This is a genomic window from Flavobacterium piscis, from assembly GCF_031457575.1.
In the GTDB taxonomy this organism is placed as follows: domain Bacteria; phylum Bacteroidota; class Bacteroidia; order Flavobacteriales; family Flavobacteriaceae; genus Flavobacterium; species Flavobacterium piscis_A.
In genome coordinates this window covers 1-57,671 of record NZ_JAVDWQ010000020.1, presented here as the reverse complement: position 1 = coordinate 57,671, position 57,671 = coordinate 1, and the positions used below count along the sequence as shown (strand labels likewise).

Below are 57,671 nucleotides of genomic sequence, written 5' to 3'. Positions count from 1 at the left end.
AAACATTTTGTGGTTTACCTCAATACGTCCTCTGAATGTTTTATTGTTTGATTCTATAAAGACACCTTCCTGGCTGTTATAGTTGATATTTGCAATATAATTTGTTTGAGAGTTACCTCCCTGTAATGAAAGATTGTGAACATGGATTATAGGTGAGGTGGTGATTTCTTTAAGCCAGTCCACATTTCCGCCGTTATTCGCTTCCGAATATAATTCCCTAAACTGATCAGCGCCAATAAAATCAAGTTTTCTTGATATTTGGGCAGTACTAATATAACCTGTATACTCCACATTATTTATCTGTGCACCGCCTTTAGCTTTTTTGGTGGTAATCAAAATAACCCCGTTGGTACCTCGTACACCATAAATAGCAGCTGCAGATCCATCTTTAAGTACATCAATACTTTCAATATCTTCCGGAGCTACTGTATTGAGCCATCCAGGGATTCCGTCAATTAGGACCAGAGGGTCTGTATAAGCTCCCGAAAGTGTATTATTACCTCTCAATTTAATTGAAGTTGTAGCGTTAGGGTCACCGGTAGCATTAGTAACACTCAATCCTGCCACTTTTCCTGTAATTAGCTGTCCGGCATCTCTATTTTGTCCTTGTGTGAATTTTTCAGACTTTATGCTGGCTACTGCACTTGTTACATCTCCAGCCTTTTGTTTTCCATAACCAATAATCACAACTTCGTTTAAACCTGCTGCGGTTTCCATTAACACTACATTAATAGTGCTTTGCCCATTTACTTTTATCTCTTGAGTATCAAAACCTATATAAGAGATCACGAGCGTGGCATTTTCATTGGAAATTGTAATGGAAAATTTCCCGTCAAAATCTGTAGTTACCCCATTGGTAGTACCTTTTTCTACTATATTGGCACTTGGTAACGGCTGTCCCTTTGAGTCTGTAATAATACCCGTAATTTGTTTTGGAGGTAAATCAATTAGATTTAGGGAACTCATCATGATGACTTTATTTTCCTTGTTTTTGGTTAACAAGATCTTACGGTCATCAATTTCATATTTAGTATTGACATCCTTAAAAAGTAAATCCAGGATAACATTTATCGAAACTTTTTTAACATTTATCGAAACTTTACGGTTTAAATCTACTGCTTTGGTATTAAACAGGAACTTAAATTCTGTCGTTGTCTCAATTTCATCGATAACCTCCTTTACCGTAACACTTTTTGTATCCAAAGAGATCTTCGTTTTTTGAGAATAGGACGTGCCTGCCTGCATAACAAAACTGACGGTAATAAAAAATAACAGTGAAAACTTCATTTTCAAATCAAATTTTAAGTTCCACGGAAATAATCCAGTGAACTTTGGTGGTTTTTTCATAATTTTGGAATGTTTATTAGTGATTAATCTTTTGGTTTGATCACTTTACCTAATCGGGAAATGTTCGAGCATTTTCCGATTTTTTTTTGTCCGGATTTTTAGGATATGGTAAGAAGTGATAGTTAGTACTTAGTTTAATTTGAACTTCAATTCATTGGCATAGCTTATTTAGTGGATTATTATTTTATTTTCTACGATACTGTATTCAATTTGGTACACCTTTTTAAAGTAATTAAATACCTGATTAATGCTTTCATGGTCAGTTTCAATAGTAGCATTAAACGTTTCTTTAGCTAATTTTTCATTATTATTGATAATGACGACATTGTAATGCCTTTCCAGTTTTTGAATGATGTTTTCAAAAGTTTCCTGTCTGAATACAAGATTACCAATCATCCAGGAAGTATATAAAGAGGTAGTAACCTTCTCATTTGAAATTTTCTTATCTTCTTTATTAAAAGTTCCCTTATAGCCGGGCGTCAGGAAGACTTCATTATTGTTCTTTACAGATAATCCGGACTGTGTCAGACTTACTGAGCCTTCAATTAACACTACATCTGTAGCTTTGTCTTCGAGATAGTTGGTTACATTAAATTTTGTGCCATATACCTGTACATCAAGCTTATTGGCATTTACTACGAAAGCATTTTTTTTATCATGTGCCACCTCAAAATAAGCTTCTCCCGACAGAAAAACTTTACGTATTTTGTTTTTCAGGAATTGTACAGGAAAGGTAATTGAACTTCCTGCATTCAAGTGTACAAGTGTCCCGTCTGAAAGTGTAATATTAAATCGTTTTCCATTGGGAATATTTAAAGTATTGTAGACTAATTTTCCGGATTCTCCATTAGCCGTATAAACTAATTCTTTGCCATTTTGTTGCCCCACTACTTTTCCATTGGCATCATATACTTTCGAAGTCCCATCTGCAGCCATAATTTTAATGTTTCCATTTCCCAGCGTTAGGGTAATTTCATCTTTTCCGGGCAGGACCACCTGCTTGTCACTATTATCATTAAAGATATTCTTCTGCAATAAAAAACCGATTCCTATAAACAGCATGGCAATTGCAGCATATTTCATTATATCACTAAGGCTGTACTTATATGTTTTTTTCTTTTCTTTTCTGATTTCCTTTAAAAGTGCTTCTCTAACAGTTTTGATATCCGGATCGTTCATAGCCAGGGTTATAGCAAAATGAGCTTTAACATATTCCTGAAAAATCAATTGATTTTCCGGATTCTCTATCCATTTATTTAATATATCCAGATCGTCCATATTTGCCGACTGTGAAAAATACTTTATAATTATGCTTTCTATTTTTTCGAAATCCATTTCCTTATGCTTTTTATGTAATACAAGACAGAATCATAATACCCTAACTTTTTGTTACTATTTTTTTCATATTCATATGTTTTTTTTCTTTATTTTACCAAATAAATACGTTTTATGAGTTTTGATGATAATGCTGTATTAATAGAAAGCCTTATAAATGGAGAAGAGAAAGCTTATAAATTTCTATTGAATAAGTTTCACAGAAGGCTAAATACCTATGCACTTACCTTAGTCAATGATCATTCAATGGCTCAGGATATTGTTCAGAATGTATTTTTGAAAACATGGAAAACCAGGAGTAAACTTAATCCTGAATTTTCCATACAGAGCTTTTTATATAAATCCATCTATAATGAATTTATAAACAGCTATCAGCAAAATAGGGCCATGTTGTTGTTACAGCAAAAATACATGGAGTCAATGCAGCAGGTTGTCGAAACTACAGATGAGAGCTCAATAGAACAAATGCTCACCATTATTAATAGAGAAATACAAAATTTACCCCCTAAGTGCCAACAGATTTTTATCCTCAGTAAAAAGGAAGGGCTTACCAATATCGAAATAGCAGAGTATTTAAATGTTTCTATTAAAACTGTTGAGGCACAAATTAGCAAGGCTTTTAAAATTCTTAAAGAAAAATTAAAAGACAATCATAACGTGATGCTGTTTTTGCTATTTCTAAAAAAATACTAGCCACAATATACAAATTGCAAGATTAGGTACATGAAAAACAATCTTTTGTTCATAAATTCCACTTTTATACATTAGTAACCCTTCATTTTATAATTTTTACTTTCTTAGCCGATAGTGTAATTTGTTACATTAAAACAAATTTTTCATATATTTGATTCTCAATATTCGATTTTTTTAGTACTCAAATTATCAAATTATAATTTTTGAAATAGAAATAATCGAATGTTTTGTTAAAAAAAACAGCTTCTCCCCAAGAAGTGGTTTTTTTAATATTGTGATTCCCAAAAATCACAAAATAACCTACAGACATATACAAAATGATGAATTTTATAATTAGATTTTTAGTTATATCCTTATTCTTTTTACCCCATTTATTCAGTGCTCAGATTAAAAAAACAGGAGTTCCTTTTATCACCAGCTACAATCCGAAAATATATAAAGCGGCTTCAGAAAATTGGGATGTTTTACAAGATTCTAACGGCATGATGTTTTTTGCGAATCATTTTGGGATTATGCAATTTGATGGCGTTCGATGGCATATTGTAACGCAACCGGAAAACAGAAGTATGGTTCGCTCTCTTGCGATTGATAAAAACAATAAAATGTATGTGGGCGCTCAAGGGGATTTTGGGTATACGGTTCAGTTGGAAAACGGACAATATAAATACACGTCTCTAGTAAAATTAGTTCCGGTTTCAGCAAGAAATTTTGGTGATGTTTTACACACGGTCGTTCGTAATAAAGAAGTAATTTTTTTCTCTAACGAAAGAATATTTATTTACAGGGATAATAAAATCAAAGTAATACGATCTGAAGCTAATTTTGATGATTTTTTTGAAGTCAATAAAGAGATCTATGTTTCCGATAATGCAAAAGGATTATTGAAACTGGAAAATGATGTTCTGATAACAATTCCGAATAGTGCACAAATTGTGGGAATGCAGATTAGGAAAATCTTTGAAACTAAAGACGGTTTGATACTTCTCACGCAAAAAAAAGGGCTTTTTATTTATAAGAACAATCAACTAAAACCTTTTATAACAGAAGCGGATTATTTGCTGAAAAAGAATCAGATTTCAGCTGGAATTCAACTTTCTGGCGGCTATTTCGGAATAGGAACGCGTCAATCCGGATTGGTAGTAATAGATAGTGCGGGGCATTTAATTCAGCATATCAACAAACAAATGGGTTTGCAAAATGAATATGTAACCAATCTTAAAACTGATAAAGAAGGCAATTTATGGGTAACGCTCAAAGAAGGTATTTCGCTGATTCAGATTTCCTCGCCTTTGTCCAGAATTCTTGATACTTCTAATTCAGAAACTAAAATATATTGCAGTCAGGTTCATCAAAATAAATTGTATATCGGCACAGATAACGGTTTGTTCTGGCTCGATTGGAAGGCTTATAAAAGTGGGAAACGGGAAAATGCCCATTTTCAACATATTGACGGAATGTCTGAAAATGTTTGGAATATTGGTATTTTTGGTGATTCGCTTTTGGCTTTTGAAAAGAATGGGATATTTGAAGTGACTGGTAATTCGGCAAAATTATTAGCCAAAACAGATGGAGCGTGGAAAGGTATAATTATCCCAAATCATCCTGATTTATTGCTTGTTGGTGGTTATACCGGATTATATCTATTGAAAAATATAAATGGATCGTGGGTTTATCAGCATAAAATAAAAGGTTTTGAAGAAAGCAGCAGAATAATCATAACAGATAAAGACGAAAACATCTGGATTGCCCACGGATACAAAGGAATTTATAAAATCAGATTTAATAAAACATTCGATACTGTTTCAGATCTTCAGTTTTATAATCAGGCAGCAGGTTTTCCTTCAAGTTTGTTTCTGAATACTTTCAAAATTAATAATCAGGTTCTTTTTGGAACAACAAAAGGCGTCTACAAACAAGATGCAGCCTCAAAAAAAATGATTCCGGATCTTACTTTTAAGAAATATCTCGGAACAGAAAATCATATTCGTTTACTGAAGGCAGATAATCAAAATAACATTTGGTACGTTTCGGGAGAAAATACCGGAAAAATAAATCAGAAAAAACAAGGGAATTTACATTTAGAAGAATTGCCTTTTAGAAAATTGAGATATTTATATGTTCCGGGTTTCGAAAACATTCAGACGACCACAAGCGGTGATGTCTTTTTTGGAACACAAGATGGTTTAATTCATTATAATGCCACCAAAAATAAAAATTACCAGTCAAAATATAAAGCCGTAATTTCAGAAGTTAAAAGTATTTTTCCTAAAGATAGTTTGCTGTTTTCGAGTAGATATGATGTGCTTCCAACCAATATAAAATCAGGAGCAGAATTTTCTCCTGTTTTATCGTACTCCAATAATGCCTTGCATTTTTCGTTTGCTTCCTTGCATTATGATGAAACCGATGCTACCAAATACGAATATTGGCTGGAAGGTTTTGAACCTAAATGGTCTGATTGGAGCCTTCAGACAGAAAAAGAATATACAAACCTGCCTGAGAAAGAATATATCTTTCATGTTAGGGCAAAGAATATATATGATGTTGTAAGCGAAGAAGCTGTTTTTAAATTTGAAATTTTACCGCCCTGGTACAGAACCATTTGGGCTTATATCCTGTATTTGATACTTTTTTGTGCTTTGATTTATGCAATTATAAAATATCAAAAAAATATTGCAGAGCGGGACCGGGAACAATTAATCCTTAATCAGGAAAAAGAATTGTTGCGAAATCGTGCCGAATTAAACGAGCAAAAACTGGCTTTAGAGCAGGAAAATATGGCAATTATGCGAGATAACCTGGAAACTACAATTAATCTAAAAAATGCAAAAGTAGCATCTAATACCGTGAATCTCATTCATTTGAATGAAATCCTGCTTTCTATAAAAGAATTAATCGGTCAGATAGACAAGAAAAATGATTCGAATACCAATTTCAGTTTACTGTCCAAAATAAACCGAATAATTGATCACGAATTGCAGGGAGATAAACACTGGAATGAGTTTGAAGAAATCTTCAATCAGCTTCATGATAATTTTATGCAGCGACTTAAAACAAGTTTTCCGGAACTGACTCCTCGTGATATGCGATTGTGCGCTTATTTGCGAATGAATTTCAATACCAAAGAAATTGCGCCGCTTTTGGGAATTTCGGTAAGAGGAGTTGAAGATACACGTTACCGAATCCGCAAAAAATTACAACTTCCGTCTGATGCAAATATCACTGAATTTATTTTGAATTTTTAGTTTTTTATTATTAAGTAAAATCTCAGGTAGTTTTACGCGATTTGACCGCTAAATAGTACATTTTTTTACGAACACCGTAGTCAAACCGTATACCTAAATAAGGGTCTTAGGTGGTTTATTTGTTAATATTGTGCATTATTATTAGAATAATATTTCTTTTTTTTAAGAAATAGGACTTTTATTTTGTTAATAATGCTTTACTAATAAAAAACTACAAAAATGAAACAAAAAGACTTTTCTTTCGGCCAACCACCGAAGAACAATTACAATTTTCTGAAAAAATTTCTGATCCTGACAATTTTATTATTGTCGCCTTTTCTAAAAATTCACTCACAATGCAATACGCTGATTTGGTCAGATGAATTTAACGGTACAACTGTAGACGCTACTAAATGGCAAAGTATTTCCGGAAATGGCTGTCCTTCGCTTTGCGGATTTGGAAATGCAGAAGCACAACGCTATGATCCTAATCAGGCAACAATTGTCAAAGAAGGAACCAATAGTTATTTGAACATTCAGGCCAAATATGAACCGAATGCACAATTTCCACAACAGCCTTATGCGTCTGCAAAACTAACTACTGAAGGTAAATATGCCATAAAGTACGGAAGAATTGAAGCCCGAATGAAACTATCAACAGGAATGGGGGCCTGGCCGGCATTTTGGATGTTGCCTGTAGGAGGAAATTGGCCGTACACAGGTGAAATTGATATTATGGAGACCAAACACAGAAATCCAAAATCGATAGACGGAACGATTCATTATGATGCAGGCGGTTATCATTATACCGGTAGAAGCTATACTTCACCAACTGATTTGTCGAATGAATTTCACGTTTATGCCGTAGAATGGGGACCAAATATCATAAAATGGTTTATTGATGGTAATTTATTTCATACTGCTACGCCAAATACGACTGTAAATGGCGGATGGCCTTTTAACGACAACCAGTTTTATATTATTCTGAATCTGGCAGTTGGAAGTTTAGGAACGCCTTATACAAGCGTTAACGGTGCTGGTGTTGAACCAATTCCGGCTGATTTTCCGGCAAAATTGCAGGTTGATTATGTTCGTGTTTACAGTGGTAGTTTTACATACGGCGTTTTGGGAGATGCCAAAGTATATAATAACGAAACAAACAAAACATACTCAATCAATACAATTGCAGGGGCAAGTTATAACTGGACAGTTCCTTCTGGAGCGACAATTACGTCCGGACAAGGTACAAACACGATTACAGTAAACTGGGGAACATCTGGGGGAGATGTTGCTGTAGCTACTACTGTTTCCGGATGTGCTTCTAATACATATAAACTGGCAGTCACAACTGAAGTTCCTTTGCCTGTAGAAAAAATTCAGGAAGATTTTCAGTCAAACCGAAACATTGTTTACGGAAATAAAACCGGAGTCCTGACAGAAGCTATTGCAAACCCATCGGCAACCGGAATTAATACTTCTGCTTTAGTAGGAAGATATGTTCGCAACGCATCTGAATTATATGATGTCATGAATATTAAAAACGTAGTCATCAGCAATGCTAATGATTATGTGTATGGCAGAAAAAAGATTTCTTTTGATATCTATACTTCGGCACCGGTTGGAACTAAAATTTCTATGCAGCTTGAAAATAGCCTGGTAACAACAGCCATTAATTTTCCATCAGGAAGACATAGCGGTTACAAAGCCACGACTACTGTACAAAATAAGTGGGAAACGATTGAATTTGAATTTGAAAAAGTAATCGATCCCAATACAAGTGCTTTGACTATCGATACTGTAGTTTTTCTTTTTGAATCTAATTCGAATTCAGGAGCGACCTATTATTTTGATAATCTGCTGACAAAAGCAGCGCCTGAAAAACCAGTTATTGCCACAGATGTTTTACAGAATTACGATGGTATCAATAGAATTATCAAAGGAACTACTACCGGGACGTATTCTGTAGTGGCCAATCCGGGCTCAAATTCGGTTAACGCTTCTGCGAATGTGGCGAGATATGTTCGAAATGTAACGGAACAATATGATGTGCTTTTCTTTAACACACAAAGTACAATCGAAGATGCCGGTTTATTGAAAAATCAAACCAATAAAATCATGATCGATGTGTATACTTCTGCACCAATTGGAACGGTGGTAAGTATGAACTTAGAAAACAGTGCAACATCGCTTCCTACTAATTTTCCAACTGGAAGAAACAGTAATTATGTAGCGATAACCACCAAACAAAACCAATGGGAAACATTGACTTTCTATTTCAATGCAAGTCCTGATTTAGGAACTTCTAATCTGGCAATCAACCAAATGGTTTTATTGTTTAATTCCGGTTCTTATACAAGCCATACGTACTATTTTGATAATATCAGAATTGGTGCTACCAAACTTCCGGATACTTTTACGCCAGGAGTAGTTTACGAAGATTACCAAAACACGCATAATATCACATTCAGGGATGCTATTGGAACATATACTCCAAATACGGCAAATCCAAATGCAAGCGGAATCAATACGTCTTCAAATGTGGCACGATACGTTAGAAAAGCAACAGAGTTGTATGATAATTTCTCGTTCAATACAACTTTAACCAATATTGCAGATTTCAAAAACGGAACTAAAAAATTCGCCATGGACGTGTATACTTCTGCACCTGTTGGATCTATCATATCCTGGCAGGCAGAAAGCAGTGCTTCGATTCCGTCTAATTTTCCGTCAGGAAGACACAGCGTTTACCAAGGTGTTGTAAAACAATCAAATGCATGGCATACGGTAACATTTACCTATGCAAGCTCGCCGGATGCTTCGACTTTGGATAGTGAAGTAAATCGTTTTGTTTTCTTATTTGAACCGGGAACAAGTTCTGGAAATACGTATTTCTTTGATAACATCAGAGCAGTAAATTTAGTTTCTACAGAAAATCCACCGGCAACTTTACCTGCTCCATGGGTTAGTACAGATTTAGGTGCGGTAACACCGGCCGGAACAGCGACACATGCTAATGGAACTTTTACCATTAAAGGTGCGGGAACAGATATTTGGGAATCAAGCGATCAGTTTCAGTATGTATACCAGCCCATAACTGGTGATGCAGAAATTATTGCCAGAGTAACTTCATTGACAAACACTAATACGTATGCGAAAGCAGGGGTGATGTTCCGTGAAACGCTTACAACAACTTCTAAACATGCTATGACCACTATTACGGCTGCGGCAGGAGTAGAGTTTTTATCAAGAGATGCCGTTTCAGTACCAACAATTCAGCAGGGAGCAGCGGGAACTTTTCCTAAATGGCTTCGTACTGTTAGAACTGGAAACGTATTTACGTCTTACACATCAGATAACGGAACAACATGGACTCAAATTGGTACAGCACGAACAATTGCTATGGCCAATACCATTTATGTGGGAATGGCAGTAACATCCCATAATAATGGAACTTTGACAACAGGTGTTTTCAGCGATGTAATTGTTAGAAATATTACGCCTCCAAATACAAATGTCAATTTGGCTTTATCAAAAACAGCAGTTGCTTCTACAGAAGAAAATGCAACTTATTCCGCCAGTAAAGCAACAGATACTGATTCTACTGTGTCCAGATGGGCAAGTTCATTTGGCAATGCGACAGAATGGATTTACGTTGATTTGGGCAGCAATTACAATATCAACCGTGTTATACTAAAATGGGAAGCAGCTTTTGCAACGCAATACAAAGTACAGCTTTCTACAGATAATGTTTTTACAGAAAACGAAACGATAAATACCCAAACTTCCAGCGATGGAGGCACAGACGATTTAACAGTAAGTGGAACAGGAAGATACCTGCGAATCTTATGCACGGCAAAAGCATTAGCTCCTTATGGATATTCATTGTATACGATAGAAGCTTACGGATCAGCTTCAACAGCTAAAAAAGCAGTTCTTGAGGAAGAAGCATTAGAAGTAAGTGATTTTACCATGTTTCCAAATCCTGCCAGTAATTATCTTCACATTTCAATACCTGAAAAATTAGACAACAAAGTCGTAATGATTTACGACAATTCGGGGAAATTGATTTTGCAGACTGTGTTAGGTGATGGCGCGAATGAAAATCAAATTGATATTAGCAAGCTGTCTAGAGGAGTTTACATTGTGAACTTCAAATCAGATCAAAAAAGCTGGACCAAAAAACTGATCAAGCAATAAACTAAAAATCCGCTGGGTGTAAGTGATCTGAAATACTATTTCGATGTCCCCAAATTAGAAATAAATTCAAGAAGAAAATACTTGCACCTGACGGATAAATAAGTCATCATTTCAAAAATGACTTTAAAATTTATTTACGTAACCCCAAAATTATCTAGATATGAATAAAATTAACCTCACAAAATTTTCTTTTCTGACAGCACTGTTTCTGGTGTTTTCAAATCTTATGTTCGGGCAGGGAGCTATTCCTTTCACGATCAGCAATACCTCTACATTTAATGATAACGAATTGTATGTAGCCATTGTTGGTATCGATTATACTACTGGTAATCATGTTTGGGTCAATGCCAAAACGAGTCAGGTTTTACCAATGAGCCCGTCTTATAATACCGTTACCGGACCAACAATTGGAGGCAATACCGGACCGGGGCAAAACTCAAAATATGCCAATTGTTTTACCAAATTAAGTGAGATTCCGAATAAGACTTTTACATTACCGCAAATTGCCGGATGCAGGGTTTTTATCGCCAAAGGACAGCAGCTGTATTTTTACTTTTTTGGTGCCAATGGAGCTCCTTCGGGGTATACTTCACCAAATCCGTTGAATGTTACAGATCCAAATCAGGGAATTTTATATGAAATCATTGAATTGACTAACAATCAATATGGTTTCTTTGGAAATCCATCGAGAGTAGATTCGTATAAATACCCAATGGGAATGGAACTGTTTGGTGCAAACGGCTATCAAAAAAGAGTAGGAGAATTAAAAAAACACGCTGATATTGTAGCAGCTTTCAAGGCCAATGTGCCATCAGAGTTTCAGGGTTGTGTAAATGATGCAACCGGCGAAATTACAGCACCTTCTAAAACGCCGGCTTTTGCAGATGGAACAGGAGGGACTTCTGTAGGGCCACATGCCAATTATTTAAAACCGTATATCGATGCAATCTGGAATAAATACAAAAATGAAGATTTGATATTTTATGCCGGAGATGCCGGAGTTTTTAAAGGACGTGTTATTGGAGAACAATTGGTAATGGTTGGACAATCCGGAGGTTTTACAGGCCGTACAGGAAGAGTTCAAAACCGACCAACAACTCAGGAAGCATTAGAAGGAAAAGGTGTTCTGGACAGAAGACAGGTTGACGGAGATCTGGATCTTGTGATTCAGGCACAATTAACTGCGGCCATCAACAGACATGTTGTAAACACTACAACTGCAAACCCGGGTCAGCAAAACTGGTACGATGCTTCGAAATATTATCAGGTAAATCCAACCAATCATTACTCAAAATTCTGGCATTTGCCGGGAATAAGTGTAGACAATCTGGCGTACGGATTTGCTTATGATGATGTGGCTGATCAGTCGCCATCGCTGCACACACCACAGCCAACAAAAGTAATTGCTGTTTTTGGAGGTTATGCAGGAACGGTTCCTTCTGTTCCCGCTACAACTGATGTCATTACGGTTTATAAAGATTGTAATTATACAGGATTCTCAGGAGGTTTGACTATTGGAGATTATAATCTGGCCCGCCTGAATACTTTAGGTGTTTTAAATGATGCTATTTCGTCACTTAAAGTAACACAGGGTTTTAAGGCGATTTTGTATCAGGACGATAATTTTACAGGAGCTTCAACAACTATTACTTCTGATAATACTTGTCTGAATGCAACGTGGAATGATAAAGTGACGTCTATCCGAATTTTGCCAAACGGAACAACCACTTTAGGAAACCAGACTTTCTTTTTACAAAACAGAAACAGTAATTTAAACCTGAATGTTTTGAATGCCAGTGTATCAAATGGAGCCAATGTAGTGCAGGGAACAGCAAATTCAAACGCAAATCAGAAATTTACATTTACGCATTTAGGAGACGGCTTGTATAAAATCATTGCCAATCACAGCGGTCAGTCATTAGACGTAAATAATTTCAATAAGGCTAACGGTGCCAATGTGGAGCAATATCCTTATAATGCAACTACAAACCAACAATTTATATTATTTTCAACAGGAGATGGATTTTATAAAATTGTTGCAAGACATAGTGGCAAATTGGTAGAAGTTGCAGGAGCAAGTACTACAAATGGGGCCAATGTGCAGCAATGGCAGGATAATGGACAAACTTGCGCACAATGGAAATTAGTTGCGGCAACAAGTTCGCAAACAGCTGTTTTAATTCAGGCCGAAGATTATTCTGCGATGAACGGAATTCAGGTTGAGGTTACTACAGATACTGGAGGAGGTTCAAATGTGGGTTATACCGAAACAGGCGACTGGCTGGCATACAACAGCATTAATTTTCCAACAACTGGTTCTTATTTAATCGAATACAGAGTTGCCAGTGGTGTAACAGGAGGTAAATTATCTTCAGATTTAAATGGCGGAACGATTGTTTTAGGAACAGTAAATATACCTAACACAGGAGGCTGGCAAAACTGGCAGACCGTTTCGCAAACCGTAAACGTAAATGCGGGAACATACAATTTTGGCATCTATATTCAAAATACAGGAATGAATATCAACTGGATAAGAATTACGAAAGTAGGTGCTGCTGCAACTGCAAAAACGGCTTCGACTCCAATTACAGAAGAAGAAACTGTAACAGAAACTCCATTAAATATTTATCCGAATCCGGTTGAAAGTACACTTTTCTTTACTACAGAAGTTTCAGGAAATGTGAGTATTGTAAATGCCCAGACAGGAGCTGCAGTTTTAGGACAAAAAATCAATAGCAACAGCGTGGATGTTTCACGTCTGAGAACTGGTGTTTACTTGATTGTTTTGGAAAAAGACGGACAAAAAACAGTAAAACGTTTCATTAAAAAATAGTTTTAAATGAGTTAAAGCCTTAAGTATTCTGATTGAAATTAGAATTGCTTGAGGCTTTTTAATTTTCCCCCAAAGTTTACAAATTTATTAATCTATTAAAAAAATTATTATGAAAAACAATTACAAAATGATCCGGTTAAGATGGATCTTAATTTTCGTTGTGGGTATTTTCAATTTGTCAATGGCCCAAAAAAAAGTAATCGCTTATATTCCGAACTGGATTGATCTGAATTCCTTTTCAACTACCATTCAGTACAGTAAATTAACCCACATCAATATTGCTTTTGAAAACCCGGATGCCAATGGATATCTGACATTCAACTCAGGATCGAATTCCATCATTAATGCAGCGCATGCACAAAACGTAAAAGTTTTTGTTTCCCTTGGCGGAGGGGCAATTTCTGAGGGAGGTGCCATTCGTGATAATTATTTTAATCTGATTAAGTCGGCAAACAGGACAGCTTTTATCCAAAAAATATACGATTATGTTGTAGCACACAATTTTGATGGTGTCGATGTTGATCTCGAAGGTCCGGCAATTAATGGTGATTACGGAGGATTTGTAATTGCTTTGGCTAATAAATTACACGCCAATGGAAAACAGATTACGGCTGCCCTTTCTGAAGGATATGGAGGTGCGAATGTACCAACTTCTACTTTTGCCGCTTATGACTGGATTAATATCATGGCATATGATGCTACGGGACCGTGGAATCCAGGAAATCCAGGACCACATTCGCCATACAGTATGGCAGTTAGTCAGTTTAACTACTGGACAGGAAGAGGGTTACCGGCAAGCAAAGCCATCATTGGATTACCGTTTTATGGATATGGTTTTGGAGCTGCAGCCAATCAGGGAATTTCTTTTGCTAATATTGTAGCGCAATACCCGGGGGCAGAAAATCAGGATCAGGTTGGAAACACGATTTATTATAACGGAATACCAACCATAAAAGCAAAAACAACATTTGCGATTCAAAACGCAGGCGGTGTTATGATTTGGGAATTATCACAGGATGCTGTAGGTACTAAATCTTTATTAACAGCAGTAAACCAGGTTATTACGGGAAGCCAGCCACCAGTAGGAACAGGAACTTTAATTCAGGCAGAAAACTACTCTTCTATGAGCGGTGTTCAAACCGAACCAACAACAGATATGGGTGGAGGATTGAACGTAGGGTATGCTGATACAGGCGACTGGATGGCGTATTTCAATATCAATTTTCCAACTTCTGGTAATTATGTGATCGAATACAGAGTGGCAAGTGCAGTTTCAGGCGCAAGATTATCATCCGATTTAAATGCAGGAACGATTCAGTTAGGTGCTGTTAATATTCCTAATACAGGAGGATGGCAAAATTGGCAGACAGTTTCCCAAACCGTAAATGTAAATGCAGGAACCTACAATTTCGGAATATACATTCAAAATTCAGGTGTGAATTTAAACTGGTTCCGAATCACAAAATCAGCATCTGCTCTGGCTGCAAAATCAACTTCCACAGAAAATATCGAAAGCCTGACTGTTTATCCAAGTCCGACAGAAAATGAACTTTTCTTTACTGCAGAAATTTCCGGGGCTCATGTGAGTATTATCAATTCTCAGGATGGTGCAACGGTTTCTTCGCAAAAAGCCAACAGCAACAGTATTAATGTTGCCGGTTTAAAAAGCGGAATTTATTTGATTTTGGTCGAAAAAGACGGAATAAAAACTGTGAGACGTTTTATTAAAAAATAAAATTTTTATAAAGAACTATTTCTTCATTAATAAGAAGGAATAGTTCTTTTAGTAGCCACAGATTCTAGGATTAAAAAGATTTTTGTTTCACGCAGATTTGGCAGATTTTTATTATTGTGATTGCGTCTAATTTGTCATTTCGACAAAGGAGAAATCACATCTTGTATTCGACAAAGTTTGCCTATTTCTTTGAGGAATTTCTAGTGTAATTCAATAATAAAAATAAGAATAAAATCTGCTTAATCTGCCAAATCTGCGAGAGAATTAAAACACAGCTATGCGTTTTATAATCAAAGTGAAATGCCTTTTAAGCGTACAAATCCTATGTTCTATGTGTTTAAAAAATATTAAAAAGTAACCCCAAACCTTAAATATTATATGAAAAAAGATTACAGATTTCGGTTAAGTTTATTTGTTTTTATTGCTTTTAGCAGTTTTGCCATAGCGCAGACCTCTTTAGGTTCAAGTAAAACCTTTATGAACACTTTAAAAAACGGACTTGCAACGGCAACCTCAAAAAGTGCTGGCGAAAAAACCGTTTTGCTTCAGGCGGAGAATAAGAACTTCAATGGAAAAATCAATTACACAGAATCAGATGTTTCAAGTGAGTTTTTGATTGGAGAAATTAAGAATGTTCCAGAATCGTCTTTTTACATTAAAGTGATGGACAAATCACTCGAAGGACATATCATTTTGAAGAGATCGAAAGAAGCGTACAAATATTACTCTGATGCAAGCGGAAATGCTTATGTTGCTAAAGTTGATATCAATACGTTGATTTGTCTGGATTATGAAAATGTTCCGGAAGGCACAAACAAAACAAGTAAAACAACAGCAGCAGCTGCAATTGCTCCGGCTTTGCTGAATTTGCAAAGTTTGCCAGGCGCAGCAGGTTGTGTATATTTAGATTTTGATGGTTATAATATGCCAGCCGGAAATCTTTGGAACAATGGTAACGCTATTAATGCAGCGCCATCCGGAATGAGCGATGCAGCCGTACAGCAACATTGGGAGGTAGTGGCAGAAGATTACAGGCCTTTTAACCTAAATGTTACAACAAGCGAGGCCGTTTTTAATTCATATCCAAGAAACAGAAGAATGCGTGTGGTGGTAACTCCAACCAATACAGCAGCCCCGGGGGCGGGAGGTGTTGCCTATATTGGTTCCTTCAATTGGGACAATGATGTGCCTTGCTGGGTATTTATTACTTCGGGTAAATCGGGTGGAGATGCCTCATCGCATGAAGTTGGTCATACTTTTGATCTGGGTCATGATGGACGAACCAATCCGGTTGAAGGATATTTTGTTGGTTTGGACGGAACTTCATGGGCGCCCATTATGGGTGCCGGGTATTACAGGCCAATTGTGCAGTGGAGTAAAGGTGAATACAATAATGCTAATAATAAACAGGACGATGTTGCTATCATTGCCAGTACAAAATTTGGCGTAGGATACAGAGGCGACGATTATGGAAATACAACAGCTTCTGCAGCAAATCTGGATTATAATGGAAGCGGTGTTATCAACCAGAAAAACGGAATTATTTCAAATGAAGCCGATTATGATTTCTTTACGTTTACAACAGGCGGAGGAAATGTTTCCATCAATGCAAATACAGTTTCAAGAGACGGAAATTTGCATCTTTTAATACGATTGTATAATTCTGCCGGAGCTGAAATGGGAACCTATTGGAATTCAGATCCATTTGCTTTGAACGCTTCTATGAATGTCAATCTTCCTGCCGGTAAATATTTTATAGGAGTTGACGGCAGCGGGGCAGGAAACGCAGGAAGCGGAGGCTATTCGGCGTATGGTTCTATCGGAAGTTATTCTATTACAGGAACCATTCCGCCAGGAGGAAATATTAGTCCTTCGACAGATGTGATTACGGTTTATAAAGATTGTAATTATACTGGCTTCTCTGGCGGATTAACGATTGGCGATTAATATGGCGCGTTTGAATTCTCTAGGGGTTTCAAACGATGCTATTTCTTCACTTCGAATTACTCAGGGTTTTCAGGCGATTTTATATCAGGATGATAACTTTACCGGAGCTTCAACCGTTATTAATTCTGATACTTCCTGTTTAAACGCAACATGGAATGATAAGGTAACTTCTATTAGAATAATTGCAAACGGAGTTACCACCTTAGGAAATCAAACTTTCTTTTTACAAAACAGAAACAGCGGTTTAAACATGGATGTTTGGAATGCAAGTTTGTCAAATGGGGCAAACATTGCACAGGGAAATGTAAATACAGGAAACAATCAGAAATATACATTCACGCATTTAGGGAATGGCTTGTATAAAATTACCGTTAATCATAGTGGACAATCTTTAGATGTCAATAATTTCAGTAAAGCCAATGGTGCCAATGTTGAACAATATCCCTATAACGGAACCACTAATCAGCAGTTTATTTTAGTAGCAACAGGTGATGGATTTTACAAAATTATTGCCAGACACAGCGGAAAAGTCGTTGAGGTTGCAGGAGCAAGCACCGTTAATGCTGCCAATGTGCAACAGTGGGATAATAACAACCAGACTTGTGGTCAGTGGAAATTAATTTCGACAACCGGAGCGCAAACGTCTACTTTAATTCAGGCCGAAGATTATGCAGCCATGAACGGAATTCAGACCGAAGCAACAACAGATACTGGCGGAGGTTTAAATGTTGCTTATACCGATACTGGGGACTGGATGGCGTATAACAATATCATTTTCCCGACAACGGGCTCTTATACTATAGAATACAGAGTGGCAAGTGCTGTTGCTGGTGCTAAAATATCGTCAGATTTAAATGGCGGAACGATTATTTTAGGCGAAGTTAGTATCCCCAACACTGGAGGATGGCAAAATTGGCAAACAATATCACAAACCGTAAATGTAAATGCCGGAACATATAGCTTTGGAATCTATATTCAAACCAGTGCCGTAAATATCAACTGGTTCAGAATTACCAGGGTTGGTGCAGCAGCTGCTATACCTGAAATTGCAGCAAGTATTACTGATGAAGTGGGTAAAGATATCGCATTCAATATATATCCAAATCCGGTTTTGAATACACTTTTCTTTACAGCAGATATAACCGGAGGAAATATTAGTGTTATAGATAGCCGTAATGGTGGTTTGGTTGCAACGCAAAAAGTTAGTGATAATAGTCTGGATGTTTCGAATTTGAAAACAGGGGTTTATCTGATTGTTTTTGATAAGGACGGTAAACGAATAGTGAAGCGGTTTATCAAGAAATAAATACGCTGCTCTAAAATGAAGATGTTAGTTTAGGAGGGGCTGGAAAGTCCCTCTTTTTTTTGGTCTCTGTTCAGCTTTAAAATCCGGTAATTTATTACAGTACTTTAGTTATGCAAAAAACATAAAACATTAGCTTTTAAATTGACTCACTATTATTTTTTAAAATTTTATTGGTCTCAGATATAGTTTAAAACTATGTACTTTAGTACATTTTGCTTTAGCTTCTAAAAATAGTTTAGCCACAAATTACACAAATTACACAAATTTACACAAATTAAATTGGCGCTAATTTGTGTAATTTGTGGTTAACAAATAAGTGCTACTACCTTTTGCAGACTTTCAGTCTGCTAACATAATCCTATGGGCTTTCAGTCCATAGTGGTTTAGTTCAGTTTTAAAATAGAGAGACTTTCAGTCTTTCGTAAAACCAAAAAACCTCTGCACTTTTCAGTGCAGGATGAGTTAAGATTCTTAATTCGTTTCTGATACAATTAAAGGACAAGCCAGCCAACATTGCTTAAAAATTTAGTTGCTATGTTAGGCATATACATAAAACAGCAGTTATTTGATCATGAGAATGACTTGTGTAATTGGTATGTAAAATTTGGAATGCATTTTGACAAAATAAATATTAACAAATTATAGTTGTCAGTTCATATAAAGTATTATTTTTGCGCTTTTTTAACACGGAAATAAGTACACAATTTAATGCCAAAAATTAGACTCCTTTTTTTACTTCTTTTATCTATATCACTGGGTTTTTCACAAAACAAGCAGGCTACAGTCATGGTGAATGCCAGAGCCCAGAAAGATAAAATTTTGATTCGCTGGGCTGTTAATTCGCCGAGTGAATGGCAAAAAGCAAATAAAAAAGGATTTATAATTACCAGAACCACCCTTTTACGTGATGGTATTGTTTTATCAAAACCTGAAAAAACACTTCTAACACCAAAACCATTACTTCCGGAGCCTTTGGATTCCTGGATGGATTTGGTGCAAAAAGACAATAATGCAGCAATCATAGCGCAATCTATTTATGGAGAAAGTTTTGAGGTAACTTCCGCTAAAGAAGGAGATTTGTCAAAAATAATCAATATGGCAGATGAACTGGATCAGCGCTATACATTTGCTTTATACGCTGCTGATATGAGTTTTAGCGGAGCACTAAAAGCAGGTTGGGGATTTGTAGACACAAATGTAAAGAAAAATGAAGTCTATGCTTATCAGGTAAGTGTTTTCGAAAGCCCAGAGGTAAAAGAATCATCCTATATGATTGGTTTAAAAGATTACAGTATACTTCCGGCTCCAACAGATTTTATTGCTATTCCTGATGATAAGAAAGTATTGCTTTCCTGGGATTACGAAACCTTTAAAAGAATTTATACCTCCTATATGGTCGAAAAATCTTCTGACGGGATTAATTTCAGCCCAATAGCGACTACACCCTTAGTAAACCTGAATGATAAAGACGAGCATCCGTCTAAAATTATGTATTATATTGATACGCTTAGCGTAAATGACAAGGTGTATCAATATAGATTATACGGTATAAGCGCATTTGGAGAAAAAGGAGAAACTACAAAACCAATTACTGCAACAGGAACAGCTGCCATTGTTACCGCAGCAAGGCTGACAGATTATACTATTATTAATTCAAACGAAGTTAATCTGGAATGGGATTATCCTGCAGCCTCAGAAGGTTTTATTCAGGGATATGAAATTAATTTAGCAGATAATGACAAAGGTCCCTATAAAGTTGTTTCTAAAATTATCCCGCCATCTCAGAGAAAACTCAATTACAAAGAAAATTTATTTCCATCCAATTATTTTACCATATCTGTAGTTGGTAAAAATAACCAGCGTTTGACATCTCAGAGTATGCTGGTTCAGCCTGTGGATTCTATACCACCGGCAAAACCAACAGGACTTGAAGGCGTAATTGATAGTCTTGGTGTTGTTAAATTAAAGTGGAAACCCAACCAGGAAAAAGATTTGCGAGGTTATAGAATTTTGAAAGCAAATAATACAGGTGAGGAGTTTGTCGATATTTATCATCAATCGTATGTGGGTAATAACTATAAGGACAGCGTGAGCCTCAAGATGACCAATAGCAAAGTGTATTACAGAATTGCTGCCGAAGATATGCGATTTAATATTTCAGACCCATCCGATATTTTGGTTTTGGATAAACCGGATAAAATCCCGCCGGCAGCGCCTATTTTCAAAGATTATGATAATAAAGACGGCAAAGTACATCTAAAATGGATACGCAGTTATAGCGAAGATGTAGTAGGATATAGCCTAAGAAGGAGAGAGAAAGGCCAGGAAAAGTGGCAGGAGATTAAACAGATAAACGATACTATTCAGGAATTTACGGATGATAAAGTAGAGAACAAGAAAACATATCAATATGCTATTTTGGCTAAGGATAAAAGTAATCTTTGGTCATCCTTAGATCATTCTACGATAACGGTACAAGTTTTAGATTTTACACCAGTTAAAATAATTACATTTTTGCAAGGAGTGCCGGACAGGGAAAACAAAAAAATAATCCTGACATGGAGCTATGCTAAAAACAAAGGTAAAATTACGGGTTTGAGTATTTATAAAAATATAAAAGGAACACCACCAACTTTATGGAGAGAATTAAGGGGTGATGTTTTTACTTTAGAAGACAAGAATTTAAAAATTAATCAGGAACTCGAATATCATTTCATTCCTAATTTAGAAAGCGATAGTCCTGCAAAAGCAGAAACTTTAACAGTTATATATTAAGCCTATGAAGAAGATTTACTTATTGCTAATTTTATTGGTTTCTGGATTTGGGTATTCTCAAGGACCACAGTATGTTGTGAAAATTTCGAATCTTAATTATTCAATTAACAAAGGCGTTAAAAATAATACAAGTTCTAATATTAGGATAACAGTCCGTTTTAAAGATGGATCAAGTGAAAATCTTTATTATAGAGATATTCGTAATAACGGTGACAAAGAAGTGAATTTAGATGTAGCCTCTATTACCAGAACTTCGAAACCCGTTTCTATAGATTGTCACGCTTATGTAAATTTTAGAACAGGATCAGATGCAAACAGTACAATATCAAGAAATATAGATGCATTTTGCCCTTCGGGTAACTTTGACGGATCTTATTCGCCAAGGATGTCACACATAACATTCAATTACAGAATTGAGCCTAAATTTTATATTACCCGTACAGGAGATAATTTTTTGCCAACGCATGCAAAGAGAACAATGACCGCCACACCAGGTTATGATAATCACTATTACAGATGGCAATATTCCCTAATGCCAAATGCAACGGCAACACAATGGACAGATTTATCACAATATAATTCTTTACCAAGTATTACTGTCGATGCAGTTGATATTTTGGGTGCGGCTACTGGAGCCAATATTGGTAAGAACATTTATTTTAGAATAAAACCGTGTATAGAAACAGCAGGAATAAGTACAGGAATAGGTTATTCAATACGTGTATCTGCTCCAAATGTTCTGTCTTTTGTCCCATTGCAGCCTAAATGTACAGATACTGATGATGGAGGTGTAAAACTTGTTTTTAACAGGACGCTATTCTCCGGTGAACAATTAAATTATACTTTAATTGATGCTGATACTGGTATGCCTGCCAAATACAATGGCGAATTAACAATAGGTGTAGATAAAACGTATACACTAAGCGGTTTACGTGGAGGAAAATATATTTTACAATTAATAGGGTTTAAAGATGGATTAAATACTGCTGTTGAGACAGATATATTTGTTCTTACAACTTTTACAATAGCATCTCCACCCATATTAGACTTTACATTAAATGCAACAGATGTACAATGTTATAATGCAGGTGATGGAACTATAACCATTACTCCAACTGGAGGTACCCGTAATGTATTAGGTAGTGATTATTATACATTAGATGATGGAGTAAACTGGATTGCTTTTCCAAATAACAAGCCACACACTATTAGCGGTTTGTCACCCGGGACCTACAAAGTAAAAATAAAAGACATGAATGATTGTATTGCCAAAATACAAGTCTTGGGTAATGATGGAAAGATTAAACTTGGTGAGGATTTAATTTTAGAAAAAACAATCTCACAACCGGTATTACCTTTAGCACTCAATTATACATTAAAAAAAGACCCCACTTTTTTCGGAGGAGCTAACGGAAAAATTGTAGCTGCAATAACCGGTGGTACTATCAATGAGGATAAAACGTATGATTTTGAATGGAAAAACAGTAATGGTATAGTTTTACCGGCAACAGCCCAGTATAATGCTGCTGATAAAACTTATAATATTACCTTAGAAAATGTTCCTGATGGAGAATATAAACTAACTGTAAAAGATAAAAATTACAAGAATGCCACAAATAAAGCAGGTTGTTCTATTATCGAATCATCGCAAATCTTAACCCAGCCTGATCCAATTATTATTGTTTTAGCAGAGACACAAGCTATTTCCTGTAACACTGAGAATTTAGAATCAGATGAAAATAAATTCTCAGACGGAATTTTAAAAGCGACAGTAAGTGGTGGTGTTCCGTTTGTGGCACCAGCAAATAACGGTTTACCCTATAAATTTATTTGGTCAAAATACAATACTGATACAAGTTCATGGGAAAAATTAACAGATTATACAACGGCTACTGCTGGTAATCTTGGAAAAGGAGATTATTCGCTAAATGTTGAAGATGCAAACGGAATAGTACAGGGAATTTATAGTACGACCCAAATAATAAATGAAACCCCTGCCACAAAAGAAATCGCAGAACCTGCGAAATTGGAATTGTCCTTTACCTCCGGAAATGTTTCCTGTAATCAGGGCAATAATGGCTGGGCTATTGCAGCTGTTACGGGAGGAGCGGCCCCTTATACCTACACCTGGTATAATACAGGTGAAGGAATTATTGATGAAAACAAAATAGATCAGCTAACAGCTGGCGAATATACTATTGAAGTTACAGACGATAAAGGATGTTTTGTAAAAGGCAGTATAATTATTCAGGAGCCAAGCGAAGAAGTAAAAATCGAGTACGAAGAAATTTATACACCCACTTTTTCAGGAGCGACTAACGGAAGAATTATAGCCAGGATAACAGGAGGAACATCAAATGATGATCAATCTTATAATTATGTGTGGAAAAATTCAAAAGGAATTTTGCAAACGACCACTGCTGAAATGAAAGATGGAATTTATACCATTACCCTAAATGGTGTTCCGGCCGATGATTATTTTTTAAACATTAAGGATAAAAACTATAACGAAGCAACCAATCAAATTATTAATTGTTCCGTATTAGAGTCAAAAGTAACACTGAATGAACCTGATCCTTTAAAAATTGTTTTTGAAATCGTTCGTACTATTTCCTGTAATACCAATAACGAATTCGGAAATGATACAGATACAACACCAAATGACGGTCAGCGTGATGAATCTCAAGATGGTATTTTAACAGCTCATGTTTCTGGCGGAACCCCGCTGCCATCCTCGGCAAATAATGGATTGCCGTATTATTTTTATTGGAAAAAACAGCAGGCAGATGGTTCCTGGAGAGCTTTGCCTGATATTCTGGGCGAGACAGCTTCGGACCTTTCTCACGGAAATTATGCCCTGAATGTAAAAGACAGAAACGGAATCATGTTAGGGACTTACGTCAACAATGTACTCACACAGGAAATTGACGTTACCCAATTGATGCAGGAACCTCCAAAACTATTCGTAACCATTACCCATGGCGATGTTTTTTGCAATGGGGGCAATGACGGCTGGGCTACAGCAAATGTATTGGGCGGAACGCCTCCGTATGATTATAAATGGTCTAATGAAGTGGAAATTGATCAAAATACGGTTTTAAAAGCAGGCGAATATTGGGTATTTATTACTGATGCCAAAGGATGTACAACGCAGGAAAGTGTTACAATTTTGCAGCCTCCAACACCACTTGCCATTAAATATACTGAAGTTCTTAACCCTGGTTTTTACAAAGCTACCAATGGAAAAATTGTGGTTGAGGTTACCGGTGGAACTATTTTTACGGACAATACATATTGGTTTGAATGGAAAAACAGTAAAGGAATACTGCAAACGGCAGCAACAACCCATTTCAGTAATGGAGTTTATACAATCTCTTTAAACGGGCTTCCGGAGGAAATGTATAGCTTAACGGTTCGTGATGCTAATTATAATCCTGCAGCAAATAAAACAAGTTGTACCGTGGCAAATTCTGTTACAGCTTTAGACGACCCGGATCCGCTTGAAGTTACTTTTGAAGTAGTTCGTACTATTTCTTGTAATGTGAATAATGAATTTGGAAATGAGACCGATGCTAACCCGTTAGACAACCAAAGAGATGAATCGCAGGATGGTATTTTAGTCGCTCATGTCAAGGGTGGAATTCAGCTGCAGGCAGATCAAAATAACGGATTGCCTTATTTCTATACCTGGAAAAAACAACAAAAAAATGGTTCGTGGGCACTTTGGAATGATCAGGATGAAACAGCTGAGAATTTATCTGATGGAACGTATGCGCTGAATATTGAAGATGCCAATGGAATAAAACTGGGAACGTATGTCAACAATGTTTTGGCTAAGGAAAATGATGTTACACACTATATGCCCGAACCGGAAAAACTAAATTTGACTTTTACAAAAATGAATGCCAGTTGTGACAATGGAGATGACGGATGGGCAGAAGCGCATGTTTCCGGTGGAACTCCACCCTATACCTATGAGTGGACAAATGGAGAAACAACACCAAAAATAGAAAACATCACGACAAACAATTACTTTGTAATCGCAACCGATGCCAAAGGCTGTGTGGTACAGGGAAGTATTTTTGTTGGTGATCCAAAAGGAATATTTACTACCGAAACAGTCAAAAATCCTATTTGTTATAAAGGTAATGACGCCTCAATACAATTAAATGTTACCGGTGGAAACTTGCCTTACAGTTATGTATGGAACACGGGAGCCGTGACCAAAGATGTAAACAATCTTACAGCCGGGAATTACGAAGTAACCATTACCTGTCCGGATTGTTGTGTGTATAAAAAGAAATTTGTCGTGAAAGACCCGGAACCCGTTATTGTTGCCATTGGGCCGGACAGAACCCTATGCAATGATCAAACTCTGGATTTAGACGCGACAATTGCAGATCCAAAAGCACAATACAGCTGGACTTCTACAAACGGATTTACCTCAGATGAAGCAAAAGTAAATGTATCAAAAGCCGGAACCTATCGGGTAAAGGTAACGTCAGGCTTAGGTTGTATTGGCGAGGACGAAATTGTGATAAAAACAAGTCAGGCCGTAATTAGTTCAGAGTTCCTATTGAGCTCTCAGGCTTATTTGGATGAAGAAGTAATTCTGATTAATACCAGTAATCCATTTGGCGAAGGTACTAACTGGATCATCCCAAAAGGAGTAAAAATTGTAGAGCAGAAAGAAAAATACATCACCTTAAAGTTTGAGACAAAAGGTGTTTATTCAATTGGTTTACAGCAAACGCAGGGAGAGTGTTATGCGACATACACTAAAAATATTACAGTAGAGCAACGAAGTACATTACCTAATACAGGTACTCTATCACAATTCATTATAGATTTTATTGTAACCCCAAATCCGAGTAATGGTAATTTTAAAGCACTTGTAACATTGGAAAATGATAGTGACATCAACTTAAGACTATTCTCGACAACCGGGCAAAATACCATGATTCAGAAAAAAGAATCCGGAAAGAAGAAGTATGAAATAGATTTTCAGACCACATTAGAATCCGGAATGTATGTTTTAGTATTAGAAACAGGACAGCAAACATTGGTTAAAAAAATCATCATCTACTAAAAAATGAAGAACTTTTACAAAAATATAATTCTATTTATTTTATTCCCCCTTTGGGGGCTAGGAGGCTTTGGTTGTGGGGCATACGCCCAATTATATCCGGTGCAGTTAACACCAGTTTTTAATAGTCCGTATAGTGTCAAAATATCGGATTATGCCACCAGCATGGATACTAAAATGCAGTTGCTGGTCAATCCTACAGATATCTCTATATCGCAAAGGCAGGTACGCCTGAAATTGTACATACAAGGTAACGGACTTAACATACAAAGCAGCGATTTTATACAAGGACAGCGGCCAATTTTTATAAATGGCGGTGAATTGCAAACGCTGACCAATACTGATATTGCGGCACTTTTCAGGTTAGAAAACCTGCAGGGAATTTCTCCCGCACAATATGCCAATGGATTATCTGAAGGTATGTATAGCTTTTGTTTTGAGATGTACGATTTTGTGACTAACCAGAAGATTTCACAAAAAAGCTGTGCCAGTTTATACCTGATCTTAAACGATCCGCCGATATTAAATACACCACAGCGAAACGAACAAATTGCGGCAACAGAATTTCCGAATATTTTATTTACCTGGACACCGCGTCAGAGAAATGCAACCAATGTATCGTATAAATTTGAGTTAAAACAGCTTTTCGATCCTACTTTAGATCCTCAGTTTGCCTTTCAAATGTCTCCTGTTTTATATGAGGAAACCCTTTTTGGAACGGCTTTGCTGTATAATGTAAGCATGCCTATTCTTACTCCTGGATTGCGTTATGCGTGGCGTGTAAAAGCGATTTCTACGACAGGGCTTTCAGAAAATGCTGTTTTTAAAAATGACGGATATAGTGAGATATATTCGTTTAAATATACCGCTTCCTGCGCTGCGCCAACTTTTTTATTAAGCGAATCCCAGAGTTCTAAAAGTGTAAAAATTACCTGGGAAGGAGTACCGGAACATACCCGCTATCAGGTACAATATAAAAAACAGGATGTTCGCAATGCACAATGGTTCTCGACCAATAGTTTAAATACACAAAGCTTAATTACCAATTTAGAGCCGGGAGTTACCTATCAGTTTAGGGTTGGGTCAAGCTGTGATCCCGCAGCCGAAGGTGTTCAGTCGTTTACGTATTCCGGAATAAGTATTTTTACCATACCAACAGAAACCAATGGAGTTTCAGGTTATAATTGCGGCATTATTCCTAAAGTTAATATTCAAAATCAAACTCCTATAGTTAATCTACTGATAGGAGAAATATTTACAGCAGGCGATTTTCCAGTTAGAATTACGGATCTTACAGGAAGTGGCGATCAATATTCGGGAAGAGGTGTTGTTGATGTTCCATATTTAGAAAACTTAAAATTAAGTGTTCTTTTTGATAACATTACAATAAATACAAATTATCAATTAATCCGAGGTGTCGTGGAGACGGCTTATGACTCTAGTTGGAAAAATGTAATAACAATTGATCCCCTGATAGAAGAAATTTTTGGACCACAATCAGGTTCTAAAGATATAACTGATGTAAATATAGATAGTTCAACGGATGGTAATAATGATTCTGAAAATACGGATGAACCTAATGGTACTGATGCAGGAACAATTAATACTGATACGAATCCAAAAGGTACTGGGGAGCCAACAGATACAGAAAATCCTAATGCTGATGCAGGTTCAGGAACTGAACCTGCAATTACTGAAAATAATTCGGGAAGTACTACTGATAATAATAGTAATGAGACATCAGGAAAAGGTTATTTTATAGAATATAAAAATAAAAAATACTATACAGGAGATAAAATACAAATTCCTTTTAACAGGAATGGATTAATTTCTCATCGCTTTCGGATGAAGGAATTAGAAAAAGAAACTAACGTAAAATATGAATTAAGTTATCAGAGTGAACAAGGTGTTCGATTTGAGAATGTTGGTGGAAACAATTATTTAAAGAAAATTGAGTCTAAAGATGTAGCAGATTTTGAGTTTAGTTTTGATAATGCTTTGAAATATCAATTAAAATCAATTGCAGATATAGAAAAAAAACCTAGCTTATTAAATGAAATTAATTTGGTAGTTAAGCCTTTTAAAATCACATCTTTAAAAGCAATCGACAGTTCTAATACAAATAGAGTTGCAGTAAATGGACAAACTTTGTATTATATTAATAAAACCACAATGTCAAAAGAGTCTAAGAAAACAAAATTTGAAATTTCTTTTACTCCAAATTTACCAATTGATGAAATTCCAAAAAAATCAATTAAATGGAAGTTTAATGATACTTATTATGAAAAAAAGGATGGAATGAAATCATTAAGCTATATTGTTAATGAGAGTAAAAATATCGATGTCAATGTTATTTCTGGTTACCCAACTGAAAGTAATAATAGTGTTAATGTAAAATGGGTTGATGAAGGTTTTAAAAAACATAATTTAAAATTTGATGCTGGTTTTGATTTAATGGATAAATTGAAAGAATTAGCACAAAAACTTGGAGTTCCGGTTTATCAGGAAAAGGGTAAATATGCAACAGATAATAAATTTAGTGTTTTGGCCGATGCTGCATATACTACAGAATTCAGAAACAAAGCAGATTTAAAGTCTAGATTAGTTTACGAAGAAAAAAAAGAAATATTTAGCGCAACAGTTGGTGTAAAAGGATCATTTGAAAAAGGTATTCCATCGCTATCATTACCTACTGTTAAGAAGACATACTTAGGAGAGGATTTTGAATTTTCGTTGGGAATATATTTCTTTATTGAGGGAACAAGTATAGGACAGATTGGTCATACAAAGTATACTGAAAATTGGATAGAAGAAGGACAAAAAAGAAACAGAACTTATAAAGAGATTGGGAATCCATCTAAAGTTATAATTAGTGCCAAAATAGGATTAGACCCTAGAGTATCATTTAAAGCATCAGATTATGTAAGTGCAAAAGTATCTGGAAAATCATTTGCTGAAGCCCAATTGTATATAGCGGACTTATATAAAAACGAATTCTATTCTCCAATATTAACTGAAGGTTTTAAATTAAAATGTACACCAGTTGCTTTTATAAAAATTTGGAAATTTAGTTATGATTGCCAGTGGGATGAATATGAATATCAAGTAAAATGGTAAAGTTATGAAAAGTATAATACGAATCTTTTTAGTGTGTGCTATTATTTGCAATATAATAATATCAATAACTATAACTATTGGAAGTATTTTTTCTAGTAGTTATTTTAATGAATATGAAAATCTAAAGAGTTTTAAAAATAAAAAATTATATATGATTGATGATTTTTTATTAATAAAAAGAGTTTCTCAAGATACAGGAACAGGTGAAGGAATGAGATTGTCTTTTATTGTTGAAGGCACAGTATTAAGTGATAATTCTAAAATAAAATTAAGAGCAACTAAGTTAGAATATCTTAAATCAAATTTAAATAAACAGCCTATATATAAAAGTAAGTTGACTGGTGATTTTTTTTTTAAGGATGCTCCTGAGGAATATTATAATTCTCAAATTAATTCTTTTTATCTAAATCTTTATTTTAAAATTTCTTTTTATATAATAATTGGATTAATAATATATCTAACAATAAACTACTTAAAAAACCGAAAATATAGAATATGAAACATTTTTTATCAACCTTATTGATTTTTATAGGTATTATTACACGATCTCAAAATGTGTTTGAGTATAGTATTAATAGTAAATTGGAATTTAAAGTTTATTCTGAAAATGAAAATATACTACATAAAATAACTAGTCCTAAAGATTTTAAACAAGACACTCCGGAGAGCTTGGCAAATAGCTTTTTTTTTGCTACTTCAAATGACATTTTGTTAAGTTTATATTTAGATAAAGAAAAATATCAATTGCAAGATGATTCTGAATTTGATATTATAAAAAAGACTCCTTCAGCCGATGTATACATGCAATTACTACATAAAACAAATTATGAATTTGAAGGAAATGAAATGGCATATGTTATGTTTATTGTTAGGATAAAAGACGTAAAATTTCCATTTCCTACTCTACTTTCTTTAATTAAAAAGGGAAATAAATGGTTTATTGATAAAAGAGCCAATCAGCAAAAACTAACTGATTGCTTAATGATGTTTAAACCATGTGTATTATCAAATTTAGTAGAAGGTGTAAGCTCTGATAATGATATTGAAAATTTGATATCTAAAACAAAATCAAGTGAGGGAAATTTAGATTTTACAAAGCTTTTTGATGAGTTAGTAATAATTCAGGAAAACAAAAGTATGTCTAATAAATTAACGATGTCTCAAAATTTAGATTGCAAATCTGTGAATTTTAAAAGCATTGTAAGTGGTAAAAATTATTTGACGGGAATTTTTAAAAATGCAAGTGTTAAGTTATTCGATAAACAAGATAAAAATATAATTTCTCAAATAAAAAAGAATAATGATTCAATAGTTTTGAAAAGTAGACTGGATTTTGATTTTGAAAATAAAAATTATACTGTAATAAAATATAATAAGTTTAAAGCAAATGGAGATATAATAACTGAATCTATTCGTCTGGATAAAAACATAGATATAGGAGGTCCAGCTAAAGAAATTATGTTTTTGTTCGAAAATTTGAAAACTAACATTTTTTCAGATTTAATGCCTAGTATGAATAAGACACCGATTATGGATAGTGAATTGTATAAAAGCACTAGAGGGGTATATGACGTTTTAAATATTACGAAATTATATGATTTATTTAAGACTGATAGAAAACTCTTTGCAGTCTATCTAGATAAGTAATTTAATGATGAAAAGTAAATTGGTCTTTATAATTGGAATGGGCACGGATTGCAAATCCGCACTATCGGGGATAATGGGATCTAGTAATTTAGCTCAATATAACTATCGAGGAGGAGTTTTATCGCAATGGATTCTACAACATCAATATGGGTATAAACCTTTTAATGACTATTTAACCTATGTTGTAAAAATGAAAAAAGTATGGAAAAAATAAAAGAAATATTTAGACATTTTTTATTGTCAGAACTTATATCAATATTAATTGCATTAATATTTGGCTTTTTTTTAATTGGTAAGGATCCACTATGGTTATTCTTTTTTATTCTTGGCTCTTATATTTTTTATATATCTAAATGGAATTTATTTTTATCTTTTATTTTCTATTATATAAACGAAAACATAACAAAGATAATTTCATTGATTAGTATTCTTATATTACTGTTAATCACTATATATTTATTTTCTTATAGAGATTATTATCAGAGTCTTTCACTGGATAAATATCCTAATTCATTTATGAGAGAAAATATAGATAATGTGTTAATTTTTTTGAGTTTAATTATAAATCAGTTATCAGTAAAGTTTTACTATATATTTTGGGAGAAAATGAAGAAAACATGAAAAAAATAATTTATACACTAGTACTGATTTTTAGCATTACTTGTTCATGGGGACAATTGAAAACCAACGTTTTAAGTAGAGATTCTATTTTGCATTTATTTCAAAAATTGCCACCATTAGATGTGCAGGAAATAATTATGAATACAAATTATCAATATTTAGATTTTAAATCCTTATACCATGACAAAGAATTAAAAAGATATTTTTTAAAATGTTTAGATCAGAAAACATATTTTGATAGTGAAATAAATAAAGAAATTATAAATTATAAAGAAATTATTAATAATCCTGAAAGATTAAAAAGTGAGATACGAATCTATTTAAATGAAAGAAAGCGTACTAATCAAATAGATTCAATTTTAAATTCGCCTCTATTAGTATTAAAATTTAAAGATAGTATAATCGTTAATAAAATTCTTTTTAAAAAGAAGGTAAGAAATTTTAAAAATTATTTCCCTCCTACTCAACTTTTAGTATTGTTAAAATATCCGGAAGTTTATAATACAATAAAAAAATGGAGCATTCAAGACACTAAACAAGATTTTTTTAATGAGTTATTAAGTTTTAATGATCCTGATGCACAAAAGATTTATGATGCGAGAGTAAAGGAATTTATAAGATCAAATGGAGAATCCGAAAATTTTGCAAAAATTAATCTTCCTATATATGCAGTTGGAACATCGTTTACTTATAAAAAAGCTATTGATTTGTTAAAAATAAGTAAGCAGATTGAGCCAATGGCTACACATATACAAACTAGTGAAGGCTCTATCAAATCAAATGAATATATTACCTATAATTGTTATTTAGCTAAGATTTTAGTAAGAAAAATAATTTACAAGAAAATAAAAATGGAAGATTATTTTTTGAAAAAAATAGCAATAATTAACGAAGGTGTAGATGATAATGGCATTTGCAATTTCTATATAGAAAACATTTCAGCTATTAAAAAAGCAACCAATGTTCTAGTAAGTGAAGTTGAAAAAGGCGAAGAATATTGGATGAGAAATATGCCCCGCTCCCGCACGAATCCTTTCGTGTGGTGGTCTTATTAATACAATTATTCTATAATTTATAAAGGTATGATATAGTAAAATGAGTAGAAATTATAAATTTCATAATCCAGAGGGCTTGTATTTTATAAGTTTTGCTGTTGTAGGTTGGTTGGATGTATTTACAAGAAATGAGTATAAGGATTTATTTCTTGAGAGTTTAGAATATTGTCAAAAAAATAAGGGTTTGGAAATTCATGCATGGTGTATTATGACCAATCATGTTCATCTTGTTTTTAGAAGTATAAATGGCCAAAACCCTGAACTGTTGATAGGAGATTTAAAGAGATTTACCAGTCAATCCATTGTTAAAAGCATACAAGAAAATCCAAGAGAAAGCAGAAAAGAATTTTTATTGGATTTCTTTAAAAAAGAGGCAGAAAAAAGTTCTAATGTAAAGCATTATCAATTTTGGAGGCACGATAATAAACCAATTGAATTATGGAGCAATAAGGTTATTCAGCAGAAAATAGATTATGTGCATGCTAATCCTGTAGAAGAAGGATTAGTTTATAAAGCAGAAGATTATGTATATAGTAGTGCAGTTGATTATTCAGGGCAAAAAGGATTAGTTGATGATGTAGTTATTTTTAAAATGTTTGGTGTTTAAGTAGACACGTACCACACGAAAGGATTCGTGCGGCAGCGGGGGATTAGTCTATAAAGCAGAAGATTATGTGTATAGCAGTGCAATTGATTATTCGGAACAAAAAGGATTAGTTAATGATGTAATTGTTTTTAGAATGTTTGGTGTTTAAGTAGAACGTACCACACGAAAGGATTCATGCGGTAGCGGAGAAAAATAAAGGGAGTTTTAAATAAAGTAACACCAAAGCTTTTTCGAAAAAAGAGTTTCAAGATAAAAAAGAGTATTAATTAATAAAAACAAAAATTCACAAATGAAAAAAAACATTTTAACCGTAATAATTGTGCTAATAAGTACTTGCAGTTTCGCTCAAAAGATCAAGATAGATAAAGGAGAAATTAAACTCGATGAAAAAACGGTTGGGTATGTAGAGGGTAAAAAACCACTTTTCAAAATTTACAATTTAGAAAAAAGTTATGCAGTCGGCATAGAGTTGAAATTTTTGGATGATGGCGCATTTGGAAAAAGATGGATGATTGTAAAGAGTGAAAAAACAGGTAAATCCAATGAGGTTGATTTTAAAAAGTTTAGTCCACAGAATCAAGAGAAAAGTACTGTACAAGCCTTTTTAGATCAAAATTTTTTAACTGTTGATGGATTGAATAGTGATGTTATTGAGAATTACATAAATGGAGAGTCAACAGGGGTCTCTGCTAAAATCAAAGATGAACAAAACGAAATAGCAAAACAGCAAGCTTATGAAGATAGTTATCAGCTAACCATTGATGATGCAGGAATTATTTATAGTGTAAAAGCACAAAATCCAGATCCAAATGATAAAAGAATTGGTTTTATCAAAATGACATTACCATCAAATAACGGAGAGCTAAAGTATGAAGTTTTTGACTTAGATAATTATTTGATTGCAACTTGGTTTGCAAAATCGGGTACTTATTCGGGATATAATAAATTTTTAAATCAAGAATTAATTACAGTTGATCAAAAAGTATTTAAAGCAAATTTTGATAATAGAGGGAATCCTATTGGCTATAAGATGAGTAAGGATATCACTCCTATGAATATTGTAAAAGTGTTAGTAATGAATGGATATACATTAGAACATCAAGGTATTGCTATTCAAAATGAAATTAATTTGGCAAATGGTAAGGCTAGAGAAGAACAGAAAAAAATAGATAAAGAAAAGTATGAAAAGGATAAATTAAATTCAAAAAATATCTATGACAAGAAGGGATATGTAATTAATGAAAAGGGAGAAAAAATTACTGGGAATTTTAAGATTGAATTTGAAGGGATTAAAAATAATTCAGACAATAATACATACAGTTCATTTGTTCCTGGGCAGAAATTATACCAAACAGATGTAAAAGACCATTTTCAAATATATCAAGCAAAGTCAGGAACTCGTTTTTGTATAGAAGAGAAAGGTTCTGAGGCTTGCTATATAGGATTAACCTGTATTGGAAAATCGACTGCCTCGTCAATTTTAAATTCATTAAATGCAGATAATTCTCTTTTTTATAAAATTCTTTACGAAAATAATGGCTATATGATTTTGGTATATCCAATTGCTGAAAATGACTTTATTATAAAAATACCAACACAGGAAAAAGGTTTGTATACCAACAAATCAAGCAACGATAAACTAAAGAAAAATGTGAGCGAATATCTAAAATGTGATTCGTTTGTGTTTGAAAATTATGATTTTAAAATACTTGAAGGATTGATTAAAGTTTTAGAGGATTATAAAAATAATTGCAATAAATAATTAAAACAGAAATAAAATGAAAAAGAGAATTTTAATAACGATAGTTTTACAAGTATTCCTAATCTTGGGCAGTTGTTCAGGGCCAGACAGTGAACCAGCGGTAATTCCGCCAGTTATAGAAATAAAAACAGCAAAAATAACATCATATTCAAAAGACTCAGGCGAAACAGGTGAAACAGTTAGCATTTACGGTGAAAATTTTTCTGATAAAGCAAGCGATATCAAAATAACTTTTGATGGAGTTGCAGCAACAATTGTTTCAGCTACAGCTACAGAAATTAAGTTTATATTACCTAAAACGGAAAAAGTTCTGCCAAAATTGGAGTTCACGATAGAGAATAGAACAATAAGTAAAGAAGTAAAAAATGATTACGAAGGCAATATTGGTATTCTTCCTGCTCGTTCTTTTACAGATTGGGTAACACAAGAAAACAACTTAGATAGAGACGGGGAAACATTTAATATTCAGATGGAAAGTGATAAGATTGTTTATTTTTCAAGTAGTTTAAAAACTTCAGATGGAGGTATTACATGGCAAAATTGGGGCGGTGGTTCAGTGTTTCATGCCACTATAAATAATGAAGGATGGAGCAGTGGTATAGGAAATCCTAAGATGACAAAAATATCAGCAGGTGGTTCCATTCTTACGAAGGAATTTGCCAATATAGAAAACACTACAGAAACTTATTACTGCATCTATGTAGATGCCAACCTGAAAGACGGAACAGTTGTAGCACAAAGCGGAAAGGTCTATACAACATCTAATGGAATTGATTTTACCAAAACTTATGAACTAAGCGGTACTAAGGCAAATCTTTTTCAATCAACAAAAATTGACAACAATCATATGTGGGTAATTGGTTATAAACCTATTAAAGATAAAGATGGTTTTAGTTTTAACAAACCTTTTATTTTATTTAAAAATAATACAACTGATGGATGGAAAGAGTATCCTTTTGTTAATGAAGAACCTGGGTATATTGCCAGAGAGATTAATTTTGTTGATAACGAAAATGGCTTTCTCTTAATTAATCATTACTATCAAGCTCTATTAGACGTTAAGTTATTTAAAACCAACAATGGGGGTGATTCCTGGACTCAGATTTATAACAACGAATTGTTCACGAAGTTCACTTTTAAAGACGCTAATACAGGTTGGGCGATTTTAGATAATAAAATATACAAAACTACAAATGGCGGGACTGCCTGGACTTTAGACTATACCCACGACCAGAAGATTGGGAATATTGCCTATAAAAACAATGTAGTTTGGGCTTTTTCTAAAAATAAGATAATCAAGCGCTATTTATAAATTTTCCAGCACTAGAAATCCCATAGTAATCAAAAAAACACTACAACCCTAAAAAGCTGTAGTGTTTCAAAATAAACTGAATGAAAAAAACATTACTCTTCCTCATATTTATTGTTATTAGTTCTTGTTATCAGGAAACTTCTATAGCCATAGAAGGTGATTTTACGACTTCGTATGCCAACGATGACGAATCTATCCCTGTTATTATTAAAATTGATAATAAAATAACTGGGGCAGATACCTACGAATGGACATTTGAAGGCGGAAATCCCGCTGTTTCATCTTCTAAAAATCCGGGTGAGATATTATACAATAAACAAGGAACCTATACCATTAAGTTAAAAGCAGGAAATGTAGATGGAGAGAGTAGAGAGTTTACTAAAACAGTAGTAATCAAAGAAGGAATTAATATTGCCTTTACTCATGAAATTATAAAAAGTAATTATTCTCCGGTTGAGGTAGTTTTAACGAATACTACCATTGGGGAAGGATTAACTTTTAAATGGGATTTTCAGGATGGAGCGCCAGCTACTTTTACAGGAAAAACACCTCCAAATGTTGTATTTACAACTCCGGGTGATCACACTATAACGCTAACCGTTTCTAATGGTTTTGAATCAGAAAAGCAAACCCAAACAATAACTGTTGCACCATATTTAGTGAGCCTGTTTTCGTATGAACCAAAGTTTGAAGATGATGATTACGAAGCGCCTGTATCGATTAATTTTATCAATAAATCGAGTAATGCAACAAATTATATGTGGACTTTTGAAGGCGGAACTCCCGCAACTTCAACAGAAGAAAACCCTACGGTTGTTTTTGCAGATCCAGGAACTCATGAAGTTACTTTAGAAGCTTTAAATGATAAAACAAGCCAGATTTATAAGTCTGCTATTACAGTTCTGCCAGATACAAATTTGCGCACTTTAACTAATATTAAATTGGGGATAAACCAGGCACATAACAATAACAATATTGGTGCCATGTTCTCGACGGTAACAAGACAGGTTTATAAAGCAAATGAAATTAACGATCAGAACAGCAGCTTAATAGATATTGTTTTTCAGGGGTTAAACAGCAATTTTACCTATAACAGATTTATATCGCCGGATCAGGCAAATAATTACGGCTTTTTAGCATTGAAAGATGCCCAAAGCACCATTTTCATCAACTCTCAAAATTTGTGCAACTGCGGTTTAAATTTTACCGAAACCCAGTTTGATGCAATGGTAAACGATACCCCGATAAAATCTTTAAATATAAGTTACAGTGCAGCAGGAGCGCAGGAATTTGGTTTCACTTATCCAAGAATCATTTTGTTTAAAACACAAGACGGAAGAAAAGGAGCCATCAAAATTAAAGAGATGGTAAAGAACGGGGCTGGTTCTTATATTTTATGCGATATCAAAGTACAAAAACAATAACCGGTAAATGAAGACAGATAATAAGAAGATCTTGTTTTGGTTATGCATCGTTTTTGCCAGTTTTATTTGCAGGAAAGGATATGCTCAGGATGTAGATTTAGAGAATTTTTATAAACCAAATTTTAAAGTTACCGGTAATGTAAATGCGAACATGATGTATTATACTTCTGACATGCAAAATTCACGCGAGCCTTTTACTTATTTGCTTTCAGGGAGTTTGAATATTAGTGCTTTTAATTTTAGTGTTCCGTTGTTTTACAGCATTACCAATCAGGGAAATAATTTAGGTTATACTGCCCCATTTGATTTTAACAGATTAAGTATTATGCCCAAATACAAATGGGTAAAAGCATATATAGGCAATGTAAGTATGACATTTTCACCTTATACATTAAGTGGTTTTCCGTTTAAAGGAGTTGGTTTGGAACTTACTCCGGAAAGTCCGTTTAAAATAACTTTAATGGGCGGACAGTTGCTTAAAGCAGTATCAGAAGAAAATGCGTTGGGCGGGATCCCCGTGTATCAACGTATGGGTTATGGAGCAAAAATAGGTTTTGAACAGCAACAGTATAAAATAGGCTGGATAGGTTTTTATGCTAAAGACGATGTGAGTTCGCTAAACATAACGAATGATAAAGGCGTAACACCAAAAGAAAACTTTGTAAACAGCCTGATCTTTAGTACCTCGGTGGTGAAAAATTTAAATCTGAATGTTGAGTACGCTTTGTCTGTTTTAACAGATGATGTTAGAAGTAATAATCTTTCAGGAGAAAATTTCAGGGATAAATTATTTTCCAGCAAAGAAAGTACTAGTTTTATGAATGCCTTAAATGTCAATTTTGATTATAACATTCAAAAAAGTATTGTCGGATTAACCTATGAACGCATCGATCCTAATTATAATACACTGGGAGCATTATATTTTAATAACGATTTAGAAAACATTGCATTGCGGTTTGCACGTCCTTTTTATCAGGATAAAATCACGGTATCGACCAGTTTAGGATATCAAAGAGATGACTTGGCAAAAGCAAAAAAACAAGATACTAAACGGGTTGTTGGTTCCATTAATATGAATTACAGGGCAACGGATCAACTTAATATTACAGGTAGTTATTCGAATTTTTCCACGTATACGAATAAAAAATTAGATCAGTTTGAGCTTATAAACAATCCAAATGTTGTGCAGTCTGATACCTTAGATTACAGGCAATTATCGCAAAATGCCAATGTGAATATGTCATACTCTTTTGGAAAAAAGAGAAACCAAAATTTCAATTTTAATTATAGTATTGCCGGTCAGGCCAATGAGCAGGGTGGAGTAATAAGAAGAGGTCAGGCAAGTAGTGTTCAGAATTATAATTTGGCACATTCGGTAAATTTTCTACAAACAAAAATAGGCTTAAACAGCTCCCTTAATTATACGAGTAACGAAGTTGGACAAAATGATAATTCATCGGCTGGAGCTTCAGTTGGGGTCTCCAAGAAGTTATTCAAAGATAAGCTAAATACTAATTTTGGACTTCTTTACAATAATTCACAAGGAAACATGAATTCAAGTTCCGTGTTTGGGGTTAAGTTTAATAATAGTTATGTGCTTCTCGAGCAGCATAATTTTAATATGAGTATAATTTCAATGTTTAGAAGCAGTTCTAATGCTAATAAATTTAATGATTTGACTGCTACGTTAAATTACTCTTACTCACTTGATAAAATAAAATTACCAGCTAAAAAAGAGCCTAAACAAGAAACCAAAATTGCTTCAGATCCTGTTTTAAAAATAAAACATAAAGATAAGACTTATGAAGGGACGAGAAATGAAATCATAAAACAGTTGCAGGACCTGCAACTTGCATTACGTCCTATGCCAAAAGAAGATTCGGATGATTTACAACATTTGTTGACACTTGCTACATTAACTCCTGATGATGGAAGTTTTAAAGAAAAGTCTTTAAGTTATTTAAAAGCGTATGACTTGAATAGTGGCATTTTAGATAAATATGACAAATACATCCTTGAAACTGTAAAAAGTTTAGAAGAAGAGATGATCCGTAAAGATGAAGGGTTCGAAAACGATTATGCCATGGCTCTCGGCAGAGTGAATAAACATAAAATGCATGGCGTAAATGAGCAGGATGTAACCGATAAAATAAGTTATAATTCTTATTTAAAATTGGCCGAACGAAAAAATAAAAAATTACAGCCGTTATTAATTCATCGATGGATGCTTAACGAGGTTTCGATGCTTGCGAATACTCCTGCAGCTGAAATTCATCAAAATGAAAACCTTTCCAATTTTAATAAACAGGAGTTAAATCACTTCTTTAAAATGATGAAAGATAAAAAAACGGATACAGAAGTAGTAGAAGAATTAAAAACAAAACTAATTCCGTTTTATCATGATTTAGCCCTTAAAAATGTTAAAGATGATGAAGTTGAATTTAAATATTTAAAGAATAATTAAGGATTAAAAAGTGTGGCTCTCTAAAATAAAATATGATTACATAGATTGTTTTAAAAAGAAGTTTGGCTAAAATATTAAAAAAGTTACTATGCTTTATTTTACAAAAAAACAGGATTATCTGCTTATGAAAAAGTTTTACAAAATACATTTATCGGGATTGTTTATCATGCTTTCGGTTGTTTTTTCTTACGGGCAGGATAGTGCGCCTCCTAAAGAATTAGGTGCAGCTTCCAGTGCTATCGAAAAGATCGAAGCTTCTGAACGCTGGGTAGATAAATTTTCGAATCAGGATTTGGTCGAATTGCCAATCGGAATTCGTAATACGGTAAATAATGTTCAATATTCCATTGGAATTACGAAAGCTGTTTTTTCACCGGAGTATACCACTTTGACTGTTTTTTGCAGGGTTGATATTCCGCAAAAAGATAAAAATGGACAGCCCATGCAATTGTTTTTTGGTGCAGATAATGTAAAATTATCGCATCAGGGAGGTATCATGGGAGAAGCCAAATTAGTCTTATTAGGCAATGTTGATATTCCGTTTAGTGATAATAAATGGCAGGTATCATTATATGGCGGTTTTGATATGGCCACCGGTAATGTAAATGATTTAACCTACGTAACAATTGACTGCGATGGTTTTAAAGAAATGAAAATCTCGGGAGCAGTTGAATTCTCAAGAAACCTGATATTGCCTATTGATCCAATAACTAAAACTGTAGACGAAGCAAAGATTACAGTTCCTAAAACTTATTATAACGGAAAAACCGTTCAAATACCAAACAGGGTTAGAGGTGAGTTTAGCTTTATGGCAAGCAGTTGGAACGATATTTTAGTAAATGTTAGTGTTCAGCCTTTTGTATTGAAAGACAAGCGAAACGGAAAAGATTTTGATGGTAATTTTCAGTTTCTGGTGAGTAATGCAGTTTTAGATTTAAGTGATTTAAAAAATGACCCAACAGTAGTTTTTCCGGAATATTATGTAAAAAATGCACTTTTAACACCGAGTCCGCAAGCATGGAAAGGAGTATTTATCCAGACCTTTGATGTAGGTCTGCCAAAAGAATTTCAAACCACAGATACCGCTTCGAGTAAAGAAAGACTTCATGTAGGAGCCCAAAATCTTATTATAGATAAATATGGGGTTTCGGGAACTTTTTATGCAGATAATGTTTTTCCGTTAGATCGTGGAATAACCAGTCAGGAAAAATCATGGGCTTATTCCTTAGATCATATTGATGTAACTATTGCGGCCAATACCTTTGTAAAAGCAAATTTAAGCGGGCAGATTCTTTTGCCAATAAGCAAAGCAACAGCAGAGAAGAAAGAAACCACCACCACTGCAACACCAACTGCAGGGACAGCAGCAAATCCGGCTAAACCGGCCCAAACCAACAGAACAGGTTTGGCATATAATGGATTTATATCCATGGAAGAGCAGCAATTAATTGTAGTTACAAAAGATTCCATAGCTTTTGATATCTGGAAAGCAAAAGCTTTGCTGTTACCGAATAGTTCCGTGGAATTGAAATTAGTAAATGGGAGATTTTTACCCAAAGCAAATTTAAACGGAACAGTTTCTTTTGGAACCAACAAAGGAGCATCTGATGATAAGGAAGTAGAAGGAAAACGTACCGTTGATTTTAAAGGAATTTCTTTTGAAAACCTGCAATTGCAAACTGTTTCGCCTATTATTTCTGTTCGGAATATGGGCTATAAAGGCACGGTTGCCTTTGGTAATTTCCCAGTTTCGATTGGTAATATAAATGTTGCCATTAACGGAAATGATTCCCGGATCGATTTTGATTTAGGGATCAATTTAATGGAAAGTATTGGTGCCGGTGCCACAGCCAGAATTGGGATCAAAGGCAAAATGTATGATGACGGCTACAGGCAGCGAAGCCGATATGACGGTTTGGATTTATCGGCCATTAATATTGATTGTCAGTTCAGCGGATTGACCATTAAAGGAGGCCTTATTCTGATGGAAAAAGATCCTGTTTATGGAGATGGCTTTAATGCTGATTTAGAGGTAGATGTAGCAAAAGTTGTGAATGTAAAGGCAAAAGCTATTTTTGGACGGACTACTTTTAGATACTGGTATTTTGATGCAGCAGTTAAATTTCCTTTACCACCAACACCATCACCCTTTATGATTACCGGTTTTGGTGGTGGAGCATATTATAAAATGCATAGAAATCAAGATATAGCCATTGGTGATTTCTCTCCATCAGGATTAAGTTATACGCCAGATGAAAAAATAAGTCTAGGGGTTAAAGCTTTAATTTATTTTAACATTGGTTCAGAAAGTGTTTGTGATGGAGAAGCCGGATTTGAAATTGCTTTTAACTCAAAAGGAGGAGTAAACCGATTAGCCATTTTTGGGAAAGCCAATGTTATGGCGACAATACCCGGTCTCAAAAATGTTACGGATTTAATGCAAAAAGTGGCTACCAACGTCACTGCTAAGAAAAGCTTTCTGGGAGTAACAGAAAGTGATCTTAGCGGTTCTTTTGCAAGTAAATATATTCCGGCAGCAAAGGAATCAATTCCCGGAGATTTATCAGCTCAGGTAGGGATAAGAATGGCAGCAGCAATCGAATTTGATTTTCAAAATAATTCATTGCATGCTACAACAGATGTGTATATCAATACGCCGGGTAATTTTCTTTCAGGAACAGGTCCAGGTGGACAAGCAGTTTGGGGAGTTTTCCATAAAGATCCAAAAGATTGGTATTTGTATATGGGAACCCCGGACAAAAGATGCGGCGTAAAGATTGGAGTTGCGGGAATGTTTTTAAAAACAACAAGTTATTTTATGGCCGGAACGCTGCTTCCAGGAAGTCCGCCGCCACCGCCTATTGTTGCACAGATTTTAGGTGTCGATGCCAAAGAACTGGATTATATGCGTGATGAAAATGCATTGGCCAACGGAGGAGGTTTGGCCTTTGGAGCCAGTTTGGATTTTGACACCGGAGATTTAAGTTTCCTGCTTTTTTATGCTCGTTTTCAAGCGGGAATGGGGTTTGATATTATGCTAAAAGATTACCAGGAAGCCAGATGTTCTAATACAGGAGACCGGGTAGGCATAAATGGCTGGTATGCAAATGGACAATCGTATGCATACCTGCAGGGAGAGTTAGGAATCAGAATCAAATTATCTTTCTTAAGATTAAAGGTACCAATTATTTCAGGAGGGGCCGCAGTTCTATTACAGGCAAAATTACCAAACCCGGTCTGGATGAGAGGATATGTGGGAGGTAATATGAATATTCTGGGTGGATTGATAAAAGGAAAATTCCGTTTTAAATTTGAACTTGGAGAGGAATGTAAATTTGAAAATGGCTCACCGTTGGGAGGACTTAAGCTAATAACAGATGTAACCCCAAAACAAAACTCTGGTGATGTAGATGTATTTGCTGTGCCACAAGCCGCATTTTCAATGAAGGTAAATGAAGCTTTTGTAATTCCAGAAGATGCAGGCGATGTTACCTATAAAGTGATATTAGAAAAATTCAGGGTTTTTGATGGAACAAAAGAAATTCCCGGAGTCCTGGAATGGAGCTCTATGAAAGACAGGGCTAATTTTGTTTCAACAGATATTTTGCCTCCAAACAAAGAGCTTAAAGTTCAGGTTGAAGTTAGTTTTCAAAAGATGATTAATGGTGTTTTTCAGCCTATAAAAGTAGATGGAAAAGTAGCCACAGAATATGAGGAAAGACTGTTTACAACAGGTGGAGCTCCTAATCATATTCCGCTTACCAATATTAAATATTCGTATCCGGTTGTAGACCAAAAATATTTCCTTGAAGAAGAATACCCTAAAGGGTATATTCAGCTTAAACGCGGTCAGGATTATTTGTTTGAAGATGGAAGTTGGGAAACAAGTATCAAGGTAGATCAGGAGGGAACCTCTAATTCAAAAGCTATAGCTTTTAATTACAATACAAGCTCAAATGAAGTGTATTATGATTTGCCTAATATTGATCAGGACAAGAAATATAATTTTTCAATAGTGAGTAATCTCAAACAAACCCCTTCAAGAAATGCTACAGCTGCGACAAAAACAAATACAATTAGTAATGAAGGTAATGATATACAGGTAAGAGAAAATCAGGCTGATGCTATGTCGAAAGCAGAGGGAAGTATTGAGCGTTTATCTTACTCATTTGCCACAAGTAAGTACAAAACATTCACTTCTAAAATGAATGCTATAAATACGCAAAGTTATAATTTTGGAGTCTTAGACTCAGATGTTATTTACTTAACAAATACTATTTCAAGTCAGGAAGCATTTGATATGGCTGAGCTTAATGGAGTAACTTATAGCGATAGTAAAGCTATAATAACGGCAGAATCTAAAATGAATGATGAGTATTATACAACGGATATTTTTCCGTATTTGTATAAAGACTATCCTTTGAATGGCAGTTATTCTATAAATAATAGAGATACAAGCGAGTTAGGAGTGATTCCGGCTAAAGCAATACCGCTTAGTACCTATTATATGACGAGTATAGAAAATAATGTGAACCAATCATGGACAAAGGGTAATTTTCCGTTTAAGTACAATATGCCATTGCTTTACAAACAGGACTGGGTTGATTTAGATAATCAGATTATCAATGGTTATATTAATGGTGATACTAGTCTTGAAGTAATTGCAAAACGTTTTATAAAGTCTAATTTCCTGTTCATGCGATATGGAAATTATGAAATAGTAATGAAATACAATTTGCCGGGAGACAAACAATCGAAAGAGTTTACTTATAAGTATAAAAACGTTAATAATTTTAGATAAGCACTTTAAGCAGGTAATTTATCAAATTATGTTTTTCAAAAACAGAGTAAGTGATCGAATTACAATTAAAAACATATATTAATAAAAGTCTGTCTTAAAACTAAATTAAATCTATGATAATCAAATATTTGGGATATAAAAGGCAGGATTCCTTTAACCTTAAATACAGTTTAATCAGTTGAATTCTTCGAGGCTCTGCCTCGGGGTAATTCATTTAATAATGGTATGTTATTCTTTTTAAAACAAAAGAGAAGACTACTGTAGCAATAATAACTAACTAATCCTTCTTTAGTAGATTAAGGGCCTGTAATTGTTAAGGGTTAAAGAAACTGATTGAAATTTGTCTTTTTGTAGTGACTAAACAATAAAAGATGTATCCAACCGATTTAACAGAAACCCGATTTATAGAAAAAACTTTAAAATTTGGTAATAGAAAACGAAAACATAGTTACGATTAATTTGGAATGCTATAAAGTATCTGGTAAAACGGGTTGTCAGTGGCGAATGCTCCCTTTAAATTTTCCAAAATGGCAATTAGTTCTAAGGTATTTCAAAAAATAATAATTTACCATCAAGATCGATTAAATTTTTAGAATAATGCTTGTAATAAGCTAAAGGTGTATAGAATTGATGGTTATATCAGTAAAATAAGTACATTTACGGCTTTTAGTACTTAAATTTATGGAAGAACACAGACACGTCACGATTTATGATATTGCAGAGAAACTGAATCTTGCTACATCAACAATTTCACGAGCTCTAAAAGATCACCATAGTATTAGTGATAAGACAATAAAAAAAGTAAAACAGACTGCCAAAGAAATGGGGTTTGTCCCTAATACTTTAGCAGCGGGTCTGCGGGGTAATGTAACTAAAACTATTGGAATTTTAATTCCAACAGTTACGCAGCCTTTTTTATCTTCCCTAATCAGCGGTATTGAAATCGCTGCTCAAAAATCCGGATATTCAGTCATTATTATGCAATCGCATGATTCATACGAGATGGAGGTGGATTTGGCTAAATCATTGTACAGTAACAGGGTAAGCGGAGTTATCTGCTCTCTGGCAATGGAAACAAAAGATACTTCACATTTTAAACAGTTTTCCAATAATAATATTCCATTGGTATTTGTTGACAGGGTTCCTAAAGATTATGACACTTTTCGGGTAGTAATCAATAATTATTTAGCTGGTTATAAAGCAACTATGCACCTGATAGAACAGGGATGCAAAAGAATAGCACATTTAACTGCCGGATCAGAATTCGGGACTCTTTATAATGAAAGAAAAAGAGGTTATATTGACGCCTTATTAGAGAATGATCTTCCGGTTGAGGATGATTTGATTATAAGTTTAAAAGAAATGACTTATGAAGCAGGGGTAAAGGCTTGTAACAAATTATTTGATATGAAGACCGCTCCGGACGGATTATTTGCTCCAGGAGATATTCTTGCGGTAAGCGGAGTACAGACTGCTAAAAAAAGAGGCATTAAGGTACCTGATGAATTTGCGGTAATAGGATTTAACAATGATCCAATCTCGGAAATAATTGAACCTAATATTTCTACTATCACACACCCTGCTGAGAAAATGGGTAAAGCTGCCGCAGAATTAATTATTAAGAATCTAAAATCTGTCAAGGAAGAAGATGCTAAAGAAATTACATTTTTAAATACACAAGTACTTATACGTGAGTCTTCCAAGAGGATGTAAAAATCAAATATTAATTTCTTAGATGCCTGTTATATACTTTTATATTAACAGGTCTTTTATTGGTCTCAGAAATAGTTTAAAACTATGCACTTTAGTGCATTTAGCTTTAGCTTCTAAAAATATTTTAACCACAAATTACACAAATTAGCGCTAATTAATTTGTGAAAATTTGTGTAATTTGTGGCTAATAAATAAGTATTGCAACCTTGCAGACTTTCAGTCTGCCAACCAAACCTCTGCACTTTCAGTGCAGAGTGGTTTAGTTTAAAAGATATTCATTTTGCTATTGGAGTGGCAATAATTTGAGTTATACCATTTAGAAATATAAAATAATCCGATTTTTTAACTCCTTTGGAGAGGGCTGGGTGAGGAAAAACAAAAAACTGTTTTATATTTCTAAATGGTATTATTATTTGGAATCTATCAAAAATAATATTTTTATTTTTTTATTCCTTAATTTTTGTATTTTAGCACAACCGATTGCAAGTCAAAAAATATTTTTAATAATGTATTTTTTTAGCATTTATTTTGCTAAATAATGTATTTCTAATAGAATTTGTTGTTTGGGTTAATCTTAATATAAAAAATAGCAGGAAATGACGCATATAAAAAAGGCTTTTTTCAGATTCATTGTATTATTTTTTGCAATTTGCTGGCCGGTATTAGCTCAAAAAGATTACAAATTATGGTTGCAATATGAAAAGAAAACCGATTCTGAAATTTTAAATTACCTGTCAGATATTAAACAAATAGTAATATTAGAAAATACTGAAACTTCAAAAATTGCTGAAAATGAATTAAAAGTTGCTTTTAATGATATGTTTGGAAATAAAATTCCAGTAATAACAAAATTAGAAGGTAAGAATAATATAATTGTAGGTTCAAAATCGGTATTAAGTTCTGAAATTCAAAGATTAATTGGTCCTGATTTTGACCAGATAAATGATGAAGGTTTTATTATCAAATCTATTTCAATAAAAAATAAAAAACATATTGTCATTACAGGAAAAAAAGATGTAGGAGTTTTATATGGTGTCTATAATTTTTTGAGATTGATTCAGGTAAATAAATCAATACAGAATCTCAACATTGTTGATACACCTAAAACCAATATTAGGATTTTGAATCACTGGGATAATTTAGACCGGACAGTAGAGCGTGGTTACGCCGGATTTTCGTTATGGAACTGGCAAAAACTGCCTGGTTTTATCGATCAGCGTTATATTGATTATGCAAGGGCAAATGCTTCAATAGGAATTAACGGAACGGTTCTGACAAATGTAAATGCAAACGCCTTAATCTTAACTTCTCAATATTTAGAGAAGGTTGAAGCTTTGGCAAATGTATTTAGGCCTTACGGAATAAAAGTCTATCTAACCGCCCGTTTTTCGGCACCAATCGAAATTGGAGGTTTAAAAACAGCAGATCCAAAAGATGCTGATGTGGCCAATTGGTGGAAAACCAAAGCCAAAGAAATTTATAAAAGAATTCCGGATTTTGGCGGATTTCTGGTAAAAGCAAACTCTGAAGGTCAGCCTGGCCCACAAAATTACGGAAGAGATCATGTGGACGGAGCCAATATGATGGCCGATGCTGTTGCGCCATTTGGAGGCGTAATTATGTGGAGAGCTTTTGTTTATTCTGAACATGATGCTAATGATCGTGCAAAACAAGCGTACGCTGAATTTGTGCCTTATGACGGAAAATTTAGAGACAATGTAATTGTTCAGGTAAAAAACGGAGCAATCGATTTTCAGCCTCGTGAACCTTTTCATCCTATGTTTGGCGCAATGCCAAAAACGCCTTTGATGATGGAGTTTCAAATCACGCAGGAATATTTAGGCTTTAGTACCCATTTGGTTTTTCTGCCAAAATTGTTTCAGGAAGTTTTAGAATCAGATACCTATCAAAAGGGAAAAGGCTCTACAGTTACTAAAGTTATTGATGGTACTTTAACTAAAACAAAACTGACCGGAATTGCCGGAGTTTCCAATATAGGAAATGATCTTAACTGGACCGGACATCCTTTTGCTCAGGCGAATTGGTACGGCTTTGGAAGACTGGCCTGGAATCCGAATCTAGATTCAGAAGTGATTGCCGATGAATGGCTTAGATGTACTTTTTCGAATGATGAAAATTTTATTAAACCAGTTGCAGCAATGATGATGGAGTCGCGTGAAGCAGTTGTCAATTATATGACACCGCTTGGCTTGCATCATATTATGGATACGGGGCATCATTACGGCCCGGGTCCGTGGGTTTCTAATTTGTCCAGACCAGAATGGAATCCGGTGTATTATCATAAAGCAGATAAAAACGGAATTGGTTTTGACCGGTCTAAAACCGGAACAAATGCCACAGTACAATATGCTCCGGAAGTAGAAAAACTATTTGATCATTTAGAAACCTGTCCTGAAAAAGATTTATTATGGTTTCATCATGTTTCATGGGATTATAAATTGAAAAACGGACAAACACTTTGGAATGGTATGGCCTTGAAATATCAGGAAGGTGTAAATCAAGTGAAAGACATGCAGGACGTTTGGAATAAAACTGAGAAATATGTTGATGCAGAACGTTTCAAAGAAGTTCAGATGTTATTAGAAATTCAATATAAAGAAGCAAAATGGTGGCGGGATGCATGTTTACTTTATTTTCAACAATATTCGGGTAAGGAATTGCCGGTAGGAGTAGAGAAACCAACACAATCTTTAGACTATTTTAAATCATTAAAATTCCCTTTTGCACCGGGAAATTAAATATTCAAATTAAATAAAATGAACACAAAAACAGCAATTGTAACCGGAGGTAATTCCGGTTTGGGTTTTGCAACAGCAAAGAAATTATGTGATAACGGAATCAAAACCTATATAATTGGAAGATCAAAAGATAAAACAGAAGAGGCCTGCAAAGAGATAGGGCCAAATGCAATTCCGGTTATTTATGATCTGAATAATCTTGCCGGAATTTCTGCTATGATTGAGAATTTAATTAAGGAAAATTCGATTGATATCTTAGTAAATAACGCAGGAATTAATCTTAAAAAAGAGTTTTTGGATGTGACAGATGAAGATTTTTTATCGGTAATTCATACCAATCTTTTAAGCGTTTTTGCAGTAAGCAAAGCTGTGGTTAAAAACATGAAAGAGAATAATGGAGGAAGCATTATCAATATAAGTTCGATGGCATCTCAATACGGTATTCCAAAAGTAATTGCGTACTCAGCAAGTAAAGGAGCAATCGAATCGATGACAAGGGCAATGGCGGTAGAGTTGGCACCTTTTGGAGTTCGCGTAAACTGTATTGCGCCTGGTTTTATTAAAACAAAAATGTCTGCTACTGCACTTGATAATGATCCTGAAAGAAAAAGTAAAATACTAGGGAGAACACCAATGGGATTTTTGGGAGAACCATCAGACATTGCAGATGCCGTTTATTATTTTGCTTTAAGCGATTCAAAATATATTACCGGAACCGTTTTGCCAGTTGATGGCGGAAACAGTATTGGGTTTTAAATTTTAAAGAACAAGATTATGATAAGAATGCAACAGGCCATGCGCTGGTTTGGACCTCAGGATAATGTTACTTTGATAGATATTAAGCAGGCTGGAGCAACCGGGATTGTAACGGCTTTGCATCAAATTCCGGTTGGGGAAATATGGACAATTGAAGATATCAAAGAAAGACAGCAAATTATTAGGGAAGCAGGATTGGAATGGGCTGTTGTAGAAAGTTTACCGGTTCATGAAGAGATAAAACGTGCTTCAGGAAATTATTTGCAATACATTGAAAACTATAAAATAAGTTTAAAAAATTTGGCAGACTGTGGTATTAAAATTATCACGTATAATTTTATGCCTATTTTAGACTGGGTTCGAACGGATCATAATTTTATCAATAATGACGGAAGCAAGGCGTTGTTATACAATCAGCTGGCATTTACTTATTTTGATGTGTTTTTGCTGAAAAGACCCAATTCTGAAAATGATTATTCGGAAGAAGAAAAAGCAAATGCGCTGGAATTTGGAAATAAACTTTCTGAAGAAGAGAAAGCCTTACTTTTTAAAAATGTTTTGTTAGGATTACCTGGCAGTAAAATTAATTTTACGGCAGAACAGATTCTTTCGTTATTAGATAATTATGCTGAAATTGATAACAATAAATTACGAGAAAATCTGGTTTATTTTTTAGCTGAAGTAACTCCGATTGCCGATGAATGTGGCTCTAAATTGGCTATTCATCCTGATGATCCTCCATTTTCGGTTTTAGGTTTGCCCCGAATTGTTTCAACAGAAAATGATATCAAAGCCATTTTTAAAGCGATTCCTTCAAGTGCAAATGGATTATGTTATTGCACGGGTTCATTGGGAGCTGACCCAAAAAATAATCTGGAAAAAATAATTGATGATTTTGGAGACCGAATTCATTTTTTGCATCTTAGAAATACTTTCCGCGAAAGCGAAAACATTTTTAGGGAATCAGCACATTTAGATGGAGATTCAAAAATGGAAGTCATTGTAGAAAAATTGCTTTTATTGATGAATAAAACGAAAGTGAGTTTGCCAATGCGTCCGGATCATGGTTTCTTACATTCAGTAGATGAAAAAACAGAAACATATCCAGGATATTCTTTGACAGGAAGATTAAAAGGCCTGGCCGAATTAAGGGGGCTGGAAATGGGAATTGCTTATAAGCTAAAACAATTACTGTAAATTTTAAATATAGTAACAAGCATGTTTTTATGAAATAATTTCGCCTTACTAATTTACTATTAAGCGATAAAATAGAATAGGCAAATATCTCAAAAAAAATAAACTATCAACTTTAAACCAATAAAAATGAAATTAATTAACTACTATTTGCTGCTTTTGTCTCTAATTATTTTGAGCAGCTGTAATGCAAAAAAAGAACAAAACGTTATTTCCTTAAAAGATAATTTTAAAGATGATTTTTATATCGGAACTGCTTTGAGTGCAAATCAGATTGAAGAAAGGGATGCGAAAGAAGATTCTCTGATTAAAAAAGAGTTTAATGCCATAACGGCAGAAAATATAATGAAATCGATGTTTGTGCATCCTGAAAAAGACAAATATGATTTTACCTTGTCTGATAAATTTGTTGCCTATGGCGAGAAGAATGATATGTTTATTCATGGTCATACCTTAATCTGGCACAGTCAGTTGGCTCCCTGGATGACTAAAATTAAAGATAGCACAGAAATGAAAGCTTTTATGAAAGATCATATCACGACAATCGTCTCTAAATACAAGGGAAGAATTGATTCGTGGGATGTAGTCAATGAAGCTTTGAACGAGGATGGAACATTAAGAAAATCAGTTTTTTTGAATACACTTGGGGAGCAATATCTTGTTGATGCTTTTAAACTGGCAGCAACAGCAGATCCTAAAGTAGATTTGTATTATAACGATTATAATAATGAGGAGCCTGCCAAAAGAGAAGGAAATATTAATTTGATCAAAAAAATCAAAGCAGGCGGTGGGAAAATTGATGGAGTTGGAATTCAGGCGCACTGGCGATTAAAAAGCCCTTCTATAGAGGTGATTGAGGAAAGTATTCTGGCTTATTCTGCTTTAGGTTTAAAAGTAGCTTTTACAGAATTAGATATTACCCTTTTGCCAAATCCGTGGGATTTGCAAGGTGCTGATGTCAATCAAAATTTTGAGGGAAGCGCCAAAATGAATCCGTATCCGGAAAAACTTCCAGATTCTTTACAGAATAAACTTGCTGACCGTTATGCTTCAATCTTTAAATTATTCTTAAAACATAAGGATAAAATCAGCAGAGTAACATTTTGGGGAGTTCATGATGGGCAGTCCTGGTTAAATGACTGGCCTATAAAAGGCAGGACAAATTACCCTCTATTATTTGATAAAGACTTAAAACATAAAAAAGCTTATGATAGTGTAATGAGTTTAAAAGATACAAAACAATAAAAAAATGCAGGTAAAAACTTTTTTTTTGCTAAGTACGCAACAGTTTGAGCTTTTTATCTGTTTTATCAAATAATTTAAAATAAACTTGGTAATTCTGTTTTTTTACATAATTTTACACAACCGATTGTTTAAGTTAGAATATTTGTTTTGTTGTACTATTCACTTTCCATTTTAGAAAATCAAATTGATTTTTAAATCAAAAACTAACCACATAAATAATGAATTACATTTCACAAAAATTAACCATTAAGGAAAAAATTGGGTATAGCTTAGGCGACTTAGCTGCTAATTTGGTTTTTCAAACATTAATGACTTATCTGGCTTATTTTTATACTGATATTTACGGATTATCTCCCACGGATTCATCAATAATTATGCTTGTTGTAGGTTTAATTGCTGCTTTCGTTTTTAATCCGATTATTGGCGTTTTAGCAGACAGAACAAGGACTAAATGGGGAAAATTCAGGCCTTGGATTTTAATAACCGCAATACCTTTGGGATTCATTGCCTTACTGGCATTTACAACACCTGATTTTTCGTATCAGGGAAAAGTAATTTATGCTGTTGTGACGTATACATTATTGTTGCTTTTTTATGCCAGTAACAATTTACCTTATTCAGCTTTGAGTGGTGTTATCACAGGAGATATGCGCGAACGAAACAGTTTGTCATCATATCGTTTTGTGGCTGTTATGTTTGCTCAATTTTTTGTTCAGGTTTTTATGCTTGGCATAATTAAAAGTGCAGGAAATGGTGATAAAGCTATTGGTATAGAAAAGGTGATGACTGTTTTGGCAATAATTGGAACCATCATGTTATTGATTACTTTTTTGACTACAAAAGAACGCATTATTCCAAAACCAGAGCAAAAATCCAGTATTCGTGAAGATCTAAGCGACTTGATGAAAAATAAGCCATGGATAATTATGTTGAGTATTACAACGTTGGTATTCATTACTCTGGCAATGAAAGGAGGTTCGTATGTTTATTATTTTGAAAATTATGTAGACAAAGAACAGCTGGCAATTTTTATACAGCCTATTTTAGAGGTCTTATCAAATATTGGACTTAATCATTTTGGCAACGATCCAGTTTCTGCCGGTTTTGGATTGTTTAACGCAGGAGGAATTATTTTTATGATTATTGGAATCACCTTGTCAAAAAACCTGGCTGATAAATATGGAAAGCGAAATATATTTGGCTTGTTTTTATTTATTTCAACCTTATTTATTATCGCATTTTATTTTTTCCCTTCAAGGGCAATCAGTTTTATATTTTTCTCCCAAATTTTGCATGGATTTTTTTACGGAATAACGATTCCACTCCTTTGGGCGATGATTGCTGATGTTGCCGATTATTCAGAATGGCTCAATAACCGTCGTGCAACCGCAATTATTTTTTCTGCGATGATGGTGGGATTAAAGGCAGGTTTGAGTATTGGTGGGGCTTTGACCACTTCATTTTTAGGATATTTTAATTATATGCCAAATGCTGAAATCCAAACAGATATTGCCATAAACGGAATTAAACTGTTAGTCAGCATTTTTCCTGCTATACCTTTTTTAATTGGAGTAGCCTTAATGTTTCTCTATCAAATCAATAAAAAAATGGAAGTACAAATCGAAAATGATTTAAAAGAAAGAAGAGTTTAATTATTTACATAAAAATAAAAATACCAATATGCCTGAAGATAGTATTGAACAAATTAATTTCGAGCAAATTAATAAAAAAGCCATTTCTCAGCCTTTAGTTTCTCATATTTATACAGCAGATCCATCGGCACATGTTTTTAATGGTAAAATTTATATTTATCCATCGCACGATATCGATGCCGGAATTCCCTTTAACGATAACGGAGATCATTTTGGAATGGAAGATTATCATGTATTTTCAATGGAAAGTATTAATGCTGAAACGGTGGATAATGGAATTGCCCTACATGTTGATGATGTGGCATGGGCCGAAAAACAAATGTGGGCACCGGATGCTGCGTGTAAAAATGAAAAGTATTATTTGTACTTTCCAGCGAAACGTGCCAACGGAATTTTCCAGATTGGAGTTGCGATAAGTGATTCTCCTGTTGGTCCATTTTTGCCAGAACCAGAGGCTATTAAAGGCAGTTACAGTATAGATCCGGCTGTTTTTGAAGATGAAGACGGAAAACATTACATCTATTTTGGCGGAATATGGGGCGGACAGCTTCAAAAATACAGAAACAACAAGTATAATTCAAATCATGAAGAGCCTCTTGCAAATGAGTCCGCCTTAGGACCAATTGTTGCATTGCTAAGAGAGGATATGCTTGAGTTTGCTGAGGAACCAAAAGAGATTAAAATTCTGGATGAAAACGGAAAAAGTTTGTTGGCCGGAGATAATGACAGACGTTTTTTTGAAGCTTCCTGGGTACATAAATACAACGATAAGTATTATTTTTCGTATTCTACAGGCGATACCCATTTTATTTGTTACGCCATAGGAGATAGCCCCTATGGACCTTTTACTTATCAGGGACGAATTTTGAATCCGGTTGTGGGTTGGACATCACATCATTCTATTTGTAAGGTAGAGGATGAGTGGTATTTATTCTATCATGATTCGAGTTTATCAAAAGGTGTGACGCATTTGCGAAGCATGAAAGTAACAAAAATAGATTATCTTCAAGATGGTTCAATAATTACAATAGATCCGTATGGCCTCATAAAATCAGGGCATTAACGCTTTTTTAAATAAGTAATATGTTTAAATTTTATTTTCTATGAAAAAGGGAGATGAAAAAGTTGAAAAAATCGCCAGGCAATATATTACAAACAAAATAGAAATTGATTGTGTTATTTTCAATTTTGAAAATAACAGTTTTAAAGTTTTATTTGTAAAACAACAAGATAATGAAGGAGCAATAACCTGGGGATTACCGAATGATTATATAAAAAAAAGGGAAACGATATTGAGTACAGCCCATAACATTTTAAGAAATTATACGGGCAGCGATCATTTTTTCCTGGAGCAGTTAAAAGCGTTTAGTTATCAGTCTTCATCTTCTTTAGAAGAGGACATTTCGATTGGATATTATGCTTTGGTAAAATGGGACAGCAGTATGAACGATCACTTCAATGCGAACATAAAATGGATAGGCATTAACGAAATTATCGGTTTAAATGATAAACATAAAATAATACTGGATTTTAGTTTAAAAGAATTACGTAGAAATATCTGCAAAAGCACGATAGGTTTTAATTTACTGCCGGATAAATTTACATTGTTGCAGGTAATCAATCTTTACGAGGAGATTTTAGGAATCGAAATAAATAAATCGAATTTTAGAAGAAAATTATTAAAAATGGGAATTGTGCATGATTCAAATGAAAAAGAAGAAGATGTTTCGCACAGAGCCGCAAGGTTTTACAGATTGAATTTAAAAAGTCAAGAGATATTATCATACGGTGAAATCAATTTTAATTTTTAATTTGACTCCCAGAAAATAAGACTATTGGCTAGAAAAAAACAATTTTTAAAAACTAAAAGATTTAAGTTAACAGAACAGAACGATACAGTATGCCGGCTGGCATACTTTCTGCGGGCAAGGAAGCGATCCGTTTGGACCGGGCACACAAAATTTTGCATGGGACCAATCATCAGACCCAATTCAGGCTGCAAAAGATAAGGCAGATGCTGCTTTTGAATTTATCAGTAAAATGGGATTCGATTATTTCTGTTTCCATGATTACGATTTAATTGCAGAAGGGCCAACATTTGCTGAATCTGAAAGACGTTTAGCTACCATTACTGAATATTTGAAAGAGAAAAAAGCAGCATCCGGCATTAAATTGCTTTGGGGGACATCCAACAGTTTTTCTAGCCCATATTGGTGGTGCTGATACTTTTGCCAGGGCTTTATTGACTGCTGATAAAATTATAACTTCTTCTCCTTATGAAAAATTAAGAGCAGAGAGATACAGTTCATTCGATTCTGGAAAAGGTAAAGATTTTGCTGACGGAAAATTAAGCCTTAAAGACCTGTACACTATCGCAAATGAAAATGGGGAATTGAAATTGCAAAGCGGTAAGCAGGAATTGTTTGAGAATATCATAAATCAGTATATTTAATATACAATTTTTACAGAAGCATTTATAAGGAAGTTAAAGTTTAATTATTTTTTATTAGATAGTTATGTAACGTTAAGAAGCCGGAATTAGTTATCATTTCTTTTTTTATTCACTATTGAAAAAATAAAAAAATCTTTTTATACTATTTTTTTGTGCATTGACTGTTTGTACATAGAAAAAGATAATTGGTGAATTGTCGTCTTGAATTGTTAGTTTGACGGGAACCCATGATTAAAAAGAGTAAACTTTAACTTCCTTCTATTGTTTGAAACAGTCTTCCGCAAATTTTAAGCTAATTATCTCAAACGAGTTATGTAGAGAGTAATTAGTTGTATAATTCACATAATTAACAACTGGTTAATTAACTAAAACCAAAACAAATGAAATTTTTTATAGACACCGCCAATTTAGAAGATATTAAAGAAGCCCAGGCCTTAGGAGTGTTAGATGGCGTTACTACAAATCCATCCTTAATGACCAAAGAAGGAATTGCCGGAAAGGACAACATTTTAAAACATTACCTTGATATATGCAATATTGTTGATGGAGATGTTTCTGCAGAGGTTATCTCAACGGATTTTGAAGGCATGATAAGAGAAGGAGAAGAATTAG

30 protein-coding genes and 1 pseudogene (1 of these 31 running past the window's edge) are annotated in these 57,671 nt (G+C 34.2%); 29 read left to right on the top strand and 2 right to left on the bottom strand.

Annotated features, from left to right (window positions below):
• Both J2W48_RS20510 and J2W48_RS20505 read right to left on the bottom strand, forming a co-directional pair.
• Positions 1 to 1,347 carry the beginning of a SusC/RagA family TonB-linked outer membrane protein gene (locus J2W48_RS20510; RefSeq protein ID WP_310283757.1) on the bottom strand. 1,944 nt of this gene lie to the left of the window's left edge, so the window shows 1,347 of its 3,291 coding nt (coding positions 1-1,347); it begins with the start codon at positions 1,345 to 1,347; its stop codon lies beyond the left edge, outside the window.
• A 168-nt stretch (positions 1,348 to 1,515) separates the two neighbouring features.
• Positions 1,516 to 2,682 (bottom strand): FecR family protein, encoded by a 1,167-nt coding sequence (locus J2W48_RS20505; protein ID WP_310283755.1) that lies wholly within the window; start codon positions 2,680 to 2,682, stop codon positions 1,516 to 1,518.
• A 114-nt stretch (positions 2,683 to 2,796) separates the two neighbouring features.
• Here J2W48_RS20505 and J2W48_RS20500 point away from each other — a divergent pair, with 114 nt between their 5' ends.
• From J2W48_RS20500 to J2W48_RS20360, 29 genes and pseudogenes are all read left to right on the top strand, one after another.
• Positions 2,797 to 3,375 carry an RNA polymerase sigma factor gene (locus J2W48_RS20500; protein ID WP_310283753.1) on the top strand — a complete coding sequence of 193 codons (579 nt, stop codon included), beginning with the start codon at positions 2,797 to 2,799 and terminating at the stop codon, positions 3,373 to 3,375.
• A 317-nt stretch (positions 3,376 to 3,692) separates the two neighbouring features.
• Positions 3,693 to 6,620, top strand: coding sequence for a triple tyrosine motif-containing protein (locus J2W48_RS20495; protein WP_310283751.1), 2,928 nt, complete (start codon positions 3,693 to 3,695; stop codon positions 6,618 to 6,620).
• Positions 6,621 to 6,839: 219 nt separating this feature from the next.
• Positions 6,840 to 10,796 (top strand): family 16 glycosylhydrolase, encoded by a 3,957-nt coding sequence (locus J2W48_RS20490; RefSeq protein WP_310283749.1) that lies wholly within the window; start codon positions 6,840 to 6,842, stop codon positions 10,794 to 10,796.
• A gap of 160 nt (positions 10,797 to 10,956) precedes the next feature.
• Entirely contained in the window at positions 10,957 to 13,629 is a 2,673-nt protein-coding gene (locus J2W48_RS20485; protein WP_310283747.1) for a beta-1,3-glucanase family protein, read from the top strand.
• A gap of 109 nt (positions 13,630 to 13,738) precedes the next feature.
• Positions 13,739 to 15,364: a glycosyl hydrolase family 18 protein gene (locus tag J2W48_RS20480; protein ID WP_310283744.1), complete on the top strand. Its 1,626-nt coding sequence runs from the start codon at positions 13,739 to 13,741 to the stop codon at positions 15,362 to 15,364.
• A gap of 378 nt (positions 15,365 to 15,742) precedes the next feature.
• On the top strand, positions 15,743 to 17,311 hold the full coding sequence (locus J2W48_RS20475; protein WP_310283742.1) for a hypothetical protein: 1,569 nt from the start codon (positions 15,743 to 15,745) through the stop codon (positions 17,309 to 17,311).
• A gap of 10 nt (positions 17,312 to 17,321) precedes the next feature.
• Complete coding sequence (locus J2W48_RS20470; protein ID WP_310283739.1) at positions 17,322 to 18,617, top strand: RICIN domain-containing protein; 1,296 nt, start codon at positions 17,322 to 17,324, stop codon at positions 18,615 to 18,617.
• A gap of 708 nt (positions 18,618 to 19,325) precedes the next feature.
• Positions 19,326 to 21,392, top strand: coding sequence for a fibronectin type III domain-containing protein (locus J2W48_RS20465; protein WP_310283737.1), 2,067 nt, complete (start codon positions 19,326 to 19,328; stop codon positions 21,390 to 21,392).
• A gap of 4 nt (positions 21,393 to 21,396) precedes the next feature.
• A complete protein-coding gene (locus J2W48_RS20460; protein WP_310283736.1) occupies positions 21,397 to 26,481 on the top strand; it encodes a T9SS type A sorting domain-containing protein in 5,085 nt (1,694 codons plus the stop codon).
• A gap of 3 nt (positions 26,482 to 26,484) precedes the next feature.
• Positions 26,485 to 29,595: a fibronectin type III domain-containing protein gene (locus J2W48_RS20455; protein ID WP_310283734.1), complete on the top strand. Its 3,111-nt coding sequence runs from the start codon at positions 26,485 to 26,487 to the stop codon at positions 29,593 to 29,595.
• Positions 29,596 to 29,599: 4 nt separating this feature from the next.
• Positions 29,600 to 30,094: a hypothetical protein gene (locus J2W48_RS20450; RefSeq protein WP_310283732.1), complete on the top strand. Its 495-nt coding sequence runs from the start codon at positions 29,600 to 29,602 to the stop codon at positions 30,092 to 30,094.
• Complete coding sequence (locus J2W48_RS20445) at positions 30,091 to 31,242, top strand: hypothetical protein (RefSeq protein ID WP_310283731.1); 1,152 nt, start codon at positions 30,091 to 30,093, stop codon at positions 31,240 to 31,242. The genes J2W48_RS20450 and J2W48_RS20445 overlap by 4 nt, the downstream gene beginning before the upstream one ends.
• A gap of 617 nt (positions 31,243 to 31,859) precedes the next feature.
• Positions 31,860 to 32,918, top strand: coding sequence for a hypothetical protein (locus tag J2W48_RS20440; RefSeq protein ID WP_310283728.1), 1,059 nt, complete (start codon positions 31,860 to 31,862; stop codon positions 32,916 to 32,918).
• 40 nt (positions 32,919 to 32,958) lie between these two features.
• On the top strand, positions 32,959 to 33,525 hold the full coding sequence (locus J2W48_RS20435) for an REP-associated tyrosine transposase (protein WP_310283725.1): 567 nt from the start codon (positions 32,959 to 32,961) through the stop codon (positions 33,523 to 33,525).
• Positions 33,526 to 33,814: 289 nt separating this feature from the next.
• On the top strand, positions 33,815 to 35,287 hold the full coding sequence (locus J2W48_RS20430; protein ID WP_310283723.1) for a hypothetical protein: 1,473 nt from the start codon (positions 33,815 to 33,817) through the stop codon (positions 35,285 to 35,287).
• 16 nt (positions 35,288 to 35,303) lie between these two features.
• A complete protein-coding gene (locus J2W48_RS20425; RefSeq protein WP_310283721.1) occupies positions 35,304 to 36,599 on the top strand; it encodes an IPT/TIG domain-containing protein in 1,296 nt (431 codons plus the stop codon).
• An 80-nt stretch (positions 36,600 to 36,679) separates the two neighbouring features.
• Positions 36,680 to 38,023, top strand: coding sequence for a PKD domain-containing protein (locus J2W48_RS20420; RefSeq protein WP_310283718.1), 1,344 nt, complete (start codon positions 36,680 to 36,682; stop codon positions 38,021 to 38,023).
• A gap of 7 nt (positions 38,024 to 38,030) precedes the next feature.
• Entirely contained in the window at positions 38,031 to 40,487 is a 2,457-nt protein-coding gene (locus J2W48_RS20415) for a hypothetical protein (RefSeq protein ID WP_310283715.1), read from the top strand.
• A 124-nt stretch (positions 40,488 to 40,611) separates the two neighbouring features.
• Positions 40,612 to 45,288 (top strand): hypothetical protein, encoded by a 4,677-nt coding sequence (locus tag J2W48_RS20410; protein ID WP_310283712.1) that lies wholly within the window; start codon positions 40,612 to 40,614, stop codon positions 45,286 to 45,288.
• 681 nt (positions 45,289 to 45,969) lie between these two features.
• Positions 45,970 to 47,001: a LacI family DNA-binding transcriptional regulator gene (locus J2W48_RS20405; RefSeq protein WP_310283709.1), complete on the top strand. Its 1,032-nt coding sequence runs from the start codon at positions 45,970 to 45,972 to the stop codon at positions 46,999 to 47,001.
• Positions 47,002 to 47,597: 596 nt separating this feature from the next.
• Positions 47,598 to 49,760, top strand: a complete 2,163-nt coding sequence (locus J2W48_RS20400) for an alpha-glucuronidase family glycosyl hydrolase (protein ID WP_310283706.1) — start codon at positions 47,598 to 47,600, stop codon at positions 49,758 to 49,760.
• 18 nt (positions 49,761 to 49,778) lie between these two features.
• Positions 49,779 to 50,516, top strand: coding sequence for an SDR family NAD(P)-dependent oxidoreductase (locus tag J2W48_RS20395; protein ID WP_310283704.1), 738 nt, complete (start codon positions 49,779 to 49,781; stop codon positions 50,514 to 50,516).
• Between the two features lie 18 nt (positions 50,517 to 50,534).
• Complete coding sequence (gene uxuA / locus J2W48_RS20390; RefSeq protein ID WP_409025190.1) at positions 50,535 to 51,713, top strand: mannonate dehydratase; 1,179 nt, start codon at positions 50,535 to 50,537, stop codon at positions 51,711 to 51,713.
• Between the two features lie 126 nt (positions 51,714 to 51,839).
• Positions 51,840 to 52,955: an endo-1,4-beta-xylanase gene (locus J2W48_RS20385; RefSeq protein WP_310283702.1), complete on the top strand. Its 1,116-nt coding sequence runs from the start codon at positions 51,840 to 51,842 to the stop codon at positions 52,953 to 52,955.
• Positions 52,956 to 53,173: 218 nt separating this feature from the next.
• Positions 53,174 to 54,607, top strand: coding sequence for an MFS transporter (locus tag J2W48_RS20380; RefSeq protein ID WP_310283700.1), 1,434 nt, complete (start codon positions 53,174 to 53,176; stop codon positions 54,605 to 54,607).
• A gap of 28 nt (positions 54,608 to 54,635) precedes the next feature.
• Positions 54,636 to 55,670 carry a glycoside hydrolase family 43 protein gene (locus J2W48_RS20375; protein ID WP_310283697.1) on the top strand — a complete coding sequence of 345 codons (1,035 nt, stop codon included), beginning with the start codon at positions 54,636 to 54,638 and terminating at the stop codon, positions 55,668 to 55,670.
• 40 nt (positions 55,671 to 55,710) lie between these two features.
• On the top strand, positions 55,711 to 56,418 hold the full coding sequence (locus J2W48_RS20370) for an NUDIX hydrolase (protein ID WP_310283694.1): 708 nt from the start codon (positions 55,711 to 55,713) through the stop codon (positions 56,416 to 56,418).
• A 91-nt stretch (positions 56,419 to 56,509) separates the two neighbouring features.
• Positions 56,510 to 57,059 (top strand): annotated as a pseudogene (locus J2W48_RS20365) (xylose isomerase); the annotation flags it as partial.
• Positions 57,060 to 57,439: 380 nt separating this feature from the next.
• On the top strand, positions 57,440 to 57,671 hold a 232-nt coding region (locus J2W48_RS20360), incomplete at its 3' end, for a transaldolase family protein (RefSeq protein ID WP_310283691.1).

Bases quoted from the DNA above. Each gene is read 5' to 3' on its own strand.
- J2W48_RS20505 (WP_310283755.1), bottom strand. From the start codon at position 2,682: ATGGATTTCGAAAAAATAGAAAGCATAATTATAAAGTATTTTTCACAG.
- uxuA (WP_409025190.1), top strand. From the start codon at position 50,535: ATGATAAGAATGCAACAGGCCATGCGCTGGTTTGGACCTCAGGATAAT.
- J2W48_RS20495 (WP_310283751.1), top strand. From the start codon at position 3,693: ATGATGAATTTTATAATTAGATTTTTAGTTATATCCTTATTCTTTTTA.
- J2W48_RS20490 (WP_310283749.1), top strand. From the start codon at position 6,840: ATGAAACAAAAAGACTTTTCTTTCGGCCAACCACCGAAGAACAATTAC.
- J2W48_RS20380 (WP_310283700.1), top strand. From the start codon at position 53,174: ATGAATTACATTTCACAAAAATTAACCATTAAGGAAAAAATTGGGTAT.
- J2W48_RS20450 (WP_310283732.1), top strand. From the start codon at position 29,600: ATGAAAAGTATAATACGAATCTTTTTAGTGTGTGCTATTATTTGCAAT.
- J2W48_RS20465 (WP_310283737.1), top strand. From the start codon at position 19,326: ATGCCAAAAATTAGACTCCTTTTTTTACTTCTTTTATCTATATCACTG.
- J2W48_RS20425 (WP_310283721.1), top strand. From the start codon at position 35,304: ATGAAAAAGAGAATTTTAATAACGATAGTTTTACAAGTATTCCTAATC.
- J2W48_RS20415 (WP_310283715.1), top strand. From the start codon at position 38,031: ATGAAGACAGATAATAAGAAGATCTTGTTTTGGTTATGCATCGTTTTT.
- J2W48_RS20435 (WP_310283725.1), top strand. From the start codon at position 32,959: ATGAGTAGAAATTATAAATTTCATAATCCAGAGGGCTTGTATTTTATA.
- J2W48_RS20395 (WP_310283704.1), top strand. From the start codon at position 49,779: ATGAACACAAAAACAGCAATTGTAACCGGAGGTAATTCCGGTTTGGGT.
- J2W48_RS20475 (WP_310283742.1), top strand. From the start codon at position 15,743: ATGAAAAAAGATTACAGATTTCGGTTAAGTTTATTTGTTTTTATTGCT.
- J2W48_RS20460 (WP_310283736.1), top strand. From the start codon at position 21,397: ATGAAGAAGATTTACTTATTGCTAATTTTATTGGTTTCTGGATTTGGG.
- J2W48_RS20375 (WP_310283697.1), top strand. From the start codon at position 54,636: ATGCCTGAAGATAGTATTGAACAAATTAATTTCGAGCAAATTAATAAA.
- J2W48_RS20440 (WP_310283728.1), top strand. From the start codon at position 31,860: ATGAAAAAAATAATTTATACACTAGTACTGATTTTTAGCATTACTTGT.
- J2W48_RS20410 (WP_310283712.1), top strand. From the start codon at position 40,612: ATGAAAAAGTTTTACAAAATACATTTATCGGGATTGTTTATCATGCTT.
- J2W48_RS20405 (WP_310283709.1), top strand. From the start codon at position 45,970: ATGGAAGAACACAGACACGTCACGATTTATGATATTGCAGAGAAACTG.
- J2W48_RS20420 (WP_310283718.1), top strand. From the start codon at position 36,680: ATGAAAAAAACATTACTCTTCCTCATATTTATTGTTATTAGTTCTTGT.
- J2W48_RS20500 (WP_310283753.1), top strand. From the start codon at position 2,797: ATGAGTTTTGATGATAATGCTGTATTAATAGAAAGCCTTATAAATGGA.
- J2W48_RS20400 (WP_310283706.1), top strand. From the start codon at position 47,598: ATGACGCATATAAAAAAGGCTTTTTTCAGATTCATTGTATTATTTTTT.
- J2W48_RS20445 (WP_310283731.1), top strand. From the start codon at position 30,091: ATGAAACATTTTTTATCAACCTTATTGATTTTTATAGGTATTATTACA.
- J2W48_RS20370 (WP_310283694.1), top strand. From the start codon at position 55,711: ATGAAAAAGGGAGATGAAAAAGTTGAAAAAATCGCCAGGCAATATATT.
- J2W48_RS20455 (WP_310283734.1), top strand. From the start codon at position 26,485: ATGAAGAACTTTTACAAAAATATAATTCTATTTATTTTATTCCCCCTT.
- J2W48_RS20385 (WP_310283702.1), top strand. From the start codon at position 51,840: ATGAAATTAATTAACTACTATTTGCTGCTTTTGTCTCTAATTATTTTG.
- J2W48_RS20485 (WP_310283747.1), top strand. From the start codon at position 10,957: ATGAATAAAATTAACCTCACAAAATTTTCTTTTCTGACAGCACTGTTT.
- J2W48_RS20480 (WP_310283744.1), top strand. From the start codon at position 13,739: ATGAAAAACAATTACAAAATGATCCGGTTAAGATGGATCTTAATTTTC.
- J2W48_RS20430 (WP_310283723.1), top strand. From the start codon at position 33,815: ATGAAAAAAAACATTTTAACCGTAATAATTGTGCTAATAAGTACTTGC.